At 55.9% G+C, this 54,888-nt stretch carries 58 protein-coding genes and 5 pseudogenes; 13 read left to right on the forward strand and 50 right to left on the reverse strand.

The window, feature by feature from the left end; genetic code table 11:
• Window positions 1-500 (forward strand): annotated as a pseudogene (locus C814_RS0105575) (IS5 family transposase); the annotation flags it as partial.
• Window positions 501-1,027: 527 nt separating this feature from the next.
• Here the strand turns inward: C814_RS0105575 and C814_RS19425 are convergent.
• The 17 genes and pseudogenes from C814_RS19425 to C814_RS19485 all read right to left on the reverse strand — a co-directional run bounded on the left by C814_RS19425 (window position 1,028) and on the right by C814_RS19485 (window position 12,863).
• Window positions 1,028-1,906, reverse strand: coding sequence for a BRO-N domain-containing protein (locus C814_RS19425; RefSeq protein WP_016317148.1), 879 nt, complete (start codon window positions 1,904-1,906; stop codon window positions 1,028-1,030).
• A complete protein-coding gene (locus C814_RS19430) occupies window positions 1,893-2,210 on the reverse strand; it encodes a DUF6429 family protein (protein WP_016317149.1) in 318 nt (105 codons plus the stop codon). Before C814_RS19430 ends, C814_RS19425 begins: the two co-directional genes overlap by 14 nt.
• Before the next feature lie 59 nt (window positions 2,211-2,269).
• Window positions 2,270-2,965: a hypothetical protein gene (locus tag C814_RS24670; RefSeq protein WP_016317150.1), complete on the reverse strand. Its 696-nt coding sequence runs from the start codon at window positions 2,963-2,965 to the stop codon at window positions 2,270-2,272.
• A 73-nt stretch (window positions 2,966-3,038) separates the two neighbouring features.
• Window positions 3,039-3,515: pseudogene (locus C814_RS24995) on the reverse strand (DUF1016 N-terminal domain-containing protein); the annotation flags it as partial.
• A gap of 43 nt (window positions 3,516-3,558) precedes the next feature.
• On the reverse strand, window positions 3,559-4,308 hold the full coding sequence (locus tag C814_RS19440) for a metallophosphoesterase family protein (protein ID WP_016317151.1): 750 nt from the start codon (window positions 4,306-4,308) through the stop codon (window positions 3,559-3,561).
• A gap of 2 nt (window positions 4,309-4,310) precedes the next feature.
• The gene (locus C814_RS19445) at window positions 4,311-5,936 is read right to left on the reverse strand and encodes a recombinase family protein (protein ID WP_016317152.1); all 1,626 of its coding nucleotides are present in this window, start codon (window positions 5,934-5,936) and stop codon (window positions 4,311-4,313) included.
• Window positions 5,937-5,942: 6 nt separating this feature from the next.
• A complete protein-coding gene (locus tag C814_RS19450) occupies window positions 5,943-6,413 on the reverse strand; it encodes a recombinase family protein (protein WP_016317153.1) in 471 nt (156 codons plus the stop codon).
• Window positions 6,414-6,554, reverse strand: coding sequence for a hypothetical protein (locus C814_RS24675; protein ID WP_016317154.1), 141 nt, complete (start codon window positions 6,552-6,554; stop codon window positions 6,414-6,416).
• Between the two features lie 77 nt (window positions 6,555-6,631).
• Entirely contained in the window at window positions 6,632-6,778 is a 147-nt protein-coding gene (locus tag C814_RS24290; protein WP_016317155.1) for a hypothetical protein, read from the reverse strand.
• A gap of 15 nt (window positions 6,779-6,793) precedes the next feature.
• Window positions 6,794-7,162, reverse strand: a complete 369-nt coding sequence (locus C814_RS19455) for a type II toxin-antitoxin system PemK/MazF family toxin (RefSeq protein WP_016317156.1) — start codon at window positions 7,160-7,162, stop codon at window positions 6,794-6,796.
• Window positions 7,163-7,717: 555 nt separating this feature from the next.
• Window positions 7,718-8,143, reverse strand: a complete 426-nt coding sequence (locus tag C814_RS23195; RefSeq protein WP_016317157.1) for a hypothetical protein — start codon at window positions 8,141-8,143, stop codon at window positions 7,718-7,720.
• 486 nt (window positions 8,144-8,629) lie between these two features.
• A complete protein-coding gene (locus tag C814_RS19460; protein ID WP_016317159.1) occupies window positions 8,630-8,848 on the reverse strand; it encodes a hypothetical protein in 219 nt (72 codons plus the stop codon).
• 57 nt (window positions 8,849-8,905) lie between these two features.
• Entirely contained in the window at window positions 8,906-9,508 is a 603-nt protein-coding gene (locus C814_RS19465) for an ImmA/IrrE family metallo-endopeptidase (RefSeq protein WP_016317160.1), read from the reverse strand.
• On the reverse strand, window positions 9,505-9,894 hold the full coding sequence (locus tag C814_RS19470; RefSeq protein ID WP_016317161.1) for a helix-turn-helix domain-containing protein: 390 nt from the start codon (window positions 9,892-9,894) through the stop codon (window positions 9,505-9,507). Before C814_RS19470 ends, C814_RS19465 begins: the two co-directional genes overlap by 4 nt.
• A gap of 164 nt (window positions 9,895-10,058) precedes the next feature.
• The gene (locus C814_RS19475; protein WP_016317162.1) at window positions 10,059-10,505 is read right to left on the reverse strand and encodes a DUF6985 domain-containing protein; all 447 of its coding nucleotides are present in this window, start codon (window positions 10,503-10,505) and stop codon (window positions 10,059-10,061) included.
• A 109-nt stretch (window positions 10,506-10,614) separates the two neighbouring features.
• Complete coding sequence (locus C814_RS19480; RefSeq protein ID WP_016317163.1) at window positions 10,615-11,574, reverse strand: helix-turn-helix transcriptional regulator; 960 nt, start codon at window positions 11,572-11,574, stop codon at window positions 10,615-10,617.
• Between the two features lie 107 nt (window positions 11,575-11,681).
• On the reverse strand, window positions 11,682-12,863 hold the full coding sequence (locus C814_RS19485; protein ID WP_016317164.1) for an SMI1/KNR4 family protein: 1,182 nt from the start codon (window positions 12,861-12,863) through the stop codon (window positions 11,682-11,684).
• Between the two features lie 196 nt (window positions 12,864-13,059).
• On the opposite strand from C814_RS19485, the gene C814_RS19490 reads away from it, so the two are divergent.
• Window positions 13,060-13,257, forward strand: a complete 198-nt coding sequence (locus tag C814_RS19490) for a hypothetical protein (protein ID WP_016317165.1) — start codon at window positions 13,060-13,062, stop codon at window positions 13,255-13,257.
• 353 nt (window positions 13,258-13,610) lie between these two features.
• Here the strand turns inward: C814_RS19490 and galE are convergent, their stop codons facing one another.
• The 5 genes from galE to C814_RS19515 are packed head-to-tail and all read right to left on the reverse strand — an operon-like array spanning window position 13,611 to window position 21,755.
• Window positions 13,611-14,615, reverse strand: coding sequence for a UDP-glucose 4-epimerase GalE (gene galE, locus C814_RS19495; RefSeq protein ID WP_016317166.1), 1,005 nt, complete (start codon window positions 14,613-14,615; stop codon window positions 13,611-13,613).
• 3 nt (window positions 14,616-14,618) lie between these two features.
• Entirely contained in the window at window positions 14,619-16,109 is a 1,491-nt protein-coding gene (galT, locus tag C814_RS19500) for a UDP-glucose--hexose-1-phosphate uridylyltransferase (protein ID WP_016317167.1), read from the reverse strand.
• A 14-nt stretch (window positions 16,110-16,123) separates the two neighbouring features.
• The gene (locus tag C814_RS19505; RefSeq protein WP_016317168.1) at window positions 16,124-17,260 is read right to left on the reverse strand and encodes a galactokinase; all 1,137 of its coding nucleotides are present in this window, start codon (window positions 17,258-17,260) and stop codon (window positions 16,124-16,126) included.
• Window positions 17,261-17,290: 30 nt separating this feature from the next.
• Window positions 17,291-18,655, reverse strand: a complete 1,365-nt coding sequence (locus C814_RS19510; RefSeq protein WP_016317169.1) for an MFS transporter — start codon at window positions 18,653-18,655, stop codon at window positions 17,291-17,293.
• Between the two features lie 28 nt (window positions 18,656-18,683).
• Complete coding sequence (locus tag C814_RS19515; protein WP_016317170.1) at window positions 18,684-21,755, reverse strand: glycoside hydrolase family 2 TIM barrel-domain containing protein; 3,072 nt, start codon at window positions 21,753-21,755, stop codon at window positions 18,684-18,686.
• 162 nt (window positions 21,756-21,917) lie between these two features.
• Here C814_RS19515 and C814_RS19520 point away from each other — a divergent pair, with 162 nt between their 5' ends.
• Complete coding sequence (locus C814_RS19520) at window positions 21,918-22,808, forward strand: helix-turn-helix domain-containing protein (protein WP_016317171.1); 891 nt, start codon at window positions 21,918-21,920, stop codon at window positions 22,806-22,808.
• A gap of 54 nt (window positions 22,809-22,862) precedes the next feature.
• On the opposite strand, the gene C814_RS19525 is transcribed toward C814_RS19520, so the two are convergent.
• Entirely contained in the window at window positions 22,863-23,807 is a 945-nt protein-coding gene (locus C814_RS19525; protein WP_016317172.1) for an ROK family glucokinase, read from the reverse strand.
• Window positions 23,808-23,870: 63 nt separating this feature from the next.
• Between C814_RS19525 and C814_RS24680 the strand changes: the two are divergent.
• Window positions 23,871-24,092, forward strand: a pseudogene (locus tag C814_RS24680) (galactose-1-epimerase); the annotation flags it as partial.
• Window positions 24,093-24,125: 33 nt separating this feature from the next.
• Here C814_RS24680 and C814_RS24685 read toward each other — a convergent pair.
• Entirely contained in the window at window positions 24,126-24,512 is a 387-nt protein-coding gene (locus C814_RS24685; RefSeq protein WP_016317174.1) for an immunity 22 family protein, read from the reverse strand.
• Between the two features lie 169 nt (window positions 24,513-24,681).
• Here C814_RS24685 and C814_RS19535 point away from each other — a divergent pair, with 169 nt between their 5' ends.
• Window positions 24,682-26,052, forward strand: a complete 1,371-nt coding sequence (locus tag C814_RS19535; RefSeq protein WP_016317175.1) for an esterase/lipase family protein — start codon at window positions 24,682-24,684, stop codon at window positions 26,050-26,052.
• 46 nt (window positions 26,053-26,098) lie between these two features.
• Window positions 26,099-26,740 (forward strand): SMI1/KNR4 family protein, encoded by a 642-nt coding sequence (locus tag C814_RS19540; protein WP_016317176.1) that lies wholly within the window; start codon window positions 26,099-26,101, stop codon window positions 26,738-26,740.
• A gap of 354 nt (window positions 26,741-27,094) precedes the next feature.
• On the opposite strand, the gene C814_RS19545 is transcribed toward C814_RS19540, so the two are convergent.
• The 13 genes from C814_RS19545 to C814_RS19600 all read right to left on the reverse strand — a co-directional run bounded on the left by C814_RS19545 (window position 27,095) and on the right by C814_RS19600 (window position 41,125).
• Window positions 27,095-27,349 carry a helix-turn-helix domain-containing protein gene (locus C814_RS19545; RefSeq protein WP_016317177.1) on the reverse strand — a complete coding sequence of 85 codons (255 nt, stop codon included), beginning with the start codon at window positions 27,347-27,349 and terminating at the stop codon, window positions 27,095-27,097.
• Window positions 27,350-27,352: 3 nt separating this feature from the next.
• A complete protein-coding gene (locus C814_RS19550) occupies window positions 27,353-29,200 on the reverse strand; it encodes a type IV secretory system conjugative DNA transfer family protein (protein ID WP_016317178.1) in 1,848 nt (615 codons plus the stop codon).
• A gap of 4 nt (window positions 29,201-29,204) precedes the next feature.
• Window positions 29,205-30,641, reverse strand: a complete 1,437-nt coding sequence (locus C814_RS19555) for a DUF3991 and toprim domain-containing protein (RefSeq protein WP_016317179.1) — start codon at window positions 30,639-30,641, stop codon at window positions 29,205-29,207.
• Between the two features lie 77 nt (window positions 30,642-30,718).
• Window positions 30,719-31,348 carry a hypothetical protein gene (locus C814_RS19560; protein ID WP_016317180.1) on the reverse strand — a complete coding sequence of 210 codons (630 nt, stop codon included), beginning with the start codon at window positions 31,346-31,348 and terminating at the stop codon, window positions 30,719-30,721.
• 109 nt (window positions 31,349-31,457) lie between these two features.
• Entirely contained in the window at window positions 31,458-33,932 is a 2,475-nt protein-coding gene (gene mobP3, locus C814_RS19565; protein WP_016317181.1) for a MobP3 family relaxase, read from the reverse strand.
• A gap of 20 nt (window positions 33,933-33,952) precedes the next feature.
• On the reverse strand, window positions 33,953-34,360 hold the full coding sequence (locus tag C814_RS19570) for a hypothetical protein (protein WP_016317182.1): 408 nt from the start codon (window positions 34,358-34,360) through the stop codon (window positions 33,953-33,955).
• A gap of 517 nt (window positions 34,361-34,877) precedes the next feature.
• Window positions 34,878-35,609 carry a hypothetical protein gene (locus C814_RS19575; RefSeq protein WP_016317183.1) on the reverse strand — a complete coding sequence of 244 codons (732 nt, stop codon included), beginning with the start codon at window positions 35,607-35,609 and terminating at the stop codon, window positions 34,878-34,880.
• A gap of 36 nt (window positions 35,610-35,645) precedes the next feature.
• Complete coding sequence (locus C814_RS19580; protein WP_016317184.1) at window positions 35,646-36,668, reverse strand: hypothetical protein; 1,023 nt, start codon at window positions 36,666-36,668, stop codon at window positions 35,646-35,648.
• On the reverse strand, window positions 36,665-36,940 hold the full coding sequence (locus tag C814_RS19585; protein ID WP_016317185.1) for a DUF6103 family protein: 276 nt from the start codon (window positions 36,938-36,940) through the stop codon (window positions 36,665-36,667). The genes C814_RS19580 and C814_RS19585 overlap by 4 nt, the downstream gene beginning before the upstream one ends.
• A 20-nt stretch (window positions 36,941-36,960) precedes the next feature.
• On the reverse strand, window positions 36,961-37,791 hold the full coding sequence (locus C814_RS19590; RefSeq protein ID WP_016317186.1) for a hypothetical protein: 831 nt from the start codon (window positions 37,789-37,791) through the stop codon (window positions 36,961-36,963).
• A 13-nt stretch (window positions 37,792-37,804) separates the two neighbouring features.
• Window positions 37,805-38,647: a DUF6329 domain-containing protein gene (locus C814_RS0105600; RefSeq protein ID WP_016317187.1), complete on the reverse strand. Its 843-nt coding sequence runs from the start codon at window positions 38,645-38,647 to the stop codon at window positions 37,805-37,807.
• 23 nt (window positions 38,648-38,670) lie between these two features.
• Entirely contained in the window at window positions 38,671-39,729 is a 1,059-nt protein-coding gene (locus C814_RS19595; protein ID WP_016317188.1) for a M23 family metallopeptidase, read from the reverse strand.
• The gene (locus C814_RS19600) at window positions 39,722-41,125 is read right to left on the reverse strand and encodes an ankyrin repeat domain-containing protein (RefSeq protein WP_016317189.1); all 1,404 of its coding nucleotides are present in this window, start codon (window positions 41,123-41,125) and stop codon (window positions 39,722-39,724) included. Before C814_RS19600 ends, C814_RS19595 begins: the two co-directional genes overlap by 8 nt.
• A gap of 62 nt (window positions 41,126-41,187) precedes the next feature.
• Here C814_RS19600 and C814_RS23205 point away from each other — a divergent pair.
• Window positions 41,188-41,947: pseudogene (locus tag C814_RS23205) on the forward strand (IS5 family transposase).
• A 98-nt stretch (window positions 41,948-42,045) separates the two neighbouring features.
• Here the strand turns inward: C814_RS23205 and C814_RS19610 are convergent.
• Together C814_RS19610 and C814_RS19615 are read right to left on the reverse strand one after the other, a co-directional pair.
• A complete protein-coding gene (locus C814_RS19610) occupies window positions 42,046-42,411 on the reverse strand; it encodes a hypothetical protein (RefSeq protein ID WP_016317190.1) in 366 nt (121 codons plus the stop codon).
• 26 nt (window positions 42,412-42,437) lie between these two features.
• Window positions 42,438-43,226 (reverse strand): hypothetical protein, encoded by a 789-nt coding sequence (locus C814_RS19615; protein WP_016317191.1) that lies wholly within the window; start codon window positions 43,224-43,226, stop codon window positions 42,438-42,440.
• 93 nt (window positions 43,227-43,319) lie between these two features.
• On the opposite strand from C814_RS19615, the gene C814_RS19620 reads away from it, so the two are divergent.
• Complete coding sequence (locus tag C814_RS19620) at window positions 43,320-44,822, forward strand: Y-family DNA polymerase (protein WP_016317192.1); 1,503 nt, start codon at window positions 43,320-43,322, stop codon at window positions 44,820-44,822.
• Window positions 44,809-45,204, forward strand: a complete 396-nt coding sequence (locus C814_RS19625; protein ID WP_016317193.1) for a YolD-like family protein — start codon at window positions 44,809-44,811, stop codon at window positions 45,202-45,204. Before C814_RS19620 ends, C814_RS19625 begins: the two co-directional genes overlap by 14 nt.
• A 1-nt stretch (window position 45,205) precedes the next feature.
• Here the strand turns inward: C814_RS19625 and C814_RS19630 are convergent, their stop codons facing one another.
• Genes C814_RS19630 through C814_RS19645 form a run of 4 tightly spaced genes read right to left on the reverse strand, consistent with a single transcriptional unit; the run spans window position 45,206 to window position 48,261 of the window.
• Window positions 45,206-47,044, reverse strand: a complete 1,839-nt coding sequence (locus tag C814_RS19630) for a VirB4 family type IV secretion system protein (protein ID WP_016317194.1) — start codon at window positions 47,042-47,044, stop codon at window positions 45,206-45,208.
• A complete protein-coding gene (locus tag C814_RS19635) occupies window positions 47,037-47,615 on the reverse strand; it encodes a hypothetical protein (protein ID WP_016317195.1) in 579 nt (192 codons plus the stop codon). The genes C814_RS19630 and C814_RS19635 overlap by 8 nt, the downstream gene beginning before the upstream one ends.
• Window positions 47,616-47,626: 11 nt before the next feature.
• Complete coding sequence (locus C814_RS19640; RefSeq protein ID WP_016317196.1) at window positions 47,627-47,998, reverse strand: hypothetical protein; 372 nt, start codon at window positions 47,996-47,998, stop codon at window positions 47,627-47,629.
• Window positions 47,995-48,261 (reverse strand): hypothetical protein, encoded by a 267-nt coding sequence (locus tag C814_RS19645; RefSeq protein WP_016317197.1) that lies wholly within the window; start codon window positions 48,259-48,261, stop codon window positions 47,995-47,997. The genes C814_RS19640 and C814_RS19645 overlap by 4 nt, the downstream gene beginning before the upstream one ends.
• Window positions 48,262-48,308: 47 nt before the next feature.
• Between C814_RS19645 and C814_RS23935 the strand changes: the two genes are divergently transcribed.
• From C814_RS23935 to C814_RS19655, 4 genes are all read left to right on the forward strand, one after another.
• Window positions 48,309-48,710 carry a transposase gene (locus C814_RS23935; RefSeq protein WP_016316700.1) on the forward strand — a complete coding sequence of 134 codons (402 nt, stop codon included), beginning with the start codon at window positions 48,309-48,311 and terminating at the stop codon, window positions 48,708-48,710.
• On the forward strand, window positions 48,710-49,078 hold the full coding sequence (locus C814_RS23210; RefSeq protein WP_196809950.1) for a transposase: 369 nt from the start codon (window positions 48,710-48,712) through the stop codon (window positions 49,076-49,078). The genes C814_RS23935 and C814_RS23210 overlap by 1 nt, the downstream gene beginning before the upstream one ends.
• Before the next feature lie 157 nt (window positions 49,079-49,235).
• Window positions 49,236-49,607: a DUF3888 domain-containing protein gene (locus tag C814_RS24295; RefSeq protein WP_022788570.1), complete on the forward strand. Its 372-nt coding sequence runs from the start codon at window positions 49,236-49,238 to the stop codon at window positions 49,605-49,607.
• Between the two features lie 91 nt (window positions 49,608-49,698).
• On the forward strand, window positions 49,699-50,019 hold the full coding sequence (locus C814_RS19655) for a hypothetical protein (protein ID WP_016317198.1): 321 nt from the start codon (window positions 49,699-49,701) through the stop codon (window positions 50,017-50,019).
• A gap of 55 nt (window positions 50,020-50,074) precedes the next feature.
• Here the strand turns inward: C814_RS19655 and C814_RS19660 are convergent, their stop codons facing one another.
• From C814_RS19660 to C814_RS19680, 7 genes and pseudogenes are all read right to left on the reverse strand, one after another.
• On the reverse strand, window positions 50,075-50,395 hold the full coding sequence (locus C814_RS19660; protein ID WP_016317199.1) for a hypothetical protein: 321 nt from the start codon (window positions 50,393-50,395) through the stop codon (window positions 50,075-50,077).
• Between the two features lie 111 nt (window positions 50,396-50,506).
• Window positions 50,507-51,826 carry a DNA cytosine methyltransferase gene (locus C814_RS25000; RefSeq protein WP_369750573.1) on the reverse strand — a complete coding sequence of 440 codons (1,320 nt, stop codon included), beginning with the start codon at window positions 51,824-51,826 and terminating at the stop codon, window positions 50,507-50,509.
• Complete coding sequence (locus C814_RS25005) at window positions 51,783-52,553, reverse strand: DNA cytosine methyltransferase (protein ID WP_022788572.1); 771 nt, start codon at window positions 52,551-52,553, stop codon at window positions 51,783-51,785. The genes C814_RS25000 and C814_RS25005 overlap by 44 nt, the downstream gene beginning before the upstream one ends.
• Window positions 52,554-52,569: 16 nt before the next feature.
• Entirely contained in the window at window positions 52,570-53,469 is a 900-nt protein-coding gene (locus tag C814_RS19670; RefSeq protein WP_031219928.1) for a conjugal transfer protein TrbL family protein, read from the reverse strand.
• Between the two features lie 6 nt (window positions 53,470-53,475).
• Window positions 53,476-53,832, reverse strand: coding sequence for a hypothetical protein (locus C814_RS22580; protein WP_016317202.1), 357 nt, complete (start codon window positions 53,830-53,832; stop codon window positions 53,476-53,478).
• A 16-nt stretch (window positions 53,833-53,848) separates the two neighbouring features.
• Complete coding sequence (locus tag C814_RS19675; protein WP_016317203.1) at window positions 53,849-54,181, reverse strand: DUF3852 domain-containing protein; 333 nt, start codon at window positions 54,179-54,181, stop codon at window positions 53,849-53,851.
• A gap of 89 nt (window positions 54,182-54,270) precedes the next feature.
• Window positions 54,271-54,888 (reverse strand): annotated as a pseudogene (locus C814_RS19680) (hypothetical protein); the annotation flags it as partial.

Consider the following 54,888-nt stretch of genomic DNA (forward strand, 5'->3'; position numbering starts at 1 on the left):
GACACCGACTTTGAGTGGCTGATGATCGACGCCAGCCATATCAAAGTACATCCTGACGCTGCTGGCGCGCGGGGTGGAAATCAGGCGATGGGCCGTACAAAAGGGGGCTCAACACCAAGATACATTTGGCCGTGGATGCGCATGGTATGCCGGTGCGATTCTTTGTCACTTCTGGTACCACAGCGGATTGCACAACTGCAGCGCGGTTGATCGAGGGATTTCAGGCAGAATATCTTCTGGCAGATCGAGGCTATGATACGGACGCAATCATCCTCAAGGCGGTTGACGAGGGAATGATACCGGTCATTCCGCCAAGGAAAAGCCGAAAACATCCTCGGAAGTATGATAAATATTTCTACAAACTTCGCCATCTCGTCGAGAACGCTTTCCTGCTTCTCAAAAGATGGCGCGGTATTGCGACTCGCTACGCTAAAAATGCCGCTTCTTTCGCTGCTGCTGTCCAAATACGTTGTATTGCTATTTGGCTCCTTCTTTATTGACGACACCGTCTAATATAATGGCAACTTTTTGCGCTGAAAAGTCTGGGGCCCTTTTTGATTTTGCCTGTTTTGAAAACAGGCGCTGGGAGTATTGTGTTTTCCTGGAAAAACAAAAAGCGCCGGTCTGTCAATTCCTTTAGAACTGACGGATCGACGCTCAATACAGGCGCTCAAAATCGTAGCGCCCTATTTGAAACTGTTTTGCCGCAGGTTTAAGTCCTGCCTGAGTGAATAGGAGGTGGGGAAAAATCTAAATTTTGAGGCCCTTGGATTTTCACTATCCAAGGGCCTCTGAGGTCTTGAAATCTCTCAGTTTTTTCACCAAAAATCTTTTTTGACCTCTTTTTCTGGAGCGCGTGCCCACTTTCGAACCCGCGTCTCCGGAAGCGGGAGGCCAGTGTCTCCAAAGCATTGATATGACAGGTTTTTCAAGATTTACTCTCGGCACACTGCAATGCTATTTCGCCGCTGGAGGCGATATTTTTTTGTGTTTTTGCAAATTTCAGTTTTCAGGTTTTGCACAAATACTATTTATCTGCATCAGGTTTATCGATTCCTTCGGAGGCTACTCCCTCGATCATATCGGTTACCACCTGATTGAGTTGGGCTGCATTCTGGGATGTAATGACAGGAACACCAGTCTGCGTTTCCACAGCCTTGCGTGCATCCCCAGCCACTTTGCCGCCCGCACGCGCTATCTCAACATTTTCTGCAAATGTTTCAGGCTCTTTTTGTTTCGAGATCTCTGTGGTGGTCGCTTCGGCCAGCATATTCAAAACCAACTCCAGCGTGGTCATATTATCACGAAGATTCTCTTTTTTCAAGCCTTTGAGACGCTTATACTGCCTGGTGGTCATACCAGACCATGCGCGGGAGATCTCATCGGTCAGGATGGCGTATTCGATACCCCGTTGAACACCACGAGCATCCCATTCATCGGTCAACTCTTTTCGCACCTGGATCGCCTGGAGCCGTTGGTTGACCCATTCACGGCTGTATCCTTTTCTCAGATAGGTTTCCAAGGCACGCTCAATGGTCAACTCAGGATCAATGGTTTCCTCAATACGCTCCTTGCCAACTTGGGCCAGCCACATTTTGAACGGTTCCGCTTTGGGAGAGGGGACGGACTGGATGATACGCAGAAGCTGCTCGGTATCCGCTACATCAGTCAAGCGTTTTTTGCCATCCGCAGCTGTCATCTTCAAACCGTGACAATTTGTCACGGTTTCACTGCCTTCCTCACGCATCCGTTGTTTTAGCTTGCGCCAATAGGCGGCAGGGTCTTTACTGTCTGTCAGAACCGCTATCACATCTACGATTGAGAAGAACCATTCTTCCTTCGCCTCGTCCCATGCGGTACGGATACGCTTATCCTCGAAAAGCTGGATCTTATCATTTTGTCCCATCGACCCCGGCCTCCTCTCCGCCTTGCTGCTCCAGAGTGATCCCATACTGCATCAGCAGTTCCAGTGCCTTGGCAGCACCCTCATCCGTGAACGAAGCGGACTTGCTGCGGTTTCTGGCATTGACCAGTCCCTCGTCTGTCAGCTCATTCAGAATGCCGAAATCGTACCCTTTCCAGGTGCGGCGGATTTGAGGACGAAAGCCAAGGCGGTCAGGCTTTTCGTGAAGCTCCGGGACAAGGTTTTCCTCCCAGGAGGTGAGATACATCAGCATCAGGGTCAGATCCTTGACCGTATCCTTGTCCATCCGTCTGTCCTCCAGTGGCAAGCCTTTGCTGTAATTATAGCATAGCGGAGGCGCTGTGTCTACTCAAAGAGTTCAGCAAGAGCAGATAAAAGTTCCAGAACAGGGTCAGGCACATCGTCCGCCGATCCCATATCCTGAATCTCTCCGTTGGAGTATTCCACATGGGCGCTCCACAGCGGAGATTCCGCATCCTCCGAATCAACATCGGCAGGGCCGCAATAATCCTCTCTCCACCAGAAAATCTCCAGCGTGTGTACCGTCCACTTCAACAGTTTGTTCAGGATTTTGGGCGGCGGCGATACTGTCTGAGATGTGCCATCCTGCTGGATGCGGACAACAGCCGACGATGTCCGGCTGACTTGGTAACTCTCTCTGATGTACACCGGGTCGCCATAGGGATCGCAGATATCGCCATCGATGTTCAGCTTCAGCGTTTGGATGGACAGCTCCTGCTTTTTCTGGTTTCGCACCTGGCGGGGAAATCGCTGCGCATAGACCATACAGGCCAGGGACTTCACGTCGGGCCTGTGGTCGTGGGTTCGATTTTTCAGCCACGTCATCTCGCTCTCGCTCAGGCGGCGCAGCGGTAGATTTTCCAAACGGCGGAGCGTCATCTCCTCCGCCTGCCGCGCTGGTGAGAGGCGGGAACAGGCTTTGCAGATATGCGCCGCATGACCTCTGCCGCTGAAGCTTTCGTTGGACTTCCGCATCCCGCAGACCTTGCAGAAATGCCCCGGAAGTTTTTTCTTTGCCATCCTCATCACCTCCGCTGCCGTTACTATAACATGGATCGGCTGTGTTGTCGAGGGCCATGCTTTCGTGGGTACGCTCACGGATATTCCCGACCAGTTCCAGCTTCGACCAGCCGAACTGCCCAGCCGCTTTGATGTACCATGCCTGTTCCTGGGGAGTCAGCTCCGCCTCCATAATGACCACGTTCTGTGTCCAGCCGATGGTCATGGCCTCAGCCAGCACCTCCGGTATGCTCTCATAGGTATGGTAGAACTCCCGCATCCGGCGCAGGTTCCGGGGGGAGAAGCCGGAGGCGTCAGGGTAAGCAGCGCACAGATACTCCGCAGCGGCGACAGCGGCGCCTTTCTCCGGCCTGCCGCTGACCAGCCGGCCAATCCCGCAATACAGTTCCATCTGTGGCAGGTTTGCCGCCATCAGGGTGTCCCGCACCGCGAACATGGCGCTGTAGTCAACAGGTTTTCTGACGTTCATCCAGCTTCTCCTTTCCGGCGCGAGTGCGCCTGTTTTTATTCTCTGGGATTTGAAATCGCCAACGAGCAAGCCCTCGGTCATCCGAGGGCTTGCTCCTTAGCGGTATCGGGCGGTGATGCCGCTGTTATTCCCGTTGCAGCTCCACCATCTGTTTCCATTGGATGATAAAGCGGTCATCCACCACGCAGTTCCGATGGTAGTGGCCCAGGAACCAGTAACTGAATTGACACCACCGCTTGACCATCTGGAGGAAGTCCGTCAGACGATCTGGGGTGTAGTTTCGATCCAGCTTCTGCTGGATACTGGTGGGAGCGCAGTGGGTCAGGACGCAGTCCACCCTCCAGTTGACCCGTTCCAGATTCCTGACGGCCTCCTCATATTCCTCCACTGAGGGCAGCTCCTCGGGCCACCAGGAGACTCCCTTCACCCGGAACATCTGCCGTGTCCGGCGCTTGAACCAGTATTCCCGCTCAAAATCGGGGGACGCCGGATCAAGGATGCCGTCCTGGATGTCGTGGGAGGCAGCGCCGCCCATGGTGAAGAAGGATGTGCCATCAATCTCGAAGACCTGCCCACGCATCAGGTGAAGCACATGGGGCCGGACATAGTGGACTTTCCCACCCTGCCACTGGTGGACGGGAAGTTCACTGAGCCTGTCGAAGTTTTCATGGTTCCCGTCCACAAAGAGGGTGGTAAACGGCTTTTCCTCCAGCCAGTCGAGCCAGTATGTCTCTCTGGGCGAATCGTCCCACACACCCCCGAAATCGCCTGTGATGATCGCATAGTCATTGCGGCTCATCTGTCTTTGCTGGGGGAAGTTTTTGGTGGTGAACCGCTGGAAGCCGCCGTGAGTGTCGCCGGTAATATAGATCATGTTCACTGTTCCTCTCCGATGGTCTGCTCGATCTCGATCCCACCGTGGAGATAGATCCTGATCCGGTTTGCGGACAACACCTTCACCGTATCCACCAGCTGGCGGATGGTACTCTCCTCCCATTGGATAGCGGCATCGCCAGTTTTCAGAATCTCCATCGCATTGGCGATCCGCTGGCTGGCGGCGGAGTCGCTGTTCTGCTGTTCCAGCAGTCTGGCTCTCTGTTCTTTCAGAGCAGTCATGTCAGCGGAGATACGCTTGAACTCCTCAGCGTGCTTCATGAAGCCTCCGTCTTTGGAGTCAGCGAACAACCCCTGAAATTCCTTGTCCAGCTCATCCAGTCTCTGGTCGATATCCGATATACTCATGGCGCCGGGGAAGGGGATCAGCTCCATCCGCATGGCATCCTCAATCTGCCCCATCAGTGCCTCCTGCTGGCTCATGGCAGTGTTGATGGCGGCGAGGATGGCGGCTTGCAGGGGACCCTCCCGGAGTGTGGGGGAGTCGTGGCAGTATTCCGAGCCGTAGTCCACCCGGCTGGCACAGCGCCACACGGCGAACTTCTGTCCTCGCTTGACCCACACGCACCTGCGGTAGAGAGTTCCACACTCACCGCACACCAGCCGCTCGGTAAGGGCGTATTTGGCGCTGTAGCAGGAGCGGCCTGTGGGGGCCAGCTTCTGGCTGGGAGCCCGGCCCGCATTCCTCCGGGCGAACTCCGCCTTTGCCTGGTTGAACCTGTCACGGGTGATGATGCCCTCATGGTTGTCCTGCACCAGGTACATAGGGAGCTGTCCCATATTGCGGAGCTGCTTCTTGCTGATGCAGTCCTGGGTGTAGGTCTTCTGCATCAGGACATCGCCGCAATATTTTTCATTTTTCAGGATGTTGCGGATGGCAGCCTCAGACCAGACCGTCCCACCCTTGGCGGTGAGGACGCCCTGACTCTCCAGCTCCTTTTTGATCATGCGGATGCTGCGGCCGGCGAGGAAGCTGTCGTAGATATGCTTCACCACCGTCGCCTGTTCGGGGACGATGCGGGGTTTTCCGTCCTCATCCAGCTCATAGCCGTACAGATGCTGGAATTGGACGTTCGTCTTGCCCTCCCGCATAGCCTGCCGTTTGCCCCAGACGATGTTGGCGGACATGGACTCGCTCTCCGCCTGGGCGAAGGCGCCCATCATGGTGATGAGCATCTCGCTGTCTGTTTCCAACGTGTTGATGTTCTCCTTCTCGAAAATCACGGCGATGCCGAGGGTACGCAGGGCCCGGATGTAGTTGAGGCAGTCCACTGTGTTGCGGGCGAAGCGGGAGATGGATTTGACCAGCACCAGATCGATTTTCTTCTGTCTGCACTTGCGGATCATCCGTTGGAACTCAGGCCGCTTCTGGGCCGAAGTGCCGGTGATGCCCTCGTCAGCGAAGATCCCGGCCATGGTCCACTGGGGGTTGGTCATGATCTTGTCGGTGTAGTAGGTCTGCTGGGCCTCGTAGCTGGTGAGCTGCTCCTCATCGTCTGTGGACACCCGGCAGTAGGCCGCGACACGCAGCTGGCGCTGGACAGCCTTGGAACGGGCCAGTTCCGGCTTGGGTGGGATAACGATGACTCTTGGGGTGGTTCCTGTCATATGTAATCACTCCATCCTGAATGTGATTGTTTTCTCCGGACGCCCAGGCAGCCGGATCGTCTTCTTCCACGTCCTTTTCGTGGGGCGGCTGATTGTACCCATGTAGTGTGTATGGGCGGAATTTTTCGTGAGATGCTCACATTCCGATCTGGCGAACTCAGCCATCAGGGAGGTAAGTGCATCAAAGTTGGGGTCTTTCGTGCTGATATTTTCCTTTTCGAAGATCACTGTGACACCCAGTTCCCTCACGATGCTCAGGCAGTCCGCCATGTTCCGAGCGAAGCGGGAGACAGACTTGACCAGGATCTTGTCCACCCGCCCCCTGCGGCAGTCTGAGAGGAGCCGCTGGAAGTCCGGGCGCTTCTGCGCCGAGGTACCGGAGATCCCCGCGTCGGCGTAGATATCGGTCATCGTCCAGTTGTCCTTGCCGCTGATGAGCGTGGTGTAGTAGTTCAGCTGGGCGGCGAAGGAGTTCATCTAGTCGCTGGAGTCGGAGCTTACCCGGCAGTAGGCGGCAACGCGGAGTTTTTGCGTCTCCGGCCTCTGTGCGGCCTCGATAACGATGACTTTCTTCTGTTCCAGCGCAAGGCTTCCTGTGGTCTGTTGTCTTCTGCTCATGGTCTGCACCTCCTCCTGTCAGCAACACACAATACCACACTACTCTTTCAAAAGCTATGGAAATAGAGTGGTGAAACTCAACAAAAAATGATGGTTGCGCCTGTCGCCTGAGCAATTCGGGCGGCAATTTTTTTCAGCTCGGCTTCCGTGAAGCCCTGCCCGGCCAGCAGGCAGAGCAGGTTTCGAATGCCGCAGTAATCAATGTTGGCGTTTTTCGCTGGCATGACTGTTTCCTCCCGCTATGTATTTTTCAGTCCCACGCTGATGTTCAGCGCGGCATCCACCTCACGCATCTTGTCCTCGCCCACGCTGCCCATATACTCGCCCAGGCGGGACTTGTCCAGAGTCCGGACCTGCTCCAGCAGGACAGTGGAGTCCCGAAACAGGCCGCAGGCCGCACCCTTGAGCCGCACATGAGTGGGCTGGCGCTTACCCTTGACATACCCTGTGATAGCGGCGGCGATAACGGTGGGGCTGTGGTGGTTGCCCACGTTGTTCTGGAGAATCAGGACGGGCCGGATGCCCCCCTGCTCTGAGCCGGTAACCGGCGAGAGGTCGGCGTAATAGATATCGCCCCGCTGAATAAGACGGGTTCTCTTGAAATCCATAGTTGTTTTCTCCTCTGTCTTGAAAGAACGGGGCCGCTCCTGCGCAGGTTGTGCAAAGATGCTGCTATCCTTTTGCGGAGGGCGGCCCCGCTTTCTGTTGTTGTTTGTTTGCCGGCTCTATTCGACACTACTTCCCGAGCCTTGGGCGGCAGTCTGGAACTGTGCTGGCGCACATCACGGGCATCTCACCCCTCCGAGGTTCTCTCCGAGCCGCCCCCATTGTTTGAGACTGTGGCTGGGCGGGAGTATCATTGTGTTCTGACGGGGTCTTTGCGAAACAGCTTGCCAGGGCTGTTTTGGGATGGATGGGGACCGCTGGGCACCTTATTTGGCCGTCTTTTATAGCAGAAAAGGAAATTCACTGCAATTCGCTTTCCGCTACAGGTGGTCTTGGCGCATCCTCCGTATCGCTTTCCCGTTTCTTAGGCGGGACCGTCAGGGAACGTATTCCAGTTGCCGGATATGACCGCAGGGCTGCGGTGTTTTTCAAAGAGCACGAGAGGCTGTTTTGCCCTCTCATCCCTTTACCACAACCTCAAAGGCCTGAAACCGACATCATTTTTTCAAAAAATCCAAAACAAATTTTTCAAAGGCTTCTTTTCGCCTCTGAACAGTTCGATCACTAAGTCGGTATTTCTGACACAAAACGCTTGTGCAGGAACGCTTTGCCCCGGCTATATAGAGGTCCAGCAGCTCCTCTGCCCAGGGGTTCCAAGCCCGCAGCGCACATTTCAGTTCTTCTATGAGAACCTGATCCGCTACAGCGCCCTCGAGATTGAATCCAGAGGGAACGCATTCGTGCAGCGTCTCTACATCAGTATCCGGGACTCCGGCATCCAGAGACTGATGTGTATAGCGCATACCAAGCTTACGATTCTTCTGTCTGATCGTATTTTTGCTGTTCCACTCCCGATGCTCCGAGGCGGGCACTTCGATATACATACAATCCACTTCATCCCCGTCCTCAATACAGTCCTTCATGAAGCGGCGGCGCTGCTCTAACGGCAGCCGCCTGTTTTTTTCAGAATGGCGTCCCACTCCTCTTGTGTTGCGGCGGCAAGCTGCCGGGTACCGTTGACCTGCTTATAGACCAAATATGTAAATTTCATTTGGGTGATCTCCAATCTCAAAATTTGGGGGAAAGGTGCGGTTTTGAGATTGGAGGTCACGGGTATTTCGCTGTATATGGCTGCCAGTAGCGCAGAGACATAACGATCCTTTCCGCCTTTCAGCTGGCGAAAAGGACAACAAAAAAGGAGCCTTACACATAGCTAAAAAGCTACCTGTAAGGCTCCGAACGCGATGGCTCCCGTAGTTACATCCCTGATATCCCGGCCTGCCGCGGCCCGAGTATCGGGCGGGGCCGGTCAGGAGAGGCAGTGTAGTGCGATGTGATACGCTGCCTGCTCGGTGATGACGGGCGGTTGGTGCGCTTGACTAAGTATTGGGGTTGAGGGAGAGACGGGATCACGCTCCCGCCTGCTGCTGCTCAATATTTACTTCTCTCTGAAATATCATTCCGATCTGTGCCCCGCATTTTGGACATTTGGTGAACCACTCCGCCTTGGCGGACTGCCGTGGCCCGAAGAGCCGCAGGTGTGCGGGATCTGTCTGGCTTGCCGCGTCCAGAATACGGCCCCGGTGACAAACCGGGCAGTAGATCGTGCGGGATTCCTTCTCCTTCATTTCCACCTCCTGCTGTTCCCTTTTTAGTGAACATTTAGTGAACATAACGATAAAACTTTACAGCAGTCGGTGGTTGGTGAGCCGGATGCGCATGGCCTGTCTGGACACCTGAAACACATTGGCCATATCGTCGATGAGCTGGCCGTCCTGACGGCCTCCCCGGAGCTGGTAGAAGCACCGCTTGATTTGGGCGATGGGCATAAGGATGGCGGAGCCAAGCATATTGGCCTGTACTTCCAGGGTAGTCTCGGACTGTTCTGCAATCATAGCCGCACTCCGGCCTGTGCCGGTGTACAGCTTTTTGTGGAGTATCCAATGGGCCAGCTCGTGGGCGCAGGTAAAGCGCAGACGGCCTGTGCTGGCGTCCTCCTCACAGAGCGAGGCATCAATGAGAATGGTGCCGGCCCGGACAGGGAAGAGGGTGTACTCCCGGTTTTCCATGTCATACACCGCCTCCAGACCTTCGTCAAAAATGGTCTTGCCCAGGATGCGGCCATTCTTCCGGAGATACTGGTACTCCAGGGATACGCCGTGGGCCTCGATCATCTCCTCAATGGGGACGGCGGCAGGGGAACCGTAGTACAGCGCGGAATCATAGCCGCACAGCACCTTTCGCGCAATATTTTCAAGCACCTGTTCCTGATAATAGATATTTGTCATGGTCCATCCCTCCTGTTCTTGGACGTCCGTTTGGTGATACGGTCAATAAACTCCTGCCACTCCTCGTCAGTGGCATCCACCTCCTTGGCGGTGCGCAGAGCGGCGCGGACGATGTCCCGCTCCATGATATACTCCGGCAGGTCTGCCGGGACCTTCATTTTTTGGGACGCGGCTGCCAGATCCAGAAACAGCTCCCGCTCCTCTTTGCTCAGATGCAGTTCCTCTGCCAGCCTGTCCAGATGTTCCTTGGCCGGCGCAGGTTTACGGTCTGTTTCGATGATGCTCATATATACGGGAGACAGGCCCAGCCGTGCGGCCAGCCCCCGGAGGGAAATTCCCAGCGCCATCCGCTTCTGGCGGACAAAGGCGCCGAATGTCTGATTCATTTTGCATACCCCCTTTATCGTTTACCCGGTAGTAAACGGCTTGACCATAGTATATCGTGTCTTTGTTCGATTGGCAAGAGGGCAAAAATGAGGTGTCCCCAGTTGGGAACACCTCACGAGGTTTCGACTTTTTTTGATACTGTATTGGGCAGCACCCTGGAAGTTTAGTGTGCATTTTCCATATAATCCAAATAATCAGCACCCACATAAACGACACTATCATTTTTTATAACAAAACCGATATTCTCTCCCCACTCACCTTCGCCTTCAACCGCATAGGCTATTTCATCATCTTTGCTTTCCATCCCCACATACAACACCATGAACCAGCAATAATTTAATATATCAAGCGGATTATCAAGGGCAGGTAATTCGAATTCTTCATTTAAGCCGCCCCCCTCTTGAGCACAGCTTATGAGCTTTTGACAAATCTCATTTATCACAGGCACCGAAAGGTTGTTGAATGCTTCAACGCACTTTTCCGCATATTCCATGAAGTCAGGATGATCGCTGTTTGCGTAAACAATAAGTTCATCCTCATTTTCATCATTGCGGAAAAAACTGCTGTTGAAACGCCCTTCTCCACCTTCCTGCTGTAACCAACGAATCATAACATTGTTCCTCCTTAAATTTTTTCATTTTGCGAATTTGTAAAATAGTAATTTATTATATAGATCATACCCCAGACATCGCTCAATTCAACTTGTGTTGAAAACGGCCCTATTGCAGCCATCTTGCCATCTCTCTCATTTTCGCTGCAATCTCCTCCGGCTCCATAATACGGATTTTCCCGCCAAAAGTAAAGACCCAGGCGAAAAAGGGCGGGCTGGGGGCAACATCCACGGTGGCCTGGAAGTGCGTTCCGTCTATGATCTCTGTCTGCACCTCCTCTCCGAAGCGGTCTACAACGCTGCGCATGGTGCTGTTCTCGCACAGCAGTGTTATCCTCTGGATGTCGGCTCCGAACATCCCGAACACCTGGTGGACATACGCCGCGGGATCGAAGTCCTGCGCTGGTATGGCCTCCTGCACCAGCAGCTTCACAGCGGTCATGCGGTCTACACGGAACTGGGCCAGCTTGCCGTGTTTCTCCGACCAGCCCACGGCGTAGTAATAGTCCCGGCTCCAGATCAGGGCATAGGGGCTGAACTCGTACCGATAGCCGTCGTGCTTGAGGACTTTTTCTTTCTCTGCGGTGTACTCTATGTACTGGAAGGCGATCCGCCGCTTCTCCTGGATGGCGGTGTGGATCATGTCCACCGCATAGTAGATTGCCTCGTTGTCCTGCTTCGCTGTGCCCTCCATGTAGACAGGGCGGTTGAGCTGTTTGGCCTGCTCCTGGCTGGTGAGGGAGGCCAGCTTGCGGATCAGGCTGGCGCTTTTCTTCCTGGTGATGAAGTGCGAGGACTCCACCGCATCCACCAACAGCTTCAGCTCCGGCAGCTCGAACAGTCGGGAGCCGACGAAGTAGCGGTTCTGGGTGCTCTTGACACAGACAACGTCCACGCCTTGGTCAATCAGGATCTGGATGTCGCTGTACACACTCTTGCGGCCGGCCTGGATACCGTGGGATTCCCAGAATTGGAGGATGTCTGAAACGGAGGCGGCGTGTTCCTCATCTGTTAAGGTGCAGAGATACTGCTGGAGCAGTAATATTCGAATTTGCGCTTCGTTCTTCATGAGTCACCTCCGGCTGTTTGAGATAGCTTTACTCTTTTGGATTCCCGTTGTTTTCGCCCACTTAAAGGTTTTGCCGTTTTTCCTACCAATGAATGGCTTTTGCACATTTAGCGAGCACCGCCCTCCAGCATTTGGAGGACCCACTGGTAAAAACTCATGCCGTCAGGCCGGAGTTGGGCTGAACAAGAGCGCCACACCTGTCCTTGGAGCGGCCCTGTTACAATCAGGATTGGCTGTGTGGCCCGCATGTTCCAGTTTGGCCGGTCATCGTTGTATGTTGCAAAGGGCAATGCGCCGCATAGTACGCTGTAATCCTCACAAATCCACACTGGGCTAATAGGGTCTTCCCTGGGAAAGTCTTTGAATAAAGAGTGCCAGACCGGATTTTTCCCCGTATAGGCGTTAGGGCCAAAGCAATTCGTTAAGCTACGGCGAGTTTCGTCGGTGTTCTCTGTAAAATAGAACGGCTTTCCCAGGTTAGGCAGACAGTCCAACTGCTCCAAGGAGAAAAATACACCGCCTTTTCCACAGCTGTTTGCAGCCGGGAAATTCTCACAGCCATTGGCGATTTCCGTAATGAATGTAACATATTCCTCTGGCAGAGCGATCCCGTGTCTTCTCTCAAAGTCCCGCACAGCCTCCAGTGAGATAGGAGGATTCCAACTAATGTCCCTCCGCCGTTTGCCAGCCATCAGCCCTCGAATCCTGGCAAGAGGATCGCCAGCTTTTTGTCGTTCCTTTTCCTCCCGGAATAGCTGATCGGTGTAGGACGTCAGCTTTTTAGACAGGTACAGCTCTACCCAGTCCAGGAAGGTACAGCCCGGCAGACGAAGCACGCCACTCTCGTCCCGCTCCCAGACTTCGCCCCGGCGGGGGCCGGAGACAATCAGGAACCAGGTTTGACCACCCTCGACATTCTCCTCCACCAAAACAAGGACGCCATTCTCCTGCACTCGCTTCCACTTTTCACTATCCTCTGGATCATCCATGCAGAACTCTGGATCTGTGTCCCACTCCCAGTTCTCTATAAGCGGAAAATCCTCATGGAGCCGGTTTAGCTGGTGGCCGTCTTTGAATGGATACAGTTGGCAAGATTCCTCTCGAAATGGGGGTAGACTGCTGCCGTTTCCGATTTTGGTGATGAAAGACTTATATTCCTCTGGCAACTGGAAACCGTATTTTGACTCTATGGCCTCCACCTCTGCCAAGGGAATGGGCTGATTCAGCTTCCAGGAGCGTTTCAATTTAATCTGCGCCCCAATTTTCAACAAGCGAGTATCTATGCTCATAGGTGATTCACCTCTACGCATTTCTTTTTTATCATTGTATTTGAGTTTTCGTATTTTTTCAATTTGGCATAATGACGATTAAAAAAGCAGACGGATTCAGTGAAAAAATGAAAATAAAAGAAGAATTCCATCCTGAAATGTGGTATAATTTAATCACCACAAAAAACCACGCCAAACAAATCAGGAGGAATTCCTCATGGCTGATTATACAACAAATACAGGCGTTATGAAAAGAGAAATTTTCAAGTTCACACAGAAAATTTCGGAGGGTATGGCACGGCCATTCCAGAAATTTGCTGCCGATGTGTGCTACGGTGCCATGGCCTCAAAGAGCTGCTTGATTTCTGAGATGGCTCAGGCATTGCAGGAAGATACACAGAAACTGCCATTTTAAAATTTGCATTGACGCCGCCGCTCTGCTCAAGCCAAAAGTCTTCTTTTTCTATTACCGGCTGGCGGAAGGCTTGTACACCCTTTTGTCCAAGGCACACTCTGGCATCCGAGGATACTTCAAACCTTTGAAGCCTAACCAGCGGCAGCTGAAGATCCGCGGCTTTGCCGCATTAAATCGTAGCTGCACTTTTGATGCAGTTTCCATTTTTGCCCTTTTTGATTTTTACGAAAACTCAAATAATATTTTGGCCTGAAAAATGGACAAACTGGGTCAATTCATACACAAAGTTTCACAACTCTGTGCCACAAAAAAACGCTTGATACCTGAGTCTTTCGGTATCAAGCGTTTTTTCGTTATTTCGTATTCTTCTTCACAAAATCCCAAGCACTGCGGCACATATCTTCTACGGTGTGGGTTGCTTCCCATCCCAGCAGTTCTTTAGCCTTGGTGGCATCTGCCCAGAAAGCGGGAAGATCTCCTTCACGCCGAGGCCCAACTACATAAGGCAATTTAATGTCATTTGCAGTTTCAAAGGCACGGACAAGCTCACGAACAGAGATACCGTTGCCGGTGCCCAGGTTGATGGCCTCAACACCAGTATGGTTCTCCGCATACTCCAGCGCCTTCAGGTGACCCACAGCCAGATCAACCACGTGGAGGTAGTCACGCTGGCAGGTACCGTCGGGAGTGGGATAATCACCGCCGAAGATGGTTAGTTCGGGAAGAACACCGGCTGCCACACGGGCAATGTAGGGCATCAGATTGTTGGGGATGCCGTTGGGGTCGTCGCCCAGCAGGCCGGAGTCGTGGGAGCCAATGGGATTGAAGTAGCGCAGCAGCACCACAGAGAAATCAGGGTGGGCCGTCACATAGTCGGTCAGGATATGCTCGTTCATTACCTTGCTCCAGCCATAAGGACTGCTGGACTGGATGGCAGGCATCTCCTCTTTATAGGGATAGGGATTTTCGGGGCCATAGACCGTGGCAGAAGAGGAGAATACAAACTTTTTACAACCATACTCCTCCATCAACTCCAGCAGAGTCATGGTGCTGTCCAGATTGGTACGGTAGTACTCCAGAGGCTTTTTGACGCTCTCGCCAACAGCCTTGCGGCCTGCGAAGTGAATCACGGCATCAAACTCGTTCTCCTGGAATATGGTACGCATCTGTTCCTTGTCGGCGCAATCCATCACACGGAATTTGATCTTTTCCCCCACGATGCTCTCTACACGGCATACGACATCCGTTCTGGCATTGGACAGATCATCTACGATCACAACGCTGTGGCCAGCCTGTATCAGTTCGACTACGGTATGACTGCCGATATATCCGGCACCGCCGGTTACAAGTACCTTCATGACTTAGCCCTCCTCATTCACATAGTTCACGAATTTATCAAAGGCCCTCGCGCCCTTCTCATTGCGCTGATAGACACCCGCGTGCTCCAGCACCTTTGCAAAGACCTTGCCGGTCTCCACTTTCAGAATGGCGGCGGTATTCTCCTTAGTAAAGGTGTGCTGCTTTTTCAACTCTTCCACCCAGTCGGCGTGCTTGGCCAGTTCACCAGTCAGCTCTTCTCCGGCAAGGATAGCCTTCTCCACACCGGCCAGTTCCTGCTTCAGGCGGGCAGGCAGCACAGCCAGGCCCATAACCTCAATGAGACCGATGTTTTCCTTCTTGATATGGTGAAGTTCAGCGTGGGGGTGGTACACGCCCAGAGGATGCTCTTCGGTGGTGATGTTGTTGCGCAGAACCAGATCCAGTTCGTAGTCCGTTCCCCGGCGGCGGGCGATGGGGGTAATGGTGTTGTGGGGCACGCCTTCGGTCTCTGCAAAGATGAAAGCATCCTCGTCGGTATAACCACGCCAGCTCAGCAGAATCTTATCAGCCAGCTCTACCAGACGCGCCTTTTTGCCGCAGCGCAGACGGATGACACTCATGGGCCACTTAACGATGCCGGCCTTCACATCCTCGAAACCAGCAAAGACAATCTCACGCTCGACCGCCGCGCGCTCCATGGGGAAGCAGTAGTGGCCACCTTGGAAGTGCTCGTGGCTGAGGATACTGCCGCCTACGATGGGGAGATCTGCGTTGCTGCCCACAAAGTAGTGGGGGAACAGAGAAACAAAGTCCAACAGTTTGGAGAAAGCGGCCTTGTTGATGACCATGGGAACATGCTCATGATTGAACACAATGCAGTGCTCGTTGTAGTAGACATAGGGGCTGTACTGCAGATGCCAGCCCTCACCGGCGATGGTAACTGGAATAGTGCGCAGGTTTTGGCGGGCGGGGTGGTTCATACGTCCCGCATAGCCCTCGTTCTCCGCGCAGAGCATACACTTGGGATAGCCGGACTGGGGAGCGAGCTTTGCGGCTGCAATAGCCTTAGGGTCTTTTTCCGGCTTGCTGAGGTTGATGGTCACATCCAGATTGCCGTATTCGGTGGCCGTCTTCCAACGCACATCCTTCTGGATGCGGTAGCGGCGGATGTAATCGGTATCCTGTGAGAAGTTATAGTACCAGTCGGTGGCAGTCTCAGGGCTGGTGGCGTACATCTCGGAAAAGGTCTGATGCACCTCACGGGGCATGGGAGTCAGAATCCCCATTAGTTTGGTGTCAAAGAGGTCACGGCTGGTGATGTCATCATCGCAGACACCCCGTTCCACCGCATCCTCCAACAGCCCCTGAAGAATATCCTCCAGGCTCATGGCTTCCGGTTTGGCAGGGTCGTAGCTGTCCAGTTTCATAGCCTCCAGTAGCCCGTTGGTTACATAGATCGTGTCACAAGGCTGAACCAGCTTCTTGTTCAGGCCATATTGGACCAAAGAAGCGATATACACATTCACATCCATTTTCCGTTCCTCCTTCAGGACAATCTCACGCCACCCTCATTACGAATGTGCAACACGTGGCAGCTGCCTTCACCCAGTACCCGCTCAATTCCACTTTTAAACTCTTCCAGCATATCAACAGGAACAAATGCCTGCACCGTTCCGGCGAAGCCGCCTCCGTGGACACGGTAAGCCCCACGCCCATTCAGCAGGGTATCACACATGGCCAGAGCAACCGCCACCTCCTGATGCTGCGTGGCACCGGCAGGACTGATATTCTGCAAATACATCCAGGAACTGTACCCGGATTTAGTAACCAGACCAAGGAAACCATCGAAGTCGTTTTCAAGCAGCGCTTTTTTCTGCTCCATGACACGCTTGTTTTCCTGGTAGAAATGGATGGCCCGCAGGATGGCACGGTCAGAAACCTTCCCTCGCAGATTTGGCAGAGCCTCCATAAATTCTTTTTCGCGGACTTCTCGCAGAACATCCTTTCCAAAGAAATTGCAAATCTCTTTCAGCTCACGGGGAATGGCCGCGTACTCATCAGTGAGATCGGCGTGGTCAGCACCGCTGTCAATGATGCACAGGGCATGGCCAGCCTTTTCAAAATCAAACTCGATGCGCTCAACCTGGGGATGATCCGGATCAGCGAAGTCGATATAGACCATGCCGCCCACGGAGGAAGCCGCTTGATCCATCAGGCCGCTTGGCTTGCCGAAGTACACATTTTCGGCATACTGGCCGATCTGAGCGATTTCCACCGGGCTGAGCTTCCGATCAAAGAACAACTCGTTGCAGATGGTGCCCATCAGCACCTCAAAAGCGGCAGAAGAGCTCAGTCCGCTGCCCGGAAGAACGGTTGAGTGGGTCTCGGCATCGAATCCCTTGATCCGGGCTCCCAGCTGCTCAAAGGCAGCTGCGACGCCACGAACCAGGGCCGCGGAGGTGTTTTTTTCCTCTTCGCGGATATTCAAATCATCCAGTTCGACCACAACCTCAGGAAATCCCTCAGAGCGAACGCGGATGTTGTTGCTGCCATTCAGCATTACATCTGCCACCGTTTCCAGATTTACTGCGGCGGCCAGCACACAGCCACGCTGGTGATCGGTATGATTACCGCTAATCTCTGTACGGCCGGGAGCGGAGATCAGAAAATGTTTTTTTGTCATATGAGGTCCCTCATTTTTTGGATAACTTACTCAGTTCTTAGGCTCCAGCAACTTAGCGTTGGCCTTCTCCACATTCAGCTTGGTCAGCAGGAAAGTAACCAAGCCGCAGAAGATAGCGGGCAACCACAGATACATCACATTCAGCATAGTCAGAACAGAGTCAGGCTGAGTGGCCACGCCGCCCTCGATGAATCCGGCAGCTGCCAGCAACCAACCGGAGATGGCGGTGCCCAGTCCGCCGCCAATCTTGACGCCAAGAGAGGTGCAGGAGTACATGGTTCCGTCGATACGCTTACCAGTGGTTAGATAGGTGTAGTCGGAAGCAGAAGCGATCACAGCGTTCAGGTCGCCCTGCAGGGGGCACATACCAAGAGAAGCGATGGCGGTGAAAGCTAACATCATGGGAACGCTGCCCATGTAAGCAGCCACGATCACCAGGATTCTTGCGATGGTGGCCAGAGCATAGCCGGAATAGTTGATCTTATACATACCGCCCAGTTTTGCAACGATGGTGGGCACCAACAACAGACCGATAATCATGGGGATGTTGAGCGCGCTTGCGAAATAACCCATCAGCTCCTTGTTGCCTAACACATAAGTCATGTAGTAGGTGCCGATGCCGGTGAAAGCGGTGTAGAGCTGAGTCAGCAGATAGACACCCAGAATCAGCAGGTAGAACTTATTCTTGACCAACAGACCGACAGCTTCGCGCAGGGTGTACTTTTCTTCCGGAGCGTCAACTGCTTTCTTGGCTTCAATCTCGTCTTCGGGCAATTCCTTCATGGACAGGACGGAGACGGTGTTGGAGATAATGCCGATGATGACATAGATCAGTGCAACAATTCTCCATGCGGCGGCATCGTTGCCGAAGTGCTCAACAAGGCCAAAAGTAACAGCCTGGATGATGGTGCTGGTGGTGAATGCAAAGACGAAGCGCAGAGAACCAATCTGAACACGCTCGTTTTCATTCTTAGTGATCAGAGCGGTCAAAGCGGAATAAGCGATGTTATTTGCGGTGTAGAAGCCTGCGTTCAGCATCACGTAGAAGATGAAGAAGAAAGCGTACTGAGCGGTCTGGCCCCAGGAAGTGGGAATAGAGAAAATCGCGAACAGGCAGACACCACAACCCAGATAGGGCCACAGCATCCAGGGACGGGCTTTACCCATCTTGGTCTTGGTCTTGTCGATGAGGGAGCCAAAGATGACGTCAGAAACGCCGTCGAAGATCTTGGATACTGCCATCAGGGTGCCAACAATGCCGGTGTTCAAGCCGATGGTATCGGACAGGTAGATCATAACGAAGAAGGTCAGGAACGCATAGACCACGTTGCCGGCGATATCGCCAGAGCCGTAACCCACCTTGTTGTACCATTTCAAATATCTCTTTTCAGCCATAATAGCATCTCCTATTCTCTTTATTCAGTTATTTCAGTTCGGGGATGACGCGGATGGCGAAGTCGATGGTTTCGTCGATCAGCTTGTATTTCTTCTGTAAAACGGGGCCACAGCTCGCAGAGCCAATACCGTTCTGCCGGTAGTCCAGACACAATACGGTGCTGCCGCATTTGTTCAGTTCGTAGTTGTGGGCCTTCTCGGTCAGTTCTTCCTGCGTGTAATGGGATGCATTGAAGCTGAAGGGTTCGGGGCCAACTGCGATCAAACGCAGTTTGTCGCTTTCCAGAAGCACATAGTCACAACTACCGTGAGCGCCATTCTCCTGGGGACGGATGTAGTCCTCCTGAAGCCCGTCCACGGTATCGCGGTACAAGCCGTGGCTGGCAGCATTTCGCTTGTCAATGTAGTTTTCCATGGGACCCAGACCGAAATAAGCAACCTGCTCCATGTTTTCAGGAACGAACAGGCGCAGACCGAAGCGAGGCAGCTCGGGGAATTCTATGTTGCGCTTGGTGAGAATGTTGGCACAGACGCCGCCTGCAACCGTCACGGTCCAGTCGATTTCTACGGTCATGAACCGCTGCACAGCGATGGCACCAATAGACAGGTCACTGTGGATACGAACCTCGCTGTCCATGGCCACGAAGTGGGTGTTATACGCCCGGGTGATGGCCTTATCGTAGTGGGCAGCAAACCAGTCAGCCTTCAGCTTGCGGTCGTTATCGGTGGGAGCGCGCCACACGTTCAGATCCATGGGACGGTCCAGAAGCTCCATGCCCTGATAAGTCATCCGGGCAAACATACCGGTAAACTTATCGTAACGATATGTGAAGTTTGCAGCTGTGAGAGTCAGATACCGGTAGTCCTCTGTAACAGAAATACTGTCCTCCAGGATGGCCTTTCTCTGCCAGTATGCCAGAGCAATCTGATTGCGGTCATCCTGATTCTCCAGAGTAATCTCATCGAAGCCCAAATCAAAGCCCTCGGAGATCAGTTCGGAGTTGTTTTTGGCGAAGTAGCTGATCTTCAGGAAACAGCGGCCCTTGGCGGGAACCTGGACGTTCAGGGTCACGGTACCGCTCATGTGGGGAGCGATGGCGGGGATTTTATCCAGCTGGCCTTCCTGAACAAGCGCACCATCACAAGTGACTTGATAAGAGGCGGTGATGTAGTCCTGCAGGGAGACAAAGTCCATGTAGTTGTGCAGGGTCAGCTGGCCGGTTGCCTGATCATAATCAACAACACGAACAGGGCGGTGTATGTTTTTGTATTCCATCAAACCGGTGTGAGGACGACGGTCGGGATAAACCAGACCATCCATGCAGAAATTGCCATCGTGGGGGTACTCGCCGTGGTCGCCGCCATACCAGTACATACCTTTGCCGTTAGGAGCCTTGCCCTTGTAAATGGCGTGATCGCACCACTCCCAGATAAAGCCGCCACACATGCACTCATTGGCCTGAATGAACTGCCAGTAGTCCTCCAGATCACCGGGGCCGTTGCCCATGGCATGAGAGTATTCACACATCAGATAGGGCTTGTCGGACTCAGGATCGTCCACATACTCCTGCAGGGTCTCCAGCGCAGGGTACATATTGCTGTAGAGGTCAATGTTGGAGAAATCGTACTTGCGCTTGCGGCTGCGATACTGAGCGCTTTCATAGTGGGTCAGACGGGCGGGGTCAAAGTTCTTGGTCCAGGCCAGCGCAGCCTCGAAGCAACAGCCGTAGGCGCTCTCGTTACCCATGGACCAGCAGATGACGCAGGGGCGGTTCTTGTCCCGCTGGACACAGCGCTGGGTGCGCTCCATAGTAGCCTCCAGGAACTTGGGGTTGTCGGCGAAGGGCTCGTTCCAGTGCTCGGTGTGGTTCTCCCAGACGTCGTTCTCTCCGCAGTACAGTTCGGCGGCACCGTGGCTCTCGTGGTCGGCCTCGTCAATGACCAGGAAACCGTACTGGTCGCACAGCTGATAGAACATGGGGGCGTTGGGGTAATGGCTGGTGCGAATGGCGTTGAAGTTGTGCTCCTTGATCATCCGCAGGTCGCGCTTCATGTGCTCCACGCTGATGACGGGGCCGGTCACGGGGTCGGAATCGTGGCGGTTTACACCGCGGAACTTGATGGGAGTTCCATTCAGGAATACCTGCATCCCATCTACTTTGATCTCCCGGATGCCCACTCGGTCGGTGATGATCTCGTTCTCGCACTCGACGAGCATGGTGTAGAGATAGGGCTTCTCGGGATTCCACAGGGTGGGCTGGGGAATGTTCAGGATAGCTTGATGGGTATAGTTGCCGATATGCTCCTTCGTGGTCACTTCGGCGGCGTCGATCAGACGATCCTCAGCGTCCAGCAGCCTAATGACAGTGGGAACACTCTCACCGGCGAAGGCGAAGCGAACGCGGACAGTAGCTTTATCCTCTTCCTGCTGGGTGGTCACGAAGTAGTCCCGCACATGGTTCTCAGGACGCTTGATGATGTATACATCCCGGAAGATGCCGCTGGTGCGGAACTTGTCCTGATCCTCCAAGTAGCTGCCATCGCACCACTTCAGCACCAGAACGGCCAGAGTATTTTCGCCCTCACGGATCTTATCAGTCACATCAAACTCGCTGGTGGAGTGGGAGATCTGGTTGTAACCCACATACTCGCCGTTGAGCCAGACATACAGGCAGGAATCCACACCCTCAAAGTTCAGGTAAGCCTTGGGTGCCTTTTCGTCCTTAGCATAGGTAAAGGAAGTCAGGTAAGCGCCGCAGGGATTATCCTGGGGAACGAAGGGAGGATCTGCCGGGAAGGGGTAATGAATATTGGTGTACTGGTGCTGATCGTAGCCATGATTCTGCCAGACGCTGGGAACGGGGATGGTGTCGTAGGCGGAGGGATCGAAACCTTCCTCATAGAACAGCTCAGTCAGGTCATGGATACTGGGGTAGTAGCGGAACTTCCAGTCGCCGTTTAGCAGCTGGAAGCGATCGGAGCGTTCCCGATGCTCCGCAGTGTCGTCCAGACGGTTGGACGCGGGGATGAAGTAGGCTCGGTTGGGCAGAGCGTTTTCAGACTGGATCAGCAGGTCTTCAAAATAGGCAGGGACGATCATGTGGGGCTTCCTCCTCGCAATGAATTCTGTGTGTATTATCCCGGAAATTTTCTCCTTTTTCTATAAACTGCATTGGACAAAACATGCACAAAATGATACAATTAACCAAACAGCACATCAGCACAAAAATGTTGTGACCGAAAAAAGCCGGGAGGGATCCGCATGTATGTCAACTCAGGTTATCTGTACAACACCCGCGTACCGATCAAGGACAAGTCCAAACCGCTGTTGGTGGGCAGCTGCGGTACCTACCGGCTGAGAACAAAGCAAAAACTCCCGACCTGGCATCCCAGGGGCCGTTTAGACTATCAATTGTTGTATGTGGCCTCCGGAAAGACCCACTTCTTTTTCAACGGGCAGGAGGAAATCGTACCTGCCGGCTACATGGTCCTTTATCAACCGCGCCAGGAACAGCATTATGAGTATTACGGAGAAGAACAACCCGAGGTCTATTGGGTACACTTCACGGGAAAAGATGTAAAGGCAATTTTGAAGCATTTTGATATTCCTACAGATAAAAATGTTTTCTTCTCCGGGGTTCCCTCTGCTTATCAGCACCTGTTCAAAGAAATGATCCGGGAGCTGCAAACCTGCCGTACTGGATATCAGGAATTACTGGAAATGTATCTGCGGCAGATTTTTCTGCTGATCCAGCGCACACGCCAAGAGAGCAACCCTACCATCAGCACTTACCTACAAAAGGAAATGGAGTACGCCCAACAGTATTTCCAAGAACACTATAATGAAGATATTCAGATCAAGGACTATGCGAAATCTCGTAGCATGAGCGTAAGTTGGTTCTTGCGAAACTTTAAGAAGTTTATCGGCCAGCCTCCCGCACAATATCTCCTAACTATCCGTATGAACAATGCCGTCAGTCTCTTAGAAACAACTGACTACAATGTGGCAGAAATATCCGCAATCATTGGTTACGACAACGCGCTGTATTTCAGCCGCCTCTTCAAAAAGCACAAGGGCGTGTCGCCCTCGGAGTACAGAAGGCTTTTCCAGAAAAAGAACAGTCCGGATCGTGGCATCCATACATCTCCATGATCAGATAGGAAAAAGAAAAGACTGCCATAACGACAGCCTTTCCCATTTGATTTCTTATTCAAGAACCATCTTTGCACATCCATAGATTCCCGCGTCATTACCCAGCGTGGCAATTGCTGCTCCGGTTTCTTTCGATACATGGAAGGCGTACTTTCGGTAATATTTCAGTACCGTGTCGGTCACGATATTTCCGGCCTTGCTCATGCCCCCACCGATAATGAATACATCCGGATCTACTGTGCAGGAAATGTAGCTCATGGCACGGCCCAAATAATCGCCGAACCGGTCGATGATTTTCAGTGCCATATGATCTCCTGCCACAGCCAGTTCGCAGATGTGTTTGGATGTAAAATCCTCAATTCCCCGCAGTTTGGAGGGAGTGTCACATTGGGAAAGCATGACCTTGGCCATGCGAACGATCCCTTTTGCAGAGGTGTACTGCTCCAGACAGCCGCATTTCCCGCAGCTGCAGGGCACTATTTCTCCAGGCTCCACCGTCATGTGACCGATCTCACCGGCACCCCCGTTTTTGCCTGCGACGATTTTGCCGTCCAACACCACACCTCCGCCAACCCCGGTGCCCAGGGTGATCATGACCGCACTCCGGCTGCCTCGGCCTCCGCCCTGCCATAGCTCACCCAGCGCCGCTACATTGGCATCGTTTCCCGCAGCAATATTGGGGATGTCTGGAAGCAGCTCGTTCATGCGCCTCTTGATGTTAAAGACACCCCAGCCAAGATTGACGCACTTATTGACTGTGAAGCTGTCGTCCACAGGACCGGGGACACCGATACCGATGCCCACAATCTGAGATGCTGAAATCCCATTCCGCCCCATGCTCTCTGCAATGGCCTGTGCCACGTCAGGCAGAACATGGACGCCGCCGTTTGCGGTACGGGTTGGAATTTCCCACTTTTCCAGAAGTTTGCCGTCGGCATAAAACAGACCGAGCTTTACACTTGTTCCACCGATGTCTGCACCAAACACATAGTTTTGCATGGTATTTCCCCGCTTTCTCATTTCTGTTCATTGCTGAGTTTTTTATTATGGAGGGTTTTATTTATGTTAAATTCCTCTCGTCAACTCTTTGGCTATACCAAGGACGATCTTGCCGTGGAGACCCTGACTTTGGATAACGGCATTCTCTCCTGTGATATAATTACCTTTGGTGCCGCACTTCGTTCTCTCCGCGTACCGGATCGTTCTGGCATCAAGCGTGATGTTGTTCTGGGTTATGATACTCTGGAAGAGTATGAGAGCCACCCGGGCTATCTTGGTGCTGTCGTAGGCCGTGTGTTTCTATGGTGGTTTCAGTCCTTAATCCAAGTCACATGGAACAGCGCCCAAAAAAGTCACTGGCGCATTCGGATTGAAGCCGCTTTCCTCTGGGTCATACCTGTAGTTGTAGACCAAAATTGCCGTGTTGCAGGGTTGTTCCAAACCCTGCGGAAATAGCTTTTTCAATTCCGGGCCTATCGCTGTGCCTTCGGAATAATGGCAGACCAACACTTCTGGGTCTGTTGTAAATTCATGCACGCTTCGCTCCGAAAAATCTATGTCAAAAGGATAGATGTCACAGCCATCGAAAAAATCCAAGCTAAAAGGAGAAATGTCACGCCCTGCTATATCGTCAAAATACTCTTTTAATGCTTGATCTGTCTCAAATACGCCCGCCCATACAGATACAAAACCTTCCTGCTCCATAAAAAACCCTCCTCCAAAAATCATATTTATTGCCTTGATTATACCATCATTTCTGTCCCACTTCAATCCGCTTTCTGAAAAGAGCCGCCCACCTTGACAACCCCGTTGGCAAGGTCTACTATAAATGCAGAAAAGCGCCGGTGGGCGCTGTTGAACGGGAGGCGGCTCTATGAAATATGTCAGGCGGATTGTCTACTGCCTGTTACTGACGGCGGCGGCGAATGCCCTGCCGCTGGTCTGGCTGCTGTACGCCGAATGGTCAGTTTCCGGCGCGGGGTGGCTGTTTCTGCCCCTGGCGGCGGCGTTCCTCTGGGTGAATCTCCGGCCTATTCCGAAGTACGGCCCCACCAAGCGCATCCAGCGGCTGGCGGAGGGCTGTGAGTTGCTGTGGCTGTTCTGCGTGACCACTACGGCCACTGTCCTGCTCCAGCTTCTCTGGCTGAACGTACTGCGTGCCGATATTGCGGAAAATAGTTTCTTGGATGGCTGGGCGGTCTTTGGGGGCGCGATGGGCCTGCTGCTGGCGGTGCTCCTGCTGGCCGTGGTCTTCTGGAACGGCATGATCCGGGTCTACCTCACCTCGGTTCAGCTGGGGATCAAGCACCGGGTTCTGGCGGCTCTGTGCGGGTGGATTCCCCTGGTGAACCTCTGGTATCTGGCAAAGATCATCCGCATTTGCCGGGACGAAGTGGAGTTTGAGACCCAGAAGTGGGAGCTGGACGAAGTTCGGGCGGAGAGCGAGGTCTGCAAGACGAAGTATCCCCTTCTGATGGTCCACGGCGTATTCTTCCGGGACTTCCGCTGCCTCAACTACTGGGGCCGCATCCCCAAGGAGCTGAGGCGCAACGGGGCCACGGTCTACTACGGCCAGCAGCAGTCCGCAGCGGCGGTGGAGGACAGCGGGAAGGAGCTGGCGGAGCGCATCCGGCAGATCGTGGAGGAAACCGGCTGTGGGAAGGTGAACATCATCGCCCACTCCAAGGGCGGGCTGGACAGCCGGGCCGCTATCGCCCACTGCGGGATGGCCCCCTATGTGGCGACCCTGACCACCATTAACACCCCGCACCGGGGCTGCATCTTTGCCGAGTATCTGCTGGGCAAGGTCCCCCAGGCCGCACGGCTGAAAATCGCCGCAGCTTATAATGCGGCCATGAAGAAGATGGGCGACCCCAACCCGGACTTTCTGGCGGCGGTGACCGACCTGACGGAGAGCGCCTGCCTTGCCCGGAACGAGGTGACGCTCGACGCTCCCGGCGTGGTGTATGAGAGCGTCATGTCCTACTGCAAGAAGGCCCAGCATGGCAAGTTCCCGCTGAATATGACATACCCCATCGTGAAGCACTTCGACGGCCTGAACGACGGGCTGGTGTCGGTGGAGTCAGCCAAGTGGGGGGAGCGGTTCACCCTCCTGGAGCCCCAGGGGAAGCGGGGCATCTCCCACGGGGACGTGGTGGATCTGAACCGGGAGAACATCCGGGGCTTCGACGTGCGGGAGTTCTATGTAAAGCTGGCGGCGGATTTGAAACGCCGGGGGTATTGAGCCAAATAATAATAAACACATAGCACAAAAGTGGGAGGAGGTTCTAATGATGAATCGGGACAATTTTTTGGAGGCACTCAATATAATCAAAGAACGTGTATTAGCGGAAAATGGTGAAATTTTTAATTTTGAAACTGGTGAGCCGGTCAGCAGGGAATTGATTGATGAAATCGAACGCAAATACGGAGTGCCATTCCCTGCCGATTTTGTCCGCTTTCTGACGACAATCGCGGGGAAAGTGGACATTTCATGGGGGATTTATACGGACGATTGGTTCAAACGGGGGCAACAGCTGCCGTTCAACTGTCCGGATAATGGGCGCCTTTATTGGGATGCGGAACAATATTTCCGTGACGAGATAGAATGGTACACACAAAATCCAAGAAATCTTCCGTTTTTACATCAGAAATTGTTGCTGAGTCAGGTGGGCAATGGGGATTTGATTTTGTTTGACCTTGCACCTGCTGAAAGTAAAAAACCCATTGTTTATTGCAGCCATGATGCAGACTATGAGGGACTTCCCCAGGTAGCTGCCTGCTTTGAAAATTACGTCGAAAGCCTTTTGAAACTTGGCTTGGTGGGAGATGATTTCTATAATCTTGAGCCATTCCTCAATTATGAAACTGGTAGCATAGATGCAGAACAGCCAAACGCTGTGGCATGGAGAAAATTGTTCGGACTGATGTAATATTTCTGCTTTTTTTGTTGAAGTAGGCCAAAGTACAGCTTGCAACCCATAGTTGCGGAATAGTTGGCAGCATCAACACGGCCTGATGCCGTAAAATCGCCCCATAGGAGGTGATTTCATGGCTGCGGGATTTTGGGGTATGTACGGCTTTCGGTTCTGCCACTCCCTGTCGGCTTTGCTCGGCTTTCTGTCAGAGCAGTGTCTATCCTAACGACCCTTAGAGCGTGTTTGTCATTTTCTCTGTCTTAAACTTTCCCTTAGAGTGGGCCCTTCTGGTTGGTTCACAGTGGACCTACCCTCGGTTCTCCGCCAGGGCGCAATAACCCCCTGGCGGAGAACTTATATTTTTTCGCACTACTTCAGCCGGTATAAATTTGAGCTGAGACTCCCGTTCTCCCGCCAGCGCCGCTCCTTGGAGATCAGCTCCGCCCTGCACAGATCATTCAGTGCCCGCTTGACGGTAGAGCGGGACAGCCGCAGCTCGGCGGAGATCGTGCGTATCCCCGGCCAGCACTTGCCCTCGCTGTCGGTGTGATCCTTCAGGTACATATACACAGCCCTGGCCCGGTGGTTCAGGTCGGACTGATAGATCTTCTCGAAGTATCCCATAGACTACTCCTGCCCCCCATCTGTGCGGACAACCACAGGGGGAGGCGGCTCCCGCCTGGTGCGTCTGGCCTGAGCGTAGGACGCCCCGCCTCTGGCAGTTGGAGTTTTCGGAGGAACCGGGGGAGCGGGAGGGGTATCGCTCTCCGTCTGCTGTGCGTGGTGACAGCGGAAGATCGCCTGCTCCAGCTCCTGCTTGTTGGCATAGGCCACGGTACGTGCGGCCCGCTCCGGCAGCAGATACGGATCACCGAAGGAGATGCCCCAGTCCAGGAAGAGCCTGAGCCGTGTCTGCATGGGGTGCGTCCCCGTCTTCATCACTACAAACTGGCCCTTTGGGATGGACTTCAGCTCATCCGGCGTCATGAGAGGCCGCTCCATCATCTGGAGGGAGCGGCTGGCGCTGTCTTTCCCGCCGCCCTTGCTCACCGAACCGCTCATGACAGTGCGGCTGCCCAGGGCCTTGGACAGCACCTCGGCGGTCTGGGAGTTGGGGGCGAAGCCGCCGAAGATCGTGTCCTGGACGTTGTCTTGAATGATCTCAGAGCCCTCCTTCCCATAATTTTTCTCCAGCTGTGCCAGCGACTGAATGATCGGCACCAGAGTCAGTTTGCGGGAGCGGCCAGCGCTGAACAGAGGCAGGATGTCGAAGGCGGGCATGGTGCCCAGCTCATCGCAGAACAGCACCACCCGGTTGGGCAGCTTGCCGCCGTTCTCGTCCGCCACAGAGAACAGCTCACGGGACAGCGTCTGGATCATCAGGCCGGCCATGAAGTTCTTGCTGGGGTCTTCCTCCGGCAGTACGAGGAAGATGGCGGACTTCTGGGAGGCAAAGGCTTCCGCGTCAATGGCGCTGTCGAAGCACAGCACCTGCTCCAGCTCGGAGTCCAGGAAGGCGTTCAGCCTGGACAGCACCGTGGACATGACCGAGGCCATGGCCTGTTCCGCCGAGTTGAGAGCGGCTCCGGCGAACCACCGGGCCTTGTGCGTGTCGGGGAGTGTGTCCATCATGACCTGAAAGCCGTTCTTGCCCTTGGCGGTCTTGCTGGGCGCCAGCAGATCCTGCACCAGCTTGAACACACTGACGATGTGCCGCCGCTCCTGGGGAGCCTCCTCTGTAGGCGGCAGATACTCCGCCAGCAGGAGAACGACTGCTGTGAGCAGTCCCTCTGCAGAATCGTAAAAGAACTGGTTCTGTCCATAATTACCGGCATCACCCTCCGGGTTTATGATAGTTTTCGCTAAGATTTTAGCGTACTTCTCCGCCTTGGCTCTCGCCGCCAGATTGGACGGCTGCTCCCGGCAGATGTCCATGTAACGGTTGATGAGCGTGAGGAGGTTGTACCCGTCTGACCTGGTAGGATTGCGCAGGTCGATCACCGCCACCTTGTAGCCGTAGTGCTGCAAGGCCACAGCGCCATAGTTCCGGGCCAAATCCCCTTTTGTATCAAGGGCCAGGAAGCTCATCCCGCTGGCGCAGGCGTACTCCATGTTGGGGTAGAGAAAGAACGCCGTCTTGCCCACGCCGGACGCGCCGATCATCAGGCAGTGGATGTCATCCGTGTCCACCAGGGCGGTGACGGCGTTCTTCTTCCCGACACAGCCCAGCACCAGCCCCTGTGCTTTAGGCAGATTCTTGCCGGAGCGCCACTCGCTCACATGGAAGGGGATGTGCCGGTAGGTCTGCTGGATCTCCTTCCTGTTGGCCCAGCGGGCGGTTCCATGCTGGCCGTCGCCAACCGTCTTGGACTTGATGTTGTCCAGATTCCCACTTCCGGAGAAGTGCGTGGCGGCGGCGATGAGCAGAAGCATCCCGCCCGCCAGTAAAATTAACATGATCGTCTGCGGCGTCATAAATTCACCCCATTTCTTGTTGCAGTGCCGCTTGTTCCTGTTTCTGCTGCTGTTTCAAAACGTCCGCCTCATACTTGACGGATATCTTTGCGCAGGACAGCGCCAGCTCCAGCCAGCCTTCCGTCAGCTGTCGTTTTTCCGCCTCACTGCGGATGCCAGGCTTGGAGGCCAGCTTCAAAACAGCATGAGCCTGTTCCGCCAACACAGCGGTGCGGCTGTTCAGGCTGCTCCGATTCTGGTGGGGATGGATACAGCTCCGCAGTTTCTCCAACAGTTCCTCACTGCTATGTGGTTCACCCAGCTGTCGCAGCCCCCGGCCATAGGCGTACAGAGCCAGCGCGGAGGCCAGCTCGATGCAGGTCATGGCTCCCTCCGGGTAGTCCCTGCGGAGATTCATCTCATATCCGCAGAGCGCATTTGTCAGCTCCCGGCCTACCCGTTCTGGAATGACACACTCCTCCATGTAGACTCCGATCCTGCCGCAGACCTCCGAAGCGGCAATAAGCTGGGGATGCTCCTCCGCCTCCTGAACGGGAAGCCCACGCCGGGCCTTGAGATCCTCGTTCCAGTCCTTGTGTTCGGACTGGAGCATCCCCACATCGTCATAGCCGTGTTCATGGAGGATGTCCGCCAGCCGCCCGCTGGCCTCGATGCCCGCCTCGTCGTGATCCAGGCAGAGACAGACGGTGCGAAGGCAGGGGTTCCGCTCCAGCATCCAGAGCATGGCGTGTTCCGCGGTCCCACACAGGGCCACGAAGCTGTGTTCCTGCCAGCCTCGGGGGTAGCGGGAGAGGAAGGACATCAGGTCAATGGGCGCCTCAAAGACATAGAGGCGGTTGCTGGTCCCGGTGTAGTGGAAGCTGCACCGGGGATCGCTGCCCTCCACGTTGATGCGGAAGGTCTTGCCGAGGCTGTTCAGGCTGCGCTTCTGGGCGTGGCGCGGGACGCCGTTCTCGTCCCTACCGACAAAGACGGCATTGTGGTACTCTCTGTCCTTGAATTTTTCACAGCTCTCATACAGCAGTCCCGCCCGGACAAAGGCATTGACCACGTTCCGGTCCAGGAATCGGTGCTTGAGCGGATAGGCGTACATCCGCCGCATCTCCTGACCGGCAGAGGGCAGTGCAAATTCCTTCCTGGGCTTCTCCTCCTGCTTTGGGGCGGAGGCATAGACGTTTCCCTGCTCCCCGCCCAGCAGACGGGTGATGGCCTCGGGGTAGGAGAGGTTATAGAACTGCTGGACGAAGGAGATAGGTCCGCCTCCCTCCTTCACAGCGTGGTCGTACCATCCATTGCCCCGGACGGTGACGCTGTGATCACTGGCCAGACGGTACTCCGGCCCGGAACGGATCAGCTTCTCTCCCTGACGGCGTAGGAACTCTACCAGATCCACCTCGCTGGCCCGGAGCTTCTGCTCCTCGGTAAAATGGATATAGGACACTTGCTTCACCTCCAGATAAAAGCAAGAGCCAGAGCGCCGCAGACACGGCACTCTGGCTCTGGTTGGTTTTGGTATTCTTATGACGGGGACGCCGGATCGTCCTCCTGTTGGGGGAATGAAGGGGAGACAACGCTGGCCGCAGACGCCTGCCGCAATTTCTCCCAGATGGATTCACGGTAGATCCCCGCGCCTTTGATGGCGGTTTCGGACAGGTCGAAGCGGTAGTATTTCGCTGTGTGATCCTCCGTCCAGTAGGGGTAGGTAAAAAGATAGAACCGTTCCGCCTGCTCATGGCTGGCGAGGTAGAGCAGAAGCTGTGGCAGGTCGAGGTTGCCGCAGTGGGCAAAGACCCGGCCCTCCCGCCAGCACATGAACTCTCCGTCGTAGGACGGCTTTCCCTCCTGCCGCATCTGGCGGAGGGCGTAGATGCGTATTCTTTCGATCTCTGTGTGTGCGAACTGCTTCCAGCGGGTTTCCCGCGCCAGCTCCGAATAGACCTCCATCATCTCGCTGTCGCTTTGGATGTCTTGGTCGTATGAATAGGTGTGTTCCGTGACAGTGATCTTTCCATGCTCCAGCAGGAAGAGCGTCACCTCCATGGAGTGCTCATCCGCCAGGATCGAACCGCGATCCCGTCCGGAATAGGAGTTCATGATCTCGTCCAGACGTTTGGCGGAGTCAAGGTCACTTGAAAAGTTCAGCTCCATGTGGCGGCCTCCTGTAAGGATCTTTTTTGACCATTATACATGGGAGAGCCCTTTCGCGCAAGAGGCCGCGCCCCCATGCGAGACTTTTGGAGCCCTTTTGGAGCGGCGGCTATCGAAGCTGCTGGACTGGCTCCTCATGGTCATCGGGCTTGTGGCCCATGGCGATCTTCTTCTCCCTGATCTTTCTCCTCAGCTTGCTGTCCACAAAGGAGATCCCGCCGCTGGGAGGCGGGGCCTGCTCCTGGAAGATGCGGCCCATGTGGTGGAGGAGCCGGGTGGCGCTGGCGAAGAGGGAGGGCGAGTCGTTCATGTGGTCGAGAAAATATCGGGCGTACTCATTGCCCTGTTCCGCCGCCAGTGTGAACCAGCGGACAGCGGATTCCCTGTCCTGGGAAATATCCTTGCCCAGCAGGTACAGCTTGCCGAGGGCATACTGCGCATACTGGTTTCCCTGTTCCGCAGACTCCGTCAGCCAGCGGACAGCGCCCGCTGTATCCTTTGCCACGCCATCGCCGCACAACAGCAGCTTGCCCAGCTGGTACTGCGCGAACTGGTTTCCAAGATCGGCGGACTGTCGGAACCAGCGCCGGGCAGCGGCGGGATCGTCTGCCTCCAGACGCAGCTTGCCCAGGGCGTACATGGCGTACTGATTGCCCCGCTCGGCTGCCTGGGAGAACCAGATCACCGCCTGGGTCATGTCCTGCGCCACCGGCCCGCCGTCACGGTACAGCTTTCCGAGGGCGTACTGAGCGCAGTCCAGTCCGGCCTCCGCCGCATGGGTCAGCCAGTCCACCGCCTGACGAGTCCGCTCCCGCTTGGCAGAGGGATTTGCGAGGGTGTGCTTTGCCATCTGATACTCCGCATAGGTGTTTTTAAGTTCAGCGGACTTCTCCAGCCACTCCAGCGCAGCGCTCTCATCCTGCTCTGTCCCCACGCCATGAAGGAGCATCCAGCCGATGCGGTACTCCACATAGCGGTTGGGGCGCTGCCTCTCCACGGTCTGGAAGGCGGAGAGTGCCTTGGCGTACCACGCATGGGCCTGCTCCGTGTCAGCCTCCACGCCAGTGCCGTCCACAAACATCCTACCCAGGTCATGCATGGCCAGGGCGTTGCCGTCGAGGGCCTCCTCCATGAAGAGGCGGCAGGCTTGCTCGTGATCCTGGGGCGTCTCGTCATCTCCGTACAAAAAAGACCGCGCCTGCTTGTATCGGTCACTCCACACCACGGCGGGCGGCGCTTCGCTGGCCTCCTCCGGCACATCCGAACCTTCCGACTCCACTTCCGGCTCGGGGCCGGCGTTCTCGCCGGCCTGGGGCGGCTCCTGGGTATCCGCCGGTGTGAACACCTCGGTGTGCTCACCAAGCCGCGCCGCTTCCACCACCACATTCTTTATCCGCTTGAACTCCGTTTGCCGGGAGAGAGGGAGCCGGTCTGGAAGGTCATTTCGGTACGTCCGCAGCACTTCTTCCCGCAGCTGATACCACAGGTCATAGGCGGAGGAGACATGGGTGTCCTTTGCCAGCTCGTCCACAATCTCATCCACCACAGCCTTCAGCGGCGCCTTGAGGTAGCCGTACTGCTTTCTGCCGGAGGTGCTTTTCAGGCGCTGGGCCAGTTCACCCATGAGCTGCTCGATGCGGGGATTCTCCAGCGTGCCAGAGAGCATCTGCCGGATCAGCTCCTTCATGACCTCGCCGGACTGCCGCACCAGCTCATCCCGGCGCTGGGTCTGCTGCCGGTAGATCTCCGTCAGCTCCTGGCGGAAAATATTCTTTGCCAGTCCGGACTTGATTCTGGCGATGCCCTCCTTGTCCAGAAAACCGGAGCGCCCGTCCGCGCTGTAGCAGACCATGTGGACATGGGGATGCGCTCCCTCGTCGTGGTAGGAGGCGTACCACCGAAACTGTTCCCACGGAATATTCATAGTGTCCGCAATCTGTGGAGCGTAGGTGGAGAGGAGGGCCTGCCACTGTCTGGCGTTGTCGTAGCCGAGGCGGGCGGCATCCTCCCGGCGCAGGGAGATAATAGGCAGCCACACATTGCCGGGGTGGTTCGCCACCTCCTCCGCGATCCTGGACAGTACCAGCGCATCACCTGTGCCGTTGAACAGACCATGCACACCAATCCGCTCCGCACGAGGGCGCTGGGCAATGTAGCTGACGTAGTTCTCCCGCTTGGCCGCGTCGTCGCAAGCTTCATATCCTTCGCCTCCGCCCAAGGGCGAAGGCTCATCCATTCCGCTGCTCCTCCTTTCCCCACGCAACCCGCTTCGCTGGGCTTGCGTGGGGACCCCAGTAATTACGTTGTCCTCAAGCGCCCTGGTGATGAACTCCGAGGCGGCGGCGCGGGTGGGGGAGGACTGGTAGTCCTCGTACTCGAACATCCCGCGGCACATGGGGAAGTCCCGGAGGAGCCGCTCCACCATGGCCCGCTGTTTTTTCGTGGCAGGCTGGCTGGCCTTGTCCGGCTTGAGGAGATCCGTACCGTCACGGGTAGCGACGTAGCGGACGTAGTTGTTCAGGTGGGCGGCGGCTCTCTCTGTCCCCGGTTTGATGTAGGGGCACTTGAAAATGATCCGGGGCATGGAGCGTCACCGTCTTTCTGTCACACGCCGCCCCGCTGGTACTCCACCGCCTTGTCCAGCGTGACGCTGCCGCTGGTCTTCTTCACGTTCTGGACGCACCGGCCGCGGAGACTGCGGAGCGCGTCGTCGCTGATCTCCATCCCCGCCGCCAGCACGTTCATCACCATGTCCAGCTCCACCGCCAGCTTGAAGAGCAGACGGCAGATCCGGTTCTCCGTATCCTGCACGGTGCCGCGCAGAACGGAGGCCAGCGCAGGCGGCAGATAGGCAGTGGCCTCCTGACCGGAGACGTACCCAGCGTAGAACCGGATGGCTCTCTCAATGAACTCGTTTTGGGTACGGCAGTTGTCCCGCGGACACATCTCCTTGACGAGCTGCTGAGTCTCAGGTGAGATCCGCAGCGCGAACTTGATTTTTTCTCTCGGCATGATGTTCCTCCTGAAATCCGTAAATATCCCCGCCGGGAACCCGCAAAAAGCGGGCAGCGGCGGGCTTTTTGTGAAAGCAGACCCCCGAGCTGACCCCAGGGGGTAAAAAATGACCCCCGCCGAAACGTCCCCGACCCGCTCTGCGGGGCGGTGTTCCCCGCGCGGAGGGGCGCTTGCGACCCCCGCGCTTTATCCTGCACTTTTTTCGACCCCCCGGTTCACGTCGTCACAAGCTCCGCATCATTTGCCTCGCCGCAAGCGGCAAGGCTCACTCGCTTCGCTGTTCCTCCTCTCCCAGCCGAACCCGTTTCGCTGGGTTTCGGCTGGGGCCCCTTGATATTTCCGGGACGCCGATTTTCTCTCTTTCGCCACACGGCCGCGCAGGGCGGCGTGTCAGTTGGGAGGGACAGGGACTCACCCAGACAGGCCGGGCGGCACACAGGGGCTTACTGCGGCGCACAGCGGGGAACAAGAGCGAGGGCCGCTCCGTATAGGGAACGGCCCTTGACGCACTCCGCTACACCGTCAGCTGCATCCCGCCCTGAGCAGGTCCCTGCTCCTGACGCAGCTCCAGCCACAGCGGGTTGTACTCCACCACCGTCTGGCCACGATCAGCATCGAAGGCCAGGTGCGCGGCGACCGCAGGGCAGCGGGAGAAGGCGGCGGACAGCGCCCGGGTCATATCTGGGTCTCTGCTTACCAGGAGCTTATTAAATATGTGGAATGTTTCTATCCTCATATCCTCGTTGAGTGTCAGCAGCATCTCCGTAACAGAGGACTGACGTTCCTGTGCGTACTGCTGCGCCAATCGCAGAACTGCGTCGGGATCGAAGCTGCCGAAGTGGAGCGTGTGAAACTCTCGCGAGACACCATCCTCTATCACAGTGCAGACAGCCAGTGGGCTGGACTCCTCCGCGCTCTCCGGCTGGTGGAAGCACATGAGCAATCCCGCCTCTGCCATCTCCGCGACAGTCTGGGGCGTGCTGCCACTTTCCAGATACACAGCCGCCGCCACCATTTCATCGGGCAGCGCCGCCGAGCCGTAGTGGATGAGCTCATAGGCGCCCTGGAGTGTCCGCTCACTGAAATTCCGGGCAATGAATTGCAGACTGGTAAGTAGTGCGCGGACGTTAAAGCACTCGCCTTCCTGACCCAGCTCCTGACCGAATTCAAACAGGGCTGTGGTGATCTCCGGGTCAGGCTGAGGTACCAGCTTGTTGATCCACTGCTCGAACTCGTTTCTTTCCATAGCATATCACCATCCTTTTACTGTGTGATCTTACCGTTACATCGCAGGCTGTGTGGGCGGTGTCATGTCCTCCGCCATCAACTGGGCGCTGTAGTCTGCCAGCGTCTGTCCGGTCTGCTCCAGACAGTAGGCGTCCATCTTACGTAGCAGGGTTGCTTTCTCAACTGCGTTGAGCCGGTACTCCACCGACTCCTCACGTCCGTCTGCCCAGTGCAGATCGACTTCCAGGCCGTCGCAGATCTGACCAGCCGCCATGTCATAGTTGGCGTAGACGTTCAGGGTGTCATCGTTCTCGCCGGTACAGACGTTTGTACCGAACGCCGCATCTACATCGAAGTTGGTTTCCATGTAGAAATCCAGTAGGCCGTCTACCTCAGTGATCTCCTCCGAGAAGGAGATATCCCGCGCGGAGAGGTGACCCGCCGAGGTGAGTTCCTTGCCCTCCAGCTTCTCCAGGAACCGGGCCATGTACAGCTCAGGTCTGAGACGGTTCTTCCGGTATGCGTGGTAGATGGCGGTGGAGACGTCCTGCATGGACCAGGTCTTCCAGCCCTCCGCGGCATCCACGGCAGAGAGCTCCTGCCTGTCGAAGTCCAGATCGAACACGCCGGTGACCTTGTTTGGAGCCTCCATTCGCAGAGTCAGCAGCTGGTCGTACCGCTCGGCGGTGACCGGATCCATTCTGGCGAAGGCGCTCGTCTGGAGCGCAGCGATACCCTGACCTTGTCTCTCCCGCACATACCGGCGCAGGAACTTGGCGACCTCCAGAATACTTTCCGACCTGTCCAGCTGGAAGAATGACTTTACCCCAGCCTCTCGCACACAGAACGCAGTGTACTTCCGGGCCGCTTCCTCCGCCGCCTGCGCCGCGGCATACTCCGCGTCCATGCGGGCGCGGATCTCCTGCTGTGTTTCGACTGGCACCAACTCCGCGTACAGGTCGATCAGCATCTCCTGCATCCGTTTCTCAACAGAGGTGCCCTGCTCCTCAAGCACAGAGGAGAGCGCATCCATTTTATACTCACTGAGCCATAGCTCCAGTTGTACATCGCCGCTCATACGGTATCCTCCTTTCCTTGATTCGTGAGGGCGGACGTCTGCCTGGGTGCATCAGGCTTGGGCTGGCTGGGGCGGGACGGACGCTTGGGCCGGGCGGGGGCGGACTTGGCGTCCAGGTACTCCCGCAGCGGCTCAGGCACCGTCTGCTCGTAGAACAGACGCAGAGCCTCGTCCATTTTCTTCTGCACTGTGGTGTTCTCTTTTTTCAAATAAAACACCAGCGCCTCCATCTTCTCGCTGTCGAAGGACAGCGTGATTTCATTTTTCTCCATACTGCTTTCCCTCCTCTGCTCTACATGGTGTGTCCCATTTGGAACGGGGCGGACTCGTCCAAACTCTCCGCAAGGGCGGCGATGGTCATCTGGTAGGGACCACTCAGCCAGCGGACGCCTGGTTCATCCAGGAACCTGTCCCCGATCCGGTTCATGATCTCCAGGTCAAAGTCAGAGGCGTCAACTGTTCCCAGTGCGGAGGGCAGACCCCGCCCCACATAGCCCACGCATAGGGTGGCCCAGTTTCCGACCTCCGGGTAGTCCCGGACCGCCTCCTGGTACACCGGGGATTGCTTGACAGCCTCGGCATCCGTAACGGAGCCGGAGACAAAACCGTTTGCCCAGTGCGGCCCGGTGTCGCCGCCCAGAGCGATGTGGGTGAAACGGATAGGCATCTGAGCGGTCATGCGTACCAGCGACCGCTCCGCCTCATCTCGGGCAAGGTCAAGCCGGTTGTTTTTGCCAGCCCAGGGCAGGTGGGACGCTATGTCCTCCAGCAGCTCCCGTACCACGTTGACCTGGCAGCGGCGGTCGTCGCCGGTGTCCTCCAGCGCGGTCACGAAGTTCCGCAGATTCTGGATGGTTTCTCTCTGCAATTGGAGAGAGGCGGGCACAGCCGCCGCGCTGCCGCTGGCCTGCTTCAGCTCACGGTCGAACTGCTCCATCAGCTTCGGATCGGGCGCCAGTCCATCCAGTCTTGCCATGCCCTGGAGGATAGCATCTGTCCAGAGGCGGCGCTGTTCCCGCCAGGGGGGAGCGTCCTCCAGCTGATGTCTCTCGAAACCGTTCTGCCGCTCAATGGCATAAGCGGTAAGACCCTCGGCCACGAGGGGGATATTGAACCTGTTCACAACTCCGCACCCCCTATCCCATCACGGGACCCATAGACTGCTCCGCTTCCATGAAAGTGCCGTGGGCTTCATTGAACCGCACCAGCTCCTCCGGGTCCACGCCGGTGAGTACGATCTCTGTCCCTTCAGGCGTGTCGCAGATCTCAGACACACGGGCATTGAGCAGGGCGGCATGATCCTCCTGCCCGGCATCCGTCAGCTCACACAGATTTTCCACCAGCACTGATTGCTCCGCTTCCTCATGGCACAGGAACATCAGCCCGCCTCCTTTCAGCATGGGAAGCAGATCCTTCAAAAAAAGTTCAGGCGCTTTCTCCTCCTGGAGCTGCTGGCAGTATTCCGGGTGATACTCCAGTTCGATGCAGCCGTCGTGCATGTCCACCGCCGACACTTCGGGGCGCTGCTTCAGGGCAGCTCTGAGCATAGAGTCAAACCCGTTGCCCTCCCGGACTGTCAGGTCTAGATTTTCCTCCAGCTCGTTGAAATAGACACACCAGCTTCCGCTGGCGGTGTTCTCCTCCCCCCACCGGACAATAAAGTCCACCACCCGATCTATCTGAGCGTTGACGATGTCCCGCATTCCGGGGATGTAGGCCGCGAGACGGGGATAGTCATACCGCTCTGCGTCAATGAGCACCCCGTCACTGCAGCCCTCGCCCAGCGCCAGCAGGCAGTGGATCACACCGTCCCGGTGGAACATACAGTCCTTGTTTTCCATGATGAACGGCTGATCCACCAGGGGGGTGATCTTCAGCCGGCAAAAATCTTCATAGGGCAGCTCCACCGCCTTTTCGATCTGGCAGTCGTCCATCTGAAAATTGACCGGCTTTTCAACAAAATTTGCTTTGAATTTCATAGTGTATTTCCTTCTCTCTGTATTTATGGCAGGTAGCTTCTGGGATTGGTCCGCTCCCCGTTGATACGCACCTCGAAGTGGAGGTGGGGGCCGGTGGAGCGCCCGGTGGAACCGGAGAGTGCGATCACATCGCCGGCCTCCACTGTTTGACCCACCCGGGCCAGCAGCTGGGAGTTGTGACCGTACAGGGTAGACAGACCATTGCCGTGGTCGATCATCACATAGTAGCCGTAGCCGCCCCGGTTGTAGGTGGACACGGTCACGGTCCCCGGCAGGGCGGCGCGGACAGACGTGCCGGTGGGGACAGCCAGATCCATCCCCGTGTGGCCCCGCCGCTCCCCGGTGAAGGGATCGCGGCGGTTGCCGAACTCCGAGGTGACCACATTTCGCCAGTTCTCTCCGATGGGAGAGCAGAAACCGTCCGCGCCGATGAAGGGCACGTCCGAACCGGCGAAGCCGCTTCCGCCGCCAGCTGCGCCATAGCGGATCAGGTTGTAGACGCTGCTGGCGTTGTTCTTCTGTTCGGCGGTGGGCGTCACGCCCATGGCAGCGGCGATATTCTGCCAGACGGTATCCAGGTCTTCGATTGGGATAGCGGCGTTGTAGTTCTCCTCCTCTTCTGCGGGCGGGTCGCTGCCCTCCACGGGTACCATGCGGGTGCGCTCCTCGTAGGTGACGAAGCAGTCCGCGAAGGCCGAAGCGTCCCCATGACTTTCGACGCCGAAGTACAGAGCATAAAAAAGAGCCTTGACACGGATCTCGTCAAGACTGTTTCCTTCTTCTGCGTTCTCGTTGATGGCAGCGATGGCGGCATCCAGCTGACCGAAGCTGGCGCGCATGGCCTCGATGCAGACCCGGTACTCCTCCGGGGTTTCCGTTGGGATAGCGACGGTGTCATAGAAGCACAGTTCCACTGCGGTGATGTTGTGCTCAGTGGCGCCGGAGCCCAGAGAACATAAAAAGGCGATGAGCAGGATGATGGGGGAGAGGATCGCCACCAGCACCCAGCCGATTGCCTTTCGGGCCCTCTCATCGGTCAGGACGATGGCCGCGGCCTTTGCGATCAGGGCGGGGTTAGCCAAAGGTCTGCCCTCCGATCTCCTGGGTGGGCGCCTGTTCCATCTGCATTTCTGACCAGTGATCCGCCAGAGCCCGGAGCGTCTCCTCATGGCCGGCGCAAGGGTGGTTCTTTGCCCACTGCTGGTAGACATCGAAGTCTATGCCACCGTCCAGCAGCAGCTTGCACACTTCTACCGCGTCATTTTGGACGCAGGCGTGGAGTGTATTGTAGTCATCGAGGTCGACCCACATCCGCTTTTCCAGAAGCTCCTCCGCGATCCAGCTGTCATGCCCTCCGCAGGTCAGCATGTGAAGTGTCCTATAGGCGCTGGGACCTCCGGAGATCCCTTTCTCCACCAGCGCGGACAATGTGCGAAAGTCTTTATCTGCGGCGAACTGCTCCAACAGGCGTGGCGGCGCGGCGGTGATCTGTTCCTTGCTGCACCGCTTGATGATTTCCTTGGCAATGAAGCGGTGATCCAAATAGGCATAGCTTGCCATCTCTCCGTAGAAGGAGGAGTCCAGATTCGGCACATGACTCTCCGCCTGTTCCAGCAGGAAGGACACCTTTTCCGGGTCGTTGATGTCGATGGCCTTCTGGCAGGCGGCGTGATAGGCGGTTTCGGGAAACTGTTCCGCATCCACCAGCAACAGAAGGGTCATCTTCCGTCCCACCGCACCGGGTCTGCCCGCCGCCTCGATGAGAAGAGCGTCCGCATGGTCTTTCAGCGCCTTGGGATACAATTCCTTGAAAGCGGACAGTTCCCCATCCTGGATGGCAAGGATGGCCTTGTCATAGTCGCTCATCCGCAGAGGCCGCATCCCCACCGTATTGACGTACTCCGTGATACTGCCGGTCATGCGGCGCAGGAGCTGCTCAGTCTGGGACATGGCCTGCTCCTGCCGCTCCCGCTGTTCCACCAGTGCCTCGATGATAGCCTTATGCTCCTGCTGGCTCAGATGCACCACCGTGCCTCCGGTGTCATACTCCACGCCCCCAACCTTCATGTACCGGGCGTGGGTGGCGTGATCGCCGTGGAACGTCTTGGTGATGGCAGAGGAGATGAGGAACATCCTGTCCAAGTCACTGCCGTTCTCGCCCAAGGTCTTGCCGGTGATGAAGCTACTGGTGATACTCTTTTTCTGGTTCTCGTCATACCACTTGAGGTACACGTCCAGATAGACGCCCTCGCTGGAGCCGTAGTCGGTGGTGCAGAAAATATCCGCGTCCCTGGGGATCTCCCGGCCATTCTCCCAGTGGCTGTCCATGAGAAAATACTCGTCAGGCAGGTATCCCATGCCCTCCAGCCGGTGCTTCAGCTCCTCGAACACCTCCTGCGCTGTGGGCTGGCCGGCGTACTCCAGCTTGCAGGGGTCTGCCTCGGAGGGCTTCCACCGCTCCAGTTCAATAATGTCCATTCCTAGGGCTTGTTTGAAAAATAAATATTGCACAAACCAAATAAAAGTGCGAAAATAGAGCCATGAAGCGATATGAATTGACAAAAGCACAATGGGAACGCGTGAAGAAGTTGCTTCCAGCAGGGAGGACGGGGAAACGAGGCCGACCTCGGAAAGATGATCGAAATATGCTCAATGGGATGCTTTGGATCGTCCGCAGCGGAGCACAGTGGCGCGAATTGCCGGAGGCGTATGGCCCCTGGCAGTCTGTGTATGCCCGATTTGCCAAATGGCGGGACGATGGTACATTGGAAACCATATTTCGCGCATTGACCGCAGATGCGGATATGGAAAACCTGAGCCTGGACTCTACCTGCATCAAGGTTCACGAGAGTGCCAACGGAGGGGGAAAAAACGGCGGATAAGGCAGTTGGGCGGACCAGAGGTGGGTTGAACACAAAGCTGCACGCTATTGTGGATGGACTGGGGAATCCGGTTGAATTCATGCTGTCTGCAGGGAATGACCATGATTCAGTCCACGCTGTTGAACTGCTGGAAAAGGTAAAAATCAGCGGCAGCAATGTATTAGCAGATCGCGCTTATGAGGCAAAGACGATCCGAGCTTATATCTCAGAACAGGGTGCCAGCTATGTGATTCCGCCTCAGAGCAATGTTTCTGATCCGTGGCCGGTAGATTGGTGGCTGTATAAAGAGCGCCATTTGGTTGAGTGTTTCTTCCAAAAGCTCAAATGGTTCCGCAGGATCGCCACCAGATATGACAAATTGGATGCGTCTTTTCTCGCTTTCGTTTACATTGCCGCTATCGCTATTTTGTTGATTTAGCTCAGCCTTCACTATTTTTCAAACAAGCCCTAATCCTCCCCTTACTTATATTTTTTTGATTCGGCTGTACCTGATCCATCCAGACAGACAGCGTATACTCATAGTTGCTGCATGACATCATCCATTCCGCCAGGCTCTTCATCCACCCGGAGTTCTGCTTCATACAGTTCCTTGTCCCGGAGTTCCCATAGCGTGTGGCTGATCTCCTCGCTGTGATCATAGCCTGTGATCTCAGCCTCCCAAGCACCTGCCGCAATCTCCAAGGGATCATCGAATTGAAGTAAAAACGCAATGTCGTCCTCGTTGCAAATATTCAGCAGTTCCTCATGGATCTGCTGGACTGCGGTGATCTCCGAGGCCAGTGCAATCAGCTCAGATGGAGTTTTCTTTTGGAGTGCCTCCATATAAGCCTTATAGTTCTGCTCCAGCCGATCCCGCAGGATATCTTTCGCCTCACTGCTCATTTGTGTCACCTCCTTGTCCGCCCTTCTCAGCCACCGTCGTGGCAGTTGCAGGGCAGGTCATCCTCCGGGAACATCCAGCACATAGCGGTCTGGTTCCGGTCTGCCTCCACAAAATCACGCCAGGCCCAGTCCCGGCCCAGACCGCGGACAGAGGTGAGGTTGGGCCGGGCGCCGTCCTCAATGGCGATGGCCCGGTCATACAGCTCCCGGTTCTGGTGGTAGAGAGTGCGGATCTCCCGCTTCTTCATGGAGGGACAGAAAAAGCAGGAGGATTTGCCGGGCAGCGGCAGACCCTCCTGCAATATGGCGGCGATGCAGTCCTCTCTCGTCCAGCCCCAGTCCATCAGGGCGTAGACCTTGGTGTATTTGGCATCGGCTTCATCGTGTTCCCTGGCATTTTCTTTTCTCTGCATTTCACCCACGTCATAGCCGATGTACTTGAACACCTTTTCCCCTCTGGCCCAGACCTCCCGGCAGGGCGGGTAGTTGTTGCAGAACTTCTCCTGTGGCTGGATTTTGTGTTTGAGGGAGCATTTCCTGTAGCCGTAGGCAATGGCGGGCAGAGTCCCGGAGCGGAGGCACTCCTGTTCCAAGGTCAGGCGGTCCCCGTTTTTGTCGGTGTAGTAGACGGTCTGGATCGCCGGCATTCCGTGGCGCACCAGCCAGTCATCCATGATGGGGAGATATGCGTAGGTGCGGGGCTGCTCCGCCCCAGGGTCAGCAAAGAGGACGAGGTCAACGGGGATGCCTTTGCGGTGCATTCCGATCAGCATTGACGTCGAATTAACTCCGCCGCCGTAAGCCACCACATTCAATGGAAAAACCTTCTTTCTGATTCTATTTTGGAGTTGTTCCGGCATAGCCGGGTATGATAAAATGAAAGTGAATTTGGGAAAGGAGGCCACGCCATGAGTGAGCGAACCTATCTCGCCATTGACTTGAAGAGCTTTTACGCATCCGTCGAATGTGTAGAGCGTGGTCTCGACCCCCTGACCACCAACCTTGTGGTGGCAGACTTGAGCCGCACCGAGAAGACCATCTGCCTGGCGGTCACTCCCAGCCTGAAAGCCTGGGGCATCTCCGGCAGGGCGCGGCTGTTCGAAGTGGTGCAGCGAGTCAAGGAAGTCAACGCCCGGCGGCTGCGCTCCGCGCCGGGGCGGCAGTTCACCGGCTCCTCCTCGGACGATACCGCTTTGAAAGACGATCCCGGTCTGGCGCTGGACTACATCGTGGCTCCGCCCAGGATGGCCCACTACATGGAATGGAGTACCAGGGTCTACAATGTGTACCTGAAATACATCGCACCGGAGGATATCCACAACTATTCGATTGACGAAGTCCTGATGGATGTGACCAACTATCTGGACACCTATAAACTCAACGCCAGAGAATTGGCGAGTAGGATCATTGCGGATGTACTGGAGACTACCGGCATCACAGCAACGGCGGGAATCGGCACGAATCTGTACCTCTGCAAAGTCGCTATGGATATTGTTGCGAAGCACATCCATCCCGATGTCAACGGCGTCCGCATCGCCAAGCTGGACGAGCGCACCTACCGCCGCCTGCTGTGGGAGCACAGGCCCCTCACCGATTTCTGGCGGGTTGGCGGCGGGTACGCCAGAAAGCTGGAGGCCCATGGCATCTATACCATGGGCGATGTTGCCCGCTGCTCCCTGGAGAACGAGGATCTGCTCTATAAGCTGTTTGGGGTCAACGCAGAGCTGTTGATTGACCATGCCTGGGGCTGGGAACCAGTCACAATGGCGGACATCAAAGCATACACGCCGGAGTCCAAGAGCATCGGCTCCGGGCAGGTTTTGCAATGTCCTTACGGTTATGACAAGGCCCGGCTGGTGGTGCGGGAGATGGCGGATCAGCTGGCGCTGGATCTGGTGGACAAAAGCCTGGTCACAGACCAGCTGGTACTGACAGTGGGCTATGATATTGAAAATCTGAAAGGCCGCGGGTATAAAGGGGAAGTGATCAGAGACCGCTACGGCAGGGCCGTCCCCAAGCATGCCCACGGCACCGCCAATCTGGAGGAGTACACCGCTTCCACCAGGCGCATCATCACTGCCGCTCTGGAACTGTTCGACCGGATCATTGACCGGAGCTTGCTGGTGCGCCGGCTTTATCTCACGGCCACCCGCGTTTCGGATGAGAAATCTGCGCCGGATAAGAAAGCCTTTGAACAGATGGATTTCTTCACTGACTATCACGCTGTTGAGGAGAAGCGGGCCAAGGAGACAGCGGAGCTTGAGCGGGAGAAGAAGGTGCAGCGGACGGTGCTGGACATTAAGAAGCGGTTTGGGAAAAACGCCATTCTCAAAGGCATGAATCTGGAAAAGGGCGCGACAGCAAAGGAACGCAATCGCACGATTGGAGGGCATCGCAGTGGGGAGGTATGACGATATCATCAACCTGCCGCACCACGTCTCCTCCACCCGCCCTCAGATGCCAATGATCGACCGGGCGGCTCAGTTCCAGCCCTTCCGGGCCCTGACCGGCTATGAGGACGCTGTCCAGGAGACGGCCCGGCTGACCGATGAGCGGCCCGAATTGACGGAGGATGAGAAGTCCATTCTGGATAGGAAGCTGCAAAGCCTGGCAGACAGGATTTCCTCCAAGCCGCAGATCACTGTGACCTGGTTTCGTCCGGACCAAAAGAAAACCGGGGGCGCATACGTCACCACCACCGGCCAATTAAAGAAACTTGATGATTATGCGGGCACTCTGATCATGATGGGAGGAGAGCGGATCGTGATCGAGAACATTCTGGATATCCAGTGACTTACCGTCCGCCCGCCTTCCCGAACAGCTCCGCCTTATGGGGCCGGGCGTGGACTTCCAGGAGATACCGCTCATTGCCGCACTTATAGAGGCAGACGCCCCGCTGGGGGTAGCGGATCAGCTCAAATTCGGACTCCTCCAGCTGGAGATTGTCCATATAGAACCGCTTATCCACACTGCCGGCGTTGAAGAGGAACTGGTGGGTGGGGATGGCGAAGAGGGGCCGGGTCAGCTCCCGAATTCCGTCCACGTCAAAATCCTCCAAGTTCTGACTGGCGAGGATCAGGGAGGATTCTTTCTTCCGCACCCGCTTGAGGGTGTTTCGGATATACTCAATGGTGGTCACGTTGGAGAGCCAGATGTACAGCTCGTCCAGCGTGGCCACGGTGTTTCCCTCGGTCAGAAGTTTGTCGCTGAGGTAGGAGAGGACATTGAAGAGCATGGCGTCCTTGACGTTCCGGCTGGCCTGGAGGAGACCCTTCACGCCGAAGACCAGGAATCGGCTGGATGTAATGTTGGTGTAGCCGTTGAAGAACTTGCTTTCAGCGCCCCTGCACATGGAGTGGAGGCCCAGCAGGACTTCCTGCAGCAGTTCCCGCGGGTATAGCGGGTTTTCCTCTCTGTCATAGTGCTGGTAGGCGTCCTCGATCACATCGTAAAGGTCGGAGAGGACGGGGAAATCATCGGGCCGCATGGACTGGAAATCCGTGTGATTGTTGAGTCCCCACTTCTTATACAGCCGTTCCAGCATCAGCTCGATGGTGTCGATGTGGCGGTCTGAGAAGTCCTTATAGGCCCGGAAAAAGTCCTTGAGGAAGGAGATGTGCTGGCTCAGGCGGGTGCGCTGCCGGAAGGCTGCCGGAGCCTCCGGGTCATCCTCCCCATCGGTATCCCACAGCTTGGGTTCCAGGGGGTTGATGATGTACTGTCCGCTCATGAGGTCAGCGAAGCAGCCGCCCAGGTTGGCGCACAGGTCGATGAGCTCATGCTCCGGATCGAGGCAGAGAGCGGACTTGCCGCTCTCCAGGATATTGCAGAGAAGGAGCTTCAGCAGGTAGCTCTTGCCCTGGCCGGAGTTGCCCAAGATGAGGACGCTGGCGGTGGTCTTATCCTCGGCGCGGCGGTCCAGATCCACGATGATATTGGAGCCGTAGCGGTCCCGGCCCACATAGAAGCCGTTGGGATCGTTCTTGCCGGAGTAGTTGAAGGGGAAGAGGTTCGCCACGCTGGAGGCGGGCAGCACCCGTTCATAGAGGGAGCCGAAGACGTTGCTCCCGGCGGGGTTGGAGGCGAGGAAGCCCTCCCGCTGGCGAAGGAGGACACGGTCGGCGTTCAGCTTGGAGCGGGTCAGCTCGGCGGTCACATCGTCCCGAAGGGTGCGGAGGCTGTCCGAGTCCCTGGCGGAGAGTTCGATGAACACGGCGCAGTGTACCAGCGGCTCCCGGTTGCGGTGCATGGTGGTGATGAGTGCGGCCACGTCCTGGAGGTTGGCCTCCGCCGTAATACTCTGCTTCATGTCGTTGGTGTTGCCGCGCTCCATGCGGCTCTTGTTGGTGGCGTTGTGGAGGATGGCGTTCTCTTCAGCCGGTGTGACCTGGCGGGTATAAATCCGCAGAGTCACGCCGCTTTTCTCGCCCAGATGCCGGAGCAGGGCCAGTCCCTCGGTGCTGGTGGGGCAGCCCCGCAGGGCCAGGGTGCAGTGATACGCGCCGCCCAGGATATAGCTGTCCGTGTTGAACTTCACGGCGGCGGGGGCAATCATGTCCAGGAAGTCCTTGGGCGGTACAGCTTCTGGTTTTAATGCTGCTTTTTTCTTCCTTTTTATCTGCTTTTTAGCCATTGGCGCTCCTCTCTCCGTCAAAGCGGTCAAACTGTTCGGTGGTCACGTCCTGCTGGTAGTACACCGCCAGCAGACGCATCATGTCCTGCTCCTCCGCCATGCGGACGTGAAAGCCGCAGTCCCGGACGCGCTTCTCGATCTGCTTCAGGTGTCCGGCGTCCTCGGTGGACTTTTCCTCCCTGCGGTAGACGAGGGCGAACTCCCGCGCCGAGGCGGTGGTGGACTGGATCTCGTCCAAGTGGCCCATGTCCTGCCGGAGCAGCTCCCGCAGGGCGGGGAGATCCTCCTGCTCCAGCCGGGCCTGATAGTGGTGCTTGTTGCTCTGGAAGGATTCGCGGGAATCCAGGGCCAGCAGCTCCACTGCTTCCATACCCCGCAGCAGCTCCGTCAGGGCGCGGACGCGGCCCCGGACCCCCTCGGCAGACAGGACGGAGAGGTTGTCCGGGCTGACCAGATAAAAAACCAGCTCACCTCTGGCCGTCTTCAGGCCGTGATCGGTGAGCTGGTCAATCCCCATGAGCTGCCGGGTGGACAGATGCCGCCGCAGCTCTTTTTTCTGTTTTCGGTTCAAGTGGATACCTCCTACATCATCTGCATTCCCATACCGGGAGGTGCAGGAATTTCAATAAACTCCTGGGAAGGCTTGCTGGAAAACATATCCTGCAAAAACTGCCGGCCTCCCAGTTGTGCCGCTTTCTGAAACGCCCGGTTGAAGTCACCGCAGTCCATGACCGCTTTCCGGGTAAAGAGTGCTTCTCCGATATGAGGAAACGCCCCCTTATAGGTTCCAACAGAGAGTTCCCCTCCCGGCTGGATTCGGATATAGATTCCGTCCTCTCCGCCGAAATAGTAAAGCGCACCGCGGCCATTCAGACTTGTGATTTTATCCTCAGTCCATTGAAAGCGGCTGTTTTCTGTGACAGCCAGCCACTGTCTCATTTCTGCGTCTGTCATTTTTGTGGGGCACTCCACTCGTAATATTGCTGGTGCAGGAACAGGAAGCAGACAGCGCAGCGCAGGAAGTCCAGGATGCTGGCTCCCTCCATGCGGATGGAGAGGAAAGCGAACAGCACCGTCAGGATCATCAGCAGCATTCCAGACCCATTCGCCAACGCCAGGACAGAGAATAAAAACCCGATGCCAATGACCGCCACGTCCCGCAGCTCCCACAGCCACAGCTTGGGTTTTGCTCTCAGGTTGTCAGGGTAGATATACATTTAGAACCTGTATTCACAAGGAGAAAAGAACGTGGTAAAATAGAGATATGGAAGAAAAAGGACGGGAGTCGTACCCTAGCGACTTGACAGATGAGCAGTGGGAGGAGATCGCCCCACTATATGCCGAGATGCGCAACTGCACGTGGAGCAAGAGGGAATTGACGGATGCTGTGCTGTATTTGGTAGATTCGGGGTGCAAATGGAGACAGTTGCCCCATGATTTTCCGCCATATTCAACGGTACACAGTTTTTATCGCCGCGCCCGGATCAGCGGGCTGTGGGATAAAATTCTGGAACATCTTGTAAAAAAGACACGAATAAATGCTGGACGCAAGGAGAGCCCAAGCTACGCGATCATTGATTCCCAGAGTGTAAAAACAGTAGCAGCCAGCGAAGATCGCGGAATTGACGGAGGGAAAAAACAAAAGGCAGAAAGCGGCACATTGTAGTGGATGTGCTGGGCTGTTTGTTGTCTATTGTGGTTCATGCTGCCAATATTCATGACACAAAAAGTGGAATATCTACCGCCAAACGAGCGCATGAACGGTATCCATCTATTCAGAAATTCTGCGCAGACGCCGGATATCGGGGCACCTTCGTTTCTGATTTGAAGGACCAGCTTGACCTTAATGTCGATATTTCAGAGAAAATCAAGCCCCACCAATGGGAAAGACTCCCTTGGCGCTGGGTAGTTGAACGCACCCTCTCCTGGCTCAATCATTCCAGACGTCTCAGTAAAGATTATGAGATATCCGTCTCATCTGCTGAGACTATCGTCAAAATTTCTCATTTCCATACCTTGCTTAAACGCTTATGAATACAGCTTCTTAATGTTATTCACCTCCTACGATATTGGTCTGTGCAGGGCAGTCGTGCTTGAAAACCCTGCCACATGCCATGCTAAAAAATCTCCTGTTCACATTTTCCTCTGTTTTTTCTGCGGATATCGGGCATCTTGTCTTAGGGGTGCTGCAATGCGAAAACTTTCAATATTTACCGCCAGTATCATTACTGCCATAACGCTCTGGATGGCAACAAGCGCGGCAGCTGAGGAAGAACCGCAAGGACTGTCTGCCGCGGCGGAGCAGGTCATTTTGCGGCTGTTGCATCAACCGACCACCGCAGCTGTTGAGGAATACTATGGTGGACATAGACAATATTGGCGGCAGGAAGTCTTGAATGTCCAAAAGGTTCCGGAATCGCCATATTATGAAGTTGTTATACAGGTAGAAACTTTTTATGGCGCTCATAATCCACCATACGGTCTTGAAACACTGACCTTTTATATCGGGCCTCTTGATAACATCCAATTGGCCAGCTTTGTCCATCAGACGGAGGCGGAGTGAACTGGGGCATGTGGTGTCGGCTTGTATTCACACTTGTCAACCCGGTTTCTTTATGGTATAGTTGAGCCATAAAATATGGGAGGATTTCTCAATGACGCCTCATTTTTTTGAAGCAGAAATCAATTCATTTGGTTACTTTACCTTTTTGCTCCCTGTTTCTGCGGCGCTTGGAATAGACAGCGACAAAATTCTGGAGATCAGTGTGGATTACGGGGCTGCGCTGGATGGAGATCAACTCACAGCAAACGCATGGGCGCGGGAGCAGAATGGCGTGATCAAAGGATTTATTTACACGGTTCATATTGCGCCCGGAGAAAATGAACAGGAGCGCATTGTTGAGGCATTAAACAACTGTGAGGCGTTCCTGTCGAATCTGTCTCAGTTCGCTGCGATGCTTGACTGGCAGCAATAGAGTTTTCAGAAATAGGACACATCTGCCCGAGATGCAGGGCAGATGTGTCCTATGTTCATTCGCCTTCGGTGCCGCCCTCTGTCTGATCCGCCTCCTCCAGCGCCCGCTGGATGCAGCTGAGGAAGAAAGCGTTCTGCTTGATGCCCTTCCGCTTGAGGTAATCCTTGAACTGCTCAAACAGTTCGGTGGATACCTGGAAGGCTACGGTTCTCTGATTTTCTTTCATGGTAGGTTTCATCTCCTGTTCATAGAATTTTGTAATGAGTTCGGTCATGTATTGACCCAGCGTCTGCCCGGACGCCTCCTGCCGTTCCCGCACCTTGGCGTGCAGGGACTCGGGGATCTGGGCGCACAGATTTTTTGTGTTCTCTGCCATAGGGGTTTCTCCTTTCTTGGGCGGTAGGGCAAGTATATCGGAAACACCGGACAATAGCTATTCACACATACCAACAAAGAAGTTTTTGTAAATAGAGCAAAACCGACAATGTTATTGCGGCATGGGAACCGCCATGGCAAGGCCCCGCATGATGTACTCTACACATGGGATGGCGACGGAATTCCCCAGAGCCTTATAGCGTGAGGAGTCGGAGGCTCCCGGCAGGTCTGTCCAAAAATCGGGAAACCCCTGAAGCCTCTCACATTCCAGCGGCGTCAGCCTTCGGATGAGCAGCGGCCTTTCGCTCTCCGTCTCCTGTAGGATAAGGTCGGTAGCGTCTTTATGCTGATGTACGCTCTGGGTAGAAGCGGTATCATCGTCCCGGAATACATCCACCCTCTGGCGGGAGAATACCGCATGATGATCCGTAGCGGTAAGTGTATAAGCGATACCCTCCTGACAGCCCAAACCGTTGCCGCCGTTTTGAGGCTGACGGTCGATAGCGTTGCCGGAGATGCAGATTGGTTCCGGCAGATACAGTGCGAGGGGTAGATTGTTGCCTCCAGTACCCGCCCGAGCAGATAGGGTGGGCGATACCGGATGAGGGCCGGTATAGCGGGCATCAATGCCATGGTTTTCGAATAAGACTGGCTGATTGCTCCCGCTCATTCCAGCGGCTGCGGTAATCGTTGGGTAGATCCCGACCATGATTTCATCGCCGCCCTGCTGCGTACCCATGACCAGAGGCTGGTTATTTCCGCCTTGGCCAAAGGATGCAGACACCGTTTGAGTGACATCGACTGGCCCCTGAAACCGGGTATCCTGCCCATGGTTGTCAAAAACCAGCGGCTGATGCCCATGCTCCTGGGCCCGCAGTGTCCCTGCCACATCTTCTGAGCAGGCCATGACGCCGCCGCCCTGATCATTGAGGCAGAGTACAGACGGCACCATATTGGTTCCGCTCTCTGCGGCTTTCAGCGTGGGAGCGATTTCCTCCTGATAGCCGATCCCGCCCGCCGAAGGAGCGGCTCCGGCGCAGAAACCGGCAGTCAACACACAGGGGTATCCCTGCCCAGCCTGTCCACCCCCTCCGCTGAGGGAGGTATGGCGCTCCGGTGTCAGGAAGCAGTCCCCGTTGCCCTTGCTGACTACACCGGCCACAAACAGCAGACCGGCAGGATTCCGACCACCGCCGCCATCCGCACTGGCCAAGGTGGGTGCTTTGCTCTCCGGGGTAAAGATGCGGGCCTGCTGGGTATCCCAGGGAGTGAGACAGTCCTGCGCAATAAAAGTCTGCTGCTTCATTCCCGGCTGGGCGCTCAACGCGCCGGCCACATCGTGGAGATCCCGCACCTCGTCCCTTTGGTTTGCGGCGAAGGCTATGGGGTCAGAGGATGGAGCCGCCAAGGGAATCAGCCCCGCCTGAGCCATCAACGCCGACTTCAGCTGAGGCGGCAGTTCCTTCCCGCGCTCTCCCGCCCTGCGCAGGATACCCAGGCAGGCTGTCCTGCTTAAATAGTATTTGCGGGGCGGAGCCTCCTGCAAAATCTGCGACAAGGAAAATACGTCTTCTTCGTTGAGGGGTGCGGGGCCAGTATTGAGCATCGAAGACCCGCCAGGCCAGGGAGAAACCAGTTCCCAATACGATTCGCCCAGCAGGTTGCCACGCCCAGGGGTGAGGTCCAGGGACATGAGCGGTATCGCTTTTAACTCGGACGATCTCCTCGAGGACGATGCGGAAGTCCTCCCCCTTGGGGGTCCCTGAGCTGAATGCGCCGGGCACGTTCTCCCAGCACATCCATCGTGGGCGAACAGCGAGCCCTGTCCGTCCTCGTTCCATATCTGCATTCCGCATCTCCTTCACAATTCGAATTTGTTCCATAAAAAGGCCGGAACGGGAACCGGTCAAACCGGCCCTCGCTCCAGCCACACTGAGATCCTGACAGGGTGAGCCGCCGCAGATGAGGTCCACAGGCGGCAGTGCCGCCCCGTCCAGCTTGGTGATGTCCCCCACATGGATCATGCCGGGAAAGCGGTGCTTTGTGACTTCGATGGGGAAGGCTTCGATCTCACTGGCCCACACAGGCGTGATCCCACTGCGAACCGCCGCCAGGGGGAAGCCGCCGATCCCATCGAAGAGGCTCCCCATAGTGAGCATTTTTCTCCTCCTGTCCTTATTTCGCTGCCGCCTGCACAACGGTGCGGGTAGTATTGACGGCAGCCTGGGCGGTATAGACGGCGCTCATGATATTGGCTCTGGTGGTGGTGTCCAGACCGAAGGTCCCGGCGATCCTGGGTACCTCACCCGCGGAGAGCATGAGACCCAGTCCCAGCAGAGCGTGGTCCTTAAAGACCATCAGGCCCGCTACCAAAATGGTGGATTGCAGGAAGGCCGTCAGGCACAGGCCAATCACCTGTTTGCTCCACTGGACAAAGCCGTCTGTGTAGCCTCTGGGGACGCTGAACATATAGAGGCTCCCCACGGCGATCTGGATGAGCAGGATGCCGCCTCGTTTGAGGTTGGCGAAAAAGACCTTAATCACAGCATAGGCCATCATGATGATGCAGAACAAAAGCATGATCGGGCTGGTGAGGACGCTCAGGCCAAAGCTGGGCGCGCCGGCCATATCCGCAAGGCTCTCCACGCTCATCAGTTCCTCGATGATCCGTTCTCCCGCAGTCCCGATGCTGGTTCCGGCCCCGGTCAGCCCGATTGAAAAAGTCCCCTGTAGGGAGACCGACAGGGAGTAGAGCCGCACAGGAACGACAGTGAACAGGCTGACCGCCAGAAAGCCCTTGATGGCGTTGAGGGCGGTCTGCTGGAGGTTGCCTCTGCCGGTTGAATACTCGATGCCGAACTCAAAGCCTGAGACCACCAGGCTGACGCCAAACAGCGCCCAGCCCAGCTGAGAGAAAAACAGGACGATGGCCTCCACCCAGTCCAGCGCGAACAGCTCCACGCCCATGTTCCCCATTTCAGCAAAGAAGTTGCCGAGGAAGCCTACCACCTGCCCATAGAACCAGTCGATCAGATTGTCCATGATGGTGGACGCTACAAAATCAAAGATAAATATTGAGAATCACCTCATTTCCGTATCAGGCTCTTGGAAAAGACGCAGGTATTCCTCCGCCAATTCCCAGAGCCTGTCTATATCCAGCGTGGGACGGTAGATGTCCCAGTCCGCTTTTTCCCCGCAGTCAGGAGGCTTTTTCGTGCCGCAGGGCACATCCCAGGAGCGGATGGTGATGGAGTCCACAGGTCCGGTGCGCCGGTTCAGGACCGTCACCTGGATTCCGTCATAATAGCCGCCCCCAGAGGTGAGCGCGGCCTTTGTCAGAGTTTCCACGCCCAGCCGGATGCAGCAGACGCCGCCCAGACAGACAGCGTCCGGGCGGCGTTTGGCGACGGCGTTCCGCAGTTCCTGTCCGAAGGGCATCCGCTGTCCGATCCCATCAAATCCCGATGATGCCCCAGATATAGGAGGGAGCAGTGAGGGTGAAGACCAGGCAGGCGAAGAGGATCACCGGGCCGGTCCACTCGAACTGGCCATGCTTGCGGTAATCAAAGTACGCCATGCCCAGTTTGGTGAAGAAGGCGATGGCGAGGACCATGTCCAGCGCGGGGAAGACCACGTTCTCTACCACGGTCTTAATCTGGGTCGCCGCATCGGTCCAGGTGCTCTCCACGGCGGAGGCCACATCCCCGGCGGCGAAGGCGGGGGCGCAGCAGAGGGCCGCCACCACCATGGCGGCGGCAAGGATACGGAACATTTTCTTGAACTTCATGTTGATTTTCCTCCCTGTGTTCAAATCAAATTTACAGACGAGGAGCCGCCCTTGACAGGCGGCTCCCCATTCAGCATGGTCAGACCGGCTCAATAGCCGGTGCGAGGCAGGGGCTGGGCGGGCTTGTAGACCTTGGTGACCCATCTGCTGGTTGCCATGATCCACTGACCGTTGTACACACCGCCTACATCCGCCTGGTTGACGAACTGGGTCCCGCCAGTGAGCCAGGACACTACATTGCAGTACACCTTGGGCACCTCCACCTGGCGGAAATTGCCGGGGACGATCCCGAAGGAGACCATAAACTCCGTGACATACTCATTGGAGGCCAGACCCAGGGCGGCGGGAGAGGCGTCCAGCACATGGTTCTGCATGGTACTCAGGTTGTCGTACATGGTGCGGTACTCGCCGTTGAGATTGGTTTTGAACACGATCTTGTAATTCCCCTGGACGTTGTAGGTTCCGGTGACGATCTTGTCCAGCCGCACTGCCTGGGTGGGCAGAGTGTCCCTCCAATAGAAGGAGGTGAGCGCCGTGGTGGAATTGTTGGCGATGCCGGAGAAATCATAGCGTATCTGCTGGCCGGGCATAACCTCCACGAAGCCGGTTTTCTTAGAACCTGTATTCACAAGGAGAAAAGAACGTGGTAAAATAGAGATATGGAAGAAAAAGGACGGGAGTCGTACCCTAGCGACTTGACAGATGAG

This window comes from Anaerotruncus sp. G3(2012) (assembly GCF_000403395.2).
Lineage (GTDB): Bacteria > Bacillota > Clostridia > Oscillospirales > Ruminococcaceae > Anaerotruncus.

Bases quoted from the DNA above. Each gene is read 5' to 3' on its own strand.
- C814_RS19570 (WP_016317182.1), bottom strand. From the start codon at position 34,360: ATGCCGAGAGAAAAAATCAAGTTCGCGCTGCGGATCTCACCTGAGACT.
- mobP3 (WP_016317181.1), bottom strand. From the start codon at position 33,932: ATGCCCCGGATCATTTTCAAGTGCCCCTACATCAAACCGGGGACAGAG.
- C814_RS25005 (WP_022788572.1), bottom strand. From the start codon at position 52,553: ATGCTCACTATGGGGAGCCTCTTCGATGGGATCGGCGGCTTCCCCCTG.
- C814_RS24675 (WP_016317154.1), bottom strand. From the start codon at position 6,554: ATGAGCAGAAGACAACAGACCACAGGAAGCCTTGCGCTGGAACAGAAG.
- C814_RS23935 (WP_016316700.1), top strand. From the start codon at position 48,309: ATGGAAGAAAAAGGACGGGAGTCGTACCCTAGCGACTTGACAGATGAG.
- C814_RS23195 (WP_016317157.1), bottom strand. From the start codon at position 8,143: ATGAAGGACTGTATTGAGGACGGGGATGAAGTGGATTGTATGTATATC.
- C814_RS19645 (WP_016317197.1), bottom strand. From the start codon at position 48,261: ATGTATATCTACCCTGACAACCTGAGAGCAAAACCCAAGCTGTGGCTG.
- C814_RS24685 (WP_016317174.1), bottom strand. From the start codon at position 24,512: ATGGAGCAGGAAGGTTTTGTATCTGTATGGGCGGGCGTATTTGAGACA.
- C814_RS19545 (WP_016317177.1), bottom strand. From the start codon at position 27,349: ATGGGATACTTCGAGAAGATCTATCAGTCCGACCTGAACCACCGGGCC.
- C814_RS0105600 (WP_016317187.1), bottom strand. From the start codon at position 38,647: ATGAAATTCAAAGCAAATTTTGTTGAAAAGCCGGTCAATTTTCAGATG.
- C814_RS19455 (WP_016317156.1), bottom strand. From the start codon at position 7,162: ATGGATTTCAAGAGAACCCGTCTTATTCAGCGGGGCGATATCTATTAC.
- C814_RS19535 (WP_016317175.1), top strand. From the start codon at position 24,682: ATGAAATATGTCAGGCGGATTGTCTACTGCCTGTTACTGACGGCGGCG.
- C814_RS19475 (WP_016317162.1), bottom strand. From the start codon at position 10,505: ATGATTCGTTGGTTACAGCAGGAAGGTGGAGAAGGGCGTTTCAACAGC.
- C814_RS19580 (WP_016317184.1), bottom strand. From the start codon at position 36,668: ATGAGCGGCGATGTACAACTGGAGCTATGGCTCAGTGAGTATAAAATG.
- C814_RS19630 (WP_016317194.1), bottom strand. From the start codon at position 47,044: ATGGCTAAAAAGCAGATAAAAAGGAAGAAAAAAGCAGCATTAAAACCA.
- C814_RS24290 (WP_016317155.1), bottom strand. From the start codon at position 6,778: ATGCCAGCGAAAAACGCCAACATTGATTACTGCGGCATTCGAAACCTG.
- C814_RS19540 (WP_016317176.1), top strand. From the start codon at position 26,099: ATGATGAATCGGGACAATTTTTTGGAGGCACTCAATATAATCAAAGAA.
- C814_RS19520 (WP_016317171.1), top strand. From the start codon at position 21,918: ATGTATGTCAACTCAGGTTATCTGTACAACACCCGCGTACCGATCAAG.
- C814_RS19430 (WP_016317149.1), bottom strand. From the start codon at position 2,210: ATGGACAAGGATACGGTCAAGGATCTGACCCTGATGCTGATGTATCTC.
- C814_RS19655 (WP_016317198.1), top strand. From the start codon at position 49,699: ATGACGCCTCATTTTTTTGAAGCAGAAATCAATTCATTTGGTTACTTT.
- C814_RS19465 (WP_016317160.1), bottom strand. From the start codon at position 9,508: ATGACAAATATCTATTATCAGGAACAGGTGCTTGAAAATATTGCGCGA.
- C814_RS25000 (WP_369750573.1), bottom strand. From the start codon at position 51,826: ATGGCTCAGGCGGGGCTGATTCCCTTGGCGGCTCCATCCTCTGACCCC.
- C814_RS19675 (WP_016317203.1), bottom strand. From the start codon at position 54,181: ATGAAGTTCAAGAAAATGTTCCGTATCCTTGCCGCCGCCATGGTGGTG.
- C814_RS19425 (WP_016317148.1), bottom strand. From the start codon at position 1,906: ATGGGACAAAATGATAAGATCCAGCTTTTCGAGGATAAGCGTATCCGT.
- C814_RS19470 (WP_016317161.1), bottom strand. From the start codon at position 9,894: ATGAATCAGACATTCGGCGCCTTTGTCCGCCAGAAGCGGATGGCGCTG.
- galE (WP_016317166.1), bottom strand. From the start codon at position 14,615: ATGAAGGTACTTGTAACCGGCGGTGCCGGATATATCGGCAGTCATACC.
- C814_RS19485 (WP_016317164.1), bottom strand. From the start codon at position 12,863: ATGAGCATAGATACTCGCTTGTTGAAAATTGGGGCGCAGATTAAATTG.
- C814_RS19515 (WP_016317170.1), bottom strand. From the start codon at position 21,755: ATGATCGTCCCTGCCTATTTTGAAGACCTGCTGATCCAGTCTGAAAAC.
- C814_RS19575 (WP_016317183.1), bottom strand. From the start codon at position 35,609: ATGGAAAGAAACGAGTTCGAGCAGTGGATCAACAAGCTGGTACCTCAG.
- C814_RS19640 (WP_016317196.1), bottom strand. From the start codon at position 47,998: ATGACAGACGCAGAAATGAGACAGTGGCTGGCTGTCACAGAAAACAGC.
- C814_RS19450 (WP_016317153.1), bottom strand. From the start codon at position 6,413: ATGAACTCCTTCGCCGCCCAGCTGAACTACTACACCACGCTCATCAGC.
- C814_RS19490 (WP_016317165.1), top strand. From the start codon at position 13,060: ATGGCTGATTATACAACAAATACAGGCGTTATGAAAAGAGAAATTTTC.
- C814_RS19560 (WP_016317180.1), bottom strand. From the start codon at position 31,348: ATGGAGCTGAACTTTTCAAGTGACCTTGACTCCGCCAAACGTCTGGAC.
- C814_RS19525 (WP_016317172.1), bottom strand. From the start codon at position 23,807: ATGCAAAACTATGTGTTTGGTGCAGACATCGGTGGAACAAGTGTAAAG.
- galT (WP_016317167.1), bottom strand. From the start codon at position 16,109: ATGGATGTGAATGTGTATATCGCTTCTTTGGTCCAATATGGCCTGAAC.
- C814_RS19440 (WP_016317151.1), bottom strand. From the start codon at position 4,308: ATGATCTATATTACCGGCGACACTCACGGCGGCTTCCAGCGGTTCACC.
- C814_RS19620 (WP_016317192.1), top strand. From the start codon at position 43,320: ATGAGTGAGCGAACCTATCTCGCCATTGACTTGAAGAGCTTTTACGCA.
- C814_RS22580 (WP_016317202.1), bottom strand. From the start codon at position 53,832: ATGCCCTTCGGACAGGAACTGCGGAACGCCGTCGCCAAACGCCGCCCG.
- C814_RS19480 (WP_016317163.1), bottom strand. From the start codon at position 11,574: ATGAAGAACGAAGCGCAAATTCGAATATTACTGCTCCAGCAGTATCTC.
- C814_RS19585 (WP_016317185.1), bottom strand. From the start codon at position 36,940: ATGGAGAAAAATGAAATCACGCTGTCCTTCGACAGCGAGAAGATGGAG.
- C814_RS19660 (WP_016317199.1), bottom strand. From the start codon at position 50,395: ATGGCAGAGAACACAAAAAATCTGTGCGCCCAGATCCCCGAGTCCCTG.
- C814_RS19505 (WP_016317168.1), bottom strand. From the start codon at position 17,260: ATGACAAAAAAACATTTTCTGATCTCCGCTCCCGGCCGTACAGAGATT.
- C814_RS19445 (WP_016317152.1), bottom strand. From the start codon at position 5,936: ATGACAGGAACCACCCCAAGAGTCATCGTTATCCCACCCAAGCCGGAA.
- C814_RS24670 (WP_016317150.1), bottom strand. From the start codon at position 2,965: ATGGCAAAGAAAAAACTTCCGGGGCATTTCTGCAAGGTCTGCGGGATG.
- C814_RS19600 (WP_016317189.1), bottom strand. From the start codon at position 41,125: ATGGACATTATTGAACTGGAGCGGTGGAAGCCCTCCGAGGCAGACCCC.
- C814_RS24295 (WP_022788570.1), top strand. From the start codon at position 49,236: ATGCGAAAACTTTCAATATTTACCGCCAGTATCATTACTGCCATAACG.
- C814_RS19610 (WP_016317190.1), bottom strand. From the start codon at position 42,411: ATGAGCAGTGAGGCGAAAGATATCCTGCGGGATCGGCTGGAGCAGAAC.
- C814_RS19550 (WP_016317178.1), bottom strand. From the start codon at position 29,200: ATGACGCCGCAGACGATCATGTTAATTTTACTGGCGGGCGGGATGCTT.
- C814_RS19460 (WP_016317159.1), bottom strand. From the start codon at position 8,848: ATGAAGGAGAAGGAATCCCGCACGATCTACTGCCCGGTTTGTCACCGG.
- C814_RS19510 (WP_016317169.1), bottom strand. From the start codon at position 18,655: ATGGCTGAAAAGAGATATTTGAAATGGTACAACAAGGTGGGTTACGGC.